At 60.5% G+C, this 54,796-nt stretch carries 59 protein-coding genes (2 of these 59 running past the window's edge); 37 read left to right on the top strand and 22 right to left on the bottom strand.

Features of this window, described 5'->3' with window-relative positions; genetic code table 11:
• The 5 genes from ACYQ6M_RS23515 to dnaQ all read left to right on the top strand — a co-directional run.
• A protein-coding gene (locus ACYQ6M_RS23515; protein ID WP_077291365.1) for a pyruvate, water dikinase regulatory protein crosses the window boundary here: on the top strand, positions 1 to 538 show its 3' portion. 323 nt of this gene lie to the left of the window's left edge; 538 of the gene's 861 nt are visible here — the last part of the coding sequence; the start codon falls outside the window, past its left edge; its stop codon occupies positions 536 to 538.
• A gap of 12 nt (positions 539 to 550) precedes the next feature.
• The gene (locus tag ACYQ6M_RS23510; protein WP_031269981.1) at positions 551 to 1,150 is read left to right on the top strand and encodes a Maf-like protein; all 600 of its coding nucleotides are present in this window, start codon (positions 551 to 553) and stop codon (positions 1,148 to 1,150) included.
• Positions 1,147 to 1,995 carry a shikimate dehydrogenase gene (locus tag ACYQ6M_RS23505; RefSeq protein ID WP_460075915.1) on the top strand — a complete coding sequence of 283 codons (849 nt, stop codon included), beginning with the start codon at positions 1,147 to 1,149 and terminating at the stop codon, positions 1,993 to 1,995. Before ACYQ6M_RS23510 ends, ACYQ6M_RS23505 begins: the two co-directional genes overlap by 4 nt.
• Positions 1,992 to 2,579, top strand: a complete 588-nt coding sequence (coaE, locus tag ACYQ6M_RS23500; protein ID WP_460075913.1) for a dephospho-CoA kinase — start codon at positions 1,992 to 1,994, stop codon at positions 2,577 to 2,579. Before ACYQ6M_RS23505 ends, coaE begins: the two co-directional genes overlap by 4 nt.
• 288 nt (positions 2,580 to 2,867) lie before the next feature.
• Positions 2,868 to 3,581 (top strand): DNA polymerase III subunit epsilon, encoded by a 714-nt coding sequence (gene dnaQ / locus ACYQ6M_RS23495; protein WP_075282750.1) that lies wholly within the window; start codon positions 2,868 to 2,870, stop codon positions 3,579 to 3,581.
• A 33-nt stretch (positions 3,582 to 3,614) separates the two neighbouring features.
• Here dnaQ and ACYQ6M_RS23490 read toward each other — a convergent pair whose 3' ends face one another.
• Both ACYQ6M_RS23490 and ACYQ6M_RS23485 read right to left on the bottom strand, forming a co-directional pair.
• Positions 3,615 to 4,508 (bottom strand): aminoglycoside phosphotransferase family protein, encoded by an 894-nt coding sequence (locus tag ACYQ6M_RS23490; protein ID WP_228870583.1) that lies wholly within the window; start codon positions 4,506 to 4,508, stop codon positions 3,615 to 3,617.
• 21 nt (positions 4,509 to 4,529) lie between these two features.
• Complete coding sequence (locus ACYQ6M_RS23485) at positions 4,530 to 5,516, bottom strand: 2-hydroxyacid dehydrogenase (RefSeq protein ID WP_023002454.1); 987 nt, start codon at positions 5,514 to 5,516, stop codon at positions 4,530 to 4,532.
• 288 nt (positions 5,517 to 5,804) lie between these two features.
• On the opposite strand from ACYQ6M_RS23485, the gene ACYQ6M_RS23480 reads away from it, so the two are divergent.
• Complete coding sequence (locus ACYQ6M_RS23480) at positions 5,805 to 6,302, top strand: SH3 domain-containing protein (RefSeq protein ID WP_031269978.1); 498 nt, start codon at positions 5,805 to 5,807, stop codon at positions 6,300 to 6,302.
• Positions 6,303 to 6,521: 219 nt separating this feature from the next.
• On the opposite strand, the gene fabI is transcribed toward ACYQ6M_RS23480, so the two are convergent.
• The 3 genes from fabI to fabA all read right to left on the bottom strand — a co-directional run bounded on the left by fabI (position 6,522) and on the right by fabA (position 9,214).
• Complete coding sequence (fabI, locus tag ACYQ6M_RS23475; protein ID WP_023002452.1) at positions 6,522 to 7,334, bottom strand: enoyl-ACP reductase FabI; 813 nt, start codon at positions 7,332 to 7,334, stop codon at positions 6,522 to 6,524.
• Between the two features lie 10 nt (positions 7,335 to 7,344).
• A complete protein-coding gene (fabB, locus tag ACYQ6M_RS23470) occupies positions 7,345 to 8,568 on the bottom strand; it encodes a beta-ketoacyl-ACP synthase I (RefSeq protein WP_031269976.1) in 1,224 nt (407 codons plus the stop codon).
• Positions 8,569 to 8,707: 139 nt separating this feature from the next.
• Positions 8,708 to 9,214: a 3-hydroxyacyl-[acyl-carrier-protein] dehydratase FabA gene (gene fabA / locus ACYQ6M_RS23465; RefSeq protein WP_023002450.1), complete on the bottom strand. Its 507-nt coding sequence runs from the start codon at positions 9,212 to 9,214 to the stop codon at positions 8,708 to 8,710.
• Between the two features lie 420 nt (positions 9,215 to 9,634).
• On the opposite strand from fabA, the gene irrA reads away from it, so the two are divergent.
• Positions 9,635 to 10,069, top strand: a complete 435-nt coding sequence (gene irrA / locus ACYQ6M_RS23460; RefSeq protein WP_023002449.1) for an iron response transcriptional regulator IrrA — start codon at positions 9,635 to 9,637, stop codon at positions 10,067 to 10,069.
• A gap of 25 nt (positions 10,070 to 10,094) precedes the next feature.
• Here irrA and ACYQ6M_RS23455 read toward each other — a convergent pair whose 3' ends face one another.
• Together ACYQ6M_RS23455 and nth are read right to left on the bottom strand one after the other, a co-directional pair.
• Positions 10,095 to 10,616 (bottom strand): GNAT family N-acetyltransferase, encoded by a 522-nt coding sequence (locus tag ACYQ6M_RS23455; RefSeq protein ID WP_161633274.1) that lies wholly within the window; start codon positions 10,614 to 10,616, stop codon positions 10,095 to 10,097.
• Between the two features lie 23 nt (positions 10,617 to 10,639).
• Positions 10,640 to 11,455: an endonuclease III gene (nth, locus tag ACYQ6M_RS23450; RefSeq protein WP_023002447.1), complete on the bottom strand. Its 816-nt coding sequence runs from the start codon at positions 11,453 to 11,455 to the stop codon at positions 10,640 to 10,642.
• A 22-nt stretch (positions 11,456 to 11,477) separates the two neighbouring features.
• Between nth and ACYQ6M_RS23445 the strand changes: the two genes are divergently transcribed.
• A complete protein-coding gene (locus ACYQ6M_RS23445; protein ID WP_460075909.1) occupies positions 11,478 to 11,999 on the top strand; it encodes a DUF2244 domain-containing protein in 522 nt (173 codons plus the stop codon).
• On the opposite strand, the gene ACYQ6M_RS23440 is transcribed toward ACYQ6M_RS23445, so the two are convergent.
• Complete coding sequence (locus tag ACYQ6M_RS23440) at positions 11,996 to 13,183, bottom strand: MFS transporter (RefSeq protein WP_152508989.1); 1,188 nt, start codon at positions 13,181 to 13,183, stop codon at positions 11,996 to 11,998. The two genes, ACYQ6M_RS23445 and ACYQ6M_RS23440, sit on opposite strands and share 4 nt — an antisense overlap.
• 185 nt (positions 13,184 to 13,368) lie before the next feature.
• The gene (mutS, locus tag ACYQ6M_RS23435) at positions 13,369 to 16,095 is read right to left on the bottom strand and encodes a DNA mismatch repair protein MutS (RefSeq protein WP_460075907.1); all 2,727 of its coding nucleotides are present in this window, start codon (positions 16,093 to 16,095) and stop codon (positions 13,369 to 13,371) included.
• Between the two features lie 134 nt (positions 16,096 to 16,229).
• On the opposite strand from mutS, the gene ACYQ6M_RS23430 reads away from it, so the two are divergent.
• From ACYQ6M_RS23430 to ACYQ6M_RS23410, 5 genes are all read left to right on the top strand, one after another.
• Entirely contained in the window at positions 16,230 to 18,512 is a 2,283-nt protein-coding gene (locus tag ACYQ6M_RS23430) for an NADP-dependent malic enzyme (protein WP_023002443.1), read from the top strand.
• A gap of 177 nt (positions 18,513 to 18,689) precedes the next feature.
• On the top strand, positions 18,690 to 18,977 hold the full coding sequence (locus ACYQ6M_RS23425) for a GIY-YIG nuclease family protein (protein WP_460075905.1): 288 nt from the start codon (positions 18,690 to 18,692) through the stop codon (positions 18,975 to 18,977).
• Between the two features lie 233 nt (positions 18,978 to 19,210).
• Positions 19,211 to 19,867: a phosphoribosylanthranilate isomerase gene (locus ACYQ6M_RS23420; protein WP_023002441.1), complete on the top strand. Its 657-nt coding sequence runs from the start codon at positions 19,211 to 19,213 to the stop codon at positions 19,865 to 19,867.
• Positions 19,868 to 19,899: 32 nt separating this feature from the next.
• Positions 19,900 to 21,105, top strand: coding sequence for a tryptophan synthase subunit beta (gene trpB / locus ACYQ6M_RS23415; protein WP_139314179.1), 1,206 nt, complete (start codon positions 19,900 to 19,902; stop codon positions 21,103 to 21,105).
• A 328-nt stretch (positions 21,106 to 21,433) separates the two neighbouring features.
• A complete protein-coding gene (locus ACYQ6M_RS23410; RefSeq protein ID WP_023002439.1) occupies positions 21,434 to 21,604 on the top strand; it encodes a DUF1127 domain-containing protein in 171 nt (56 codons plus the stop codon).
• Positions 21,605 to 21,616: 12 nt separating this feature from the next.
• Here the strand turns inward: ACYQ6M_RS23410 and ACYQ6M_RS23405 are convergent, their stop codons facing one another.
• Entirely contained in the window at positions 21,617 to 21,868 is a 252-nt protein-coding gene (locus ACYQ6M_RS23405; protein ID WP_460075903.1) for a hypothetical protein, read from the bottom strand.
• Positions 21,869 to 22,087: 219 nt separating this feature from the next.
• Here ACYQ6M_RS23405 and ACYQ6M_RS23400 point away from each other — a divergent pair, with 219 nt between their 5' ends.
• The 6 genes from ACYQ6M_RS23400 to ACYQ6M_RS23375 all read left to right on the top strand — a co-directional run bounded on the left by ACYQ6M_RS23400 (position 22,088) and on the right by ACYQ6M_RS23375 (position 27,413).
• Positions 22,088 to 22,270 carry a hypothetical protein gene (locus ACYQ6M_RS23400; RefSeq protein WP_023002437.1) on the top strand — a complete coding sequence of 61 codons (183 nt, stop codon included), beginning with the start codon at positions 22,088 to 22,090 and terminating at the stop codon, positions 22,268 to 22,270.
• Between the two features lie 136 nt (positions 22,271 to 22,406).
• The gene (gene trpA, locus ACYQ6M_RS23395) at positions 22,407 to 23,240 is read left to right on the top strand and encodes a tryptophan synthase subunit alpha (RefSeq protein ID WP_023002436.1); all 834 of its coding nucleotides are present in this window, start codon (positions 22,407 to 22,409) and stop codon (positions 23,238 to 23,240) included.
• 92 nt (positions 23,241 to 23,332) lie between these two features.
• A complete protein-coding gene (gene accD, locus ACYQ6M_RS23390; RefSeq protein WP_460075900.1) occupies positions 23,333 to 24,289 on the top strand; it encodes an acetyl-CoA carboxylase, carboxyltransferase subunit beta in 957 nt (318 codons plus the stop codon).
• A 137-nt stretch (positions 24,290 to 24,426) separates the two neighbouring features.
• Positions 24,427 to 25,743 (top strand): bifunctional folylpolyglutamate synthase/dihydrofolate synthase, encoded by a 1,317-nt coding sequence (locus tag ACYQ6M_RS23385; RefSeq protein ID WP_460075898.1) that lies wholly within the window; start codon positions 24,427 to 24,429, stop codon positions 25,741 to 25,743.
• Positions 25,744 to 25,776: 33 nt separating this feature from the next.
• Entirely contained in the window at positions 25,777 to 27,039 is a 1,263-nt protein-coding gene (locus ACYQ6M_RS23380; protein ID WP_460075896.1) for a hypothetical protein, read from the top strand.
• A gap of 11 nt (positions 27,040 to 27,050) precedes the next feature.
• Entirely contained in the window at positions 27,051 to 27,413 is a 363-nt protein-coding gene (locus ACYQ6M_RS23375; RefSeq protein WP_173017278.1) for an endonuclease domain-containing protein, read from the top strand.
• Between the two features lie 242 nt (positions 27,414 to 27,655).
• Here the strand turns inward: ACYQ6M_RS23375 and ACYQ6M_RS23370 are convergent, their stop codons facing one another.
• Positions 27,656 to 28,573: a methylated-DNA--[protein]-cysteine S-methyltransferase gene (locus ACYQ6M_RS23370; RefSeq protein ID WP_023002431.1), complete on the bottom strand. Its 918-nt coding sequence runs from the start codon at positions 28,571 to 28,573 to the stop codon at positions 27,656 to 27,658.
• Positions 28,574 to 28,734: 161 nt separating this feature from the next.
• A complete protein-coding gene (locus tag ACYQ6M_RS23365; RefSeq protein ID WP_023002430.1) occupies positions 28,735 to 29,196 on the bottom strand; it encodes an Lrp/AsnC family transcriptional regulator in 462 nt (153 codons plus the stop codon).
• A gap of 130 nt (positions 29,197 to 29,326) precedes the next feature.
• On the opposite strand from ACYQ6M_RS23365, the gene rocF reads away from it, so the two are divergent.
• The 3 genes from rocF (at position 29,327) to ACYQ6M_RS23350 (ending at position 32,199) form a co-directional block, all read left to right on the top strand.
• Entirely contained in the window at positions 29,327 to 30,268 is a 942-nt protein-coding gene (rocF, locus tag ACYQ6M_RS23360; protein ID WP_460075892.1) for an arginase, read from the top strand.
• Positions 30,269 to 30,279: 11 nt separating this feature from the next.
• Positions 30,280 to 31,365: an ornithine cyclodeaminase gene (locus ACYQ6M_RS23355; protein ID WP_062485961.1), complete on the top strand. Its 1,086-nt coding sequence runs from the start codon at positions 30,280 to 30,282 to the stop codon at positions 31,363 to 31,365.
• A 282-nt stretch (positions 31,366 to 31,647) separates the two neighbouring features.
• Positions 31,648 to 32,199 carry a hypothetical protein gene (locus ACYQ6M_RS23350; protein WP_139314178.1) on the top strand — a complete coding sequence of 184 codons (552 nt, stop codon included), beginning with the start codon at positions 31,648 to 31,650 and terminating at the stop codon, positions 32,197 to 32,199.
• Here the strand turns inward: ACYQ6M_RS23350 and pyrF are convergent.
• On the bottom strand, positions 32,143 to 32,934 hold the full coding sequence (gene pyrF, locus ACYQ6M_RS23345) for an orotidine-5'-phosphate decarboxylase (RefSeq protein WP_062485957.1): 792 nt from the start codon (positions 32,932 to 32,934) through the stop codon (positions 32,143 to 32,145). The two genes, ACYQ6M_RS23350 and pyrF, sit on opposite strands and share 57 nt — an antisense overlap.
• A 75-nt stretch (positions 32,935 to 33,009) precedes the next feature.
• On the bottom strand, positions 33,010 to 33,858 hold the full coding sequence (locus ACYQ6M_RS23340; RefSeq protein WP_075283227.1) for an SDR family NAD(P)-dependent oxidoreductase: 849 nt from the start codon (positions 33,856 to 33,858) through the stop codon (positions 33,010 to 33,012).
• 178 nt (positions 33,859 to 34,036) lie between these two features.
• On the opposite strand from ACYQ6M_RS23340, the gene hisB reads away from it, so the two are divergent.
• The 8 genes from hisB (at position 34,037) to coaA (ending at position 39,014) form a co-directional block, all read left to right on the top strand.
• Positions 34,037 to 34,630, top strand: coding sequence for an imidazoleglycerol-phosphate dehydratase HisB (gene hisB, locus ACYQ6M_RS23335; protein ID WP_023002424.1), 594 nt, complete (start codon positions 34,037 to 34,039; stop codon positions 34,628 to 34,630).
• A 15-nt stretch (positions 34,631 to 34,645) separates the two neighbouring features.
• The gene (locus ACYQ6M_RS23330; RefSeq protein WP_031269963.1) at positions 34,646 to 35,149 is read left to right on the top strand and encodes a DUF2628 domain-containing protein; all 504 of its coding nucleotides are present in this window, start codon (positions 34,646 to 34,648) and stop codon (positions 35,147 to 35,149) included.
• Positions 35,146 to 35,799: an imidazole glycerol phosphate synthase subunit HisH gene (hisH, locus tag ACYQ6M_RS23325; protein WP_023002422.1), complete on the top strand. Its 654-nt coding sequence runs from the start codon at positions 35,146 to 35,148 to the stop codon at positions 35,797 to 35,799. The genes ACYQ6M_RS23330 and hisH overlap by 4 nt, the downstream gene beginning before the upstream one ends.
• Before the next feature lie 24 nt (positions 35,800 to 35,823).
• Positions 35,824 to 36,111, top strand: a complete 288-nt coding sequence (locus ACYQ6M_RS23320; RefSeq protein ID WP_023002421.1) for a DUF1330 domain-containing protein — start codon at positions 35,824 to 35,826, stop codon at positions 36,109 to 36,111.
• A gap of 6 nt (positions 36,112 to 36,117) precedes the next feature.
• Positions 36,118 to 36,861 (top strand): 1-(5-phosphoribosyl)-5-[(5-phosphoribosylamino)methylideneamino]imidazole-4-carboxamide isomerase, encoded by a 744-nt coding sequence (gene hisA, locus ACYQ6M_RS23315; protein ID WP_055660299.1) that lies wholly within the window; start codon positions 36,118 to 36,120, stop codon positions 36,859 to 36,861.
• The gene (hisF, locus tag ACYQ6M_RS23310; RefSeq protein WP_460075887.1) at positions 36,858 to 37,637 is read left to right on the top strand and encodes an imidazole glycerol phosphate synthase subunit HisF; all 780 of its coding nucleotides are present in this window, start codon (positions 36,858 to 36,860) and stop codon (positions 37,635 to 37,637) included. Before hisA ends, hisF begins: the two co-directional genes overlap by 4 nt.
• A 24-nt stretch (positions 37,638 to 37,661) precedes the next feature.
• Positions 37,662 to 37,985, top strand: a complete 324-nt coding sequence (locus tag ACYQ6M_RS23305; protein ID WP_023002418.1) for a phosphoribosyl-ATP diphosphatase — start codon at positions 37,662 to 37,664, stop codon at positions 37,983 to 37,985.
• A gap of 63 nt (positions 37,986 to 38,048) precedes the next feature.
• Positions 38,049 to 39,014, top strand: coding sequence for a type I pantothenate kinase (gene coaA / locus ACYQ6M_RS23300; RefSeq protein ID WP_023002417.1), 966 nt, complete (start codon positions 38,049 to 38,051; stop codon positions 39,012 to 39,014).
• Between the two features lie 21 nt (positions 39,015 to 39,035).
• Here coaA and ACYQ6M_RS23295 read toward each other — a convergent pair whose 3' ends face one another.
• Positions 39,036 to 39,860 (bottom strand): alpha/beta fold hydrolase, encoded by an 825-nt coding sequence (locus ACYQ6M_RS23295; RefSeq protein WP_460075885.1) that lies wholly within the window; start codon positions 39,858 to 39,860, stop codon positions 39,036 to 39,038.
• A 179-nt stretch (positions 39,861 to 40,039) separates the two neighbouring features.
• Positions 40,040 to 40,438, bottom strand: a complete 399-nt coding sequence (locus ACYQ6M_RS23290) for a RidA family protein (RefSeq protein ID WP_460075883.1) — start codon at positions 40,436 to 40,438, stop codon at positions 40,040 to 40,042.
• Positions 40,439 to 40,607: 169 nt separating this feature from the next.
• Here ACYQ6M_RS23290 and ACYQ6M_RS23285 point away from each other — a divergent pair, with 169 nt between their 5' ends.
• Positions 40,608 to 41,186 carry a TetR/AcrR family transcriptional regulator gene (locus ACYQ6M_RS23285; protein WP_139314177.1) on the top strand — a complete coding sequence of 193 codons (579 nt, stop codon included), beginning with the start codon at positions 40,608 to 40,610 and terminating at the stop codon, positions 41,184 to 41,186.
• A gap of 78 nt (positions 41,187 to 41,264) precedes the next feature.
• Here ACYQ6M_RS23285 and ACYQ6M_RS23280 read toward each other — a convergent pair whose 3' ends face one another.
• From ACYQ6M_RS23280 to ACYQ6M_RS23265, 4 genes are all read right to left on the bottom strand, one after another.
• Entirely contained in the window at positions 41,265 to 42,953 is a 1,689-nt protein-coding gene (locus ACYQ6M_RS23280; protein WP_460075881.1) for a methyl-accepting chemotaxis protein, read from the bottom strand.
• A gap of 176 nt (positions 42,954 to 43,129) precedes the next feature.
• Complete coding sequence (locus ACYQ6M_RS23275) at positions 43,130 to 45,010, bottom strand: VHL beta domain-containing protein (protein WP_460075879.1); 1,881 nt, start codon at positions 45,008 to 45,010, stop codon at positions 43,130 to 43,132.
• Between the two features lie 100 nt (positions 45,011 to 45,110).
• On the bottom strand, positions 45,111 to 45,668 hold the full coding sequence (locus ACYQ6M_RS23270; RefSeq protein ID WP_031269958.1) for an ActR/PrrA/RegA family redox response regulator transcription factor: 558 nt from the start codon (positions 45,666 to 45,668) through the stop codon (positions 45,111 to 45,113).
• A 15-nt stretch (positions 45,669 to 45,683) separates the two neighbouring features.
• Positions 45,684 to 47,090: an ActS/PrrB/RegB family redox-sensitive histidine kinase gene (locus ACYQ6M_RS23265; protein WP_460075877.1), complete on the bottom strand. Its 1,407-nt coding sequence runs from the start codon at positions 47,088 to 47,090 to the stop codon at positions 45,684 to 45,686.
• Between the two features lie 198 nt (positions 47,091 to 47,288).
• Here ACYQ6M_RS23265 and secB point away from each other — a divergent pair, with 198 nt between their 5' ends.
• Positions 47,289 to 47,789, top strand: coding sequence for a protein-export chaperone SecB (gene secB, locus ACYQ6M_RS23260; RefSeq protein WP_152505040.1), 501 nt, complete (start codon positions 47,289 to 47,291; stop codon positions 47,787 to 47,789).
• 140 nt (positions 47,790 to 47,929) lie between these two features.
• Here the strand turns inward: secB and ACYQ6M_RS23255 are convergent, their stop codons facing one another.
• Positions 47,930 to 48,733, bottom strand: coding sequence for a HesA/MoeB/ThiF family protein (locus tag ACYQ6M_RS23255; protein WP_055660309.1), 804 nt, complete (start codon positions 48,731 to 48,733; stop codon positions 47,930 to 47,932).
• A 96-nt stretch (positions 48,734 to 48,829) separates the two neighbouring features.
• Positions 48,830 to 49,903 (bottom strand): heat-inducible transcriptional repressor HrcA, encoded by a 1,074-nt coding sequence (gene hrcA, locus ACYQ6M_RS23250; RefSeq protein ID WP_031269953.1) that lies wholly within the window; start codon positions 49,901 to 49,903, stop codon positions 48,830 to 48,832.
• Positions 49,904 to 50,074: 171 nt separating this feature from the next.
• On the opposite strand from hrcA, the gene rph reads away from it, so the two are divergent.
• The 5 genes from rph to ACYQ6M_RS23225 all read left to right on the top strand — a co-directional run.
• On the top strand, positions 50,075 to 50,788 hold the full coding sequence (gene rph, locus ACYQ6M_RS23245) for a ribonuclease PH (protein ID WP_023002406.1): 714 nt from the start codon (positions 50,075 to 50,077) through the stop codon (positions 50,786 to 50,788).
• 11 nt (positions 50,789 to 50,799) lie between these two features.
• The gene (rdgB, locus tag ACYQ6M_RS23240; protein WP_023002405.1) at positions 50,800 to 51,438 is read left to right on the top strand and encodes an RdgB/HAM1 family non-canonical purine NTP pyrophosphatase; all 639 of its coding nucleotides are present in this window, start codon (positions 50,800 to 50,802) and stop codon (positions 51,436 to 51,438) included.
• A gap of 15 nt (positions 51,439 to 51,453) precedes the next feature.
• On the top strand, positions 51,454 to 52,608 hold the full coding sequence (gene hemW / locus ACYQ6M_RS23235) for a radical SAM family heme chaperone HemW (RefSeq protein ID WP_228872667.1): 1,155 nt from the start codon (positions 51,454 to 51,456) through the stop codon (positions 52,606 to 52,608).
• Positions 52,609 to 52,889: 281 nt separating this feature from the next.
• Entirely contained in the window at positions 52,890 to 54,518 is a 1,629-nt protein-coding gene (gene phaZ / locus ACYQ6M_RS23230; RefSeq protein ID WP_460075873.1) for a polyhydroxyalkanoate depolymerase, read from the top strand.
• A gap of 163 nt (positions 54,519 to 54,681) precedes the next feature.
• Positions 54,682 to 54,796: the start of a glycosyltransferase gene (locus tag ACYQ6M_RS23225; RefSeq protein WP_031269948.1), read on the top strand. 578 nt of this gene lie beyond the right edge of the window; the window shows 115 of its 693 coding nt (coding positions 1-115); it begins with the start codon at positions 54,682 to 54,684; its stop codon lies beyond the right edge, outside the window.

The following is a 54,796-nucleotide window of genomic DNA, read 5'->3' as shown; positions in this document are numbered from 1 at the left end:
AACCCACCGGGTCGGCGGACAGCATGAACTGGATGCGGAATATTTTCGCCGGATGGAAGCGCTCAACTACACCATGTTGCATGATGACGGTCAGATCTGGGACGATCTGGAATCCGCCGATATCGTGCTGATCGGCATTTCGCGCACATCCAAGACGCCAACCTGCATCTATCTGGCCAACCGGGGCATCAAGGCTGCAAACGTTCCGCTGGTCCCGGGCATTGCCCTGCCCGAACATGTGAAGAAACTCAAGCAGCCGATGATTGTCGGTCTGATCGCTTCTGCCGAACGCATTCAGCAAATCCGCCGCAACCGTGTGCTGTCATTGAATTCGGAAGGCTATAACGACACGTATGTTGACCGGAAGGAGATCTCCCAGGAGATCAACATGACCCGCAGGCTCTGCACAGAACATGGCTGGCCGCTGATTGACGTTACGCGTCGTTCTGTCGAGGAGACAGCTGCGGAGATCCTGACCCTTTTCAAGGAATTCAAATCAGGGCAGGAAGGCGGAGGAGAAACCGGGCGCGCCGGATAACCAACAAAAGGGATGGAAATGGCACTTGTCTTGGCAAGCGGAAGCAGGATCCGCGCTGATCTTCTGAAAAACGCCGGGCTCGACGTTGAGGTCGACCCGGCCGATGTCGACGAACGTGTTGTCGAAGCCCCGCTCCTGGAAGCTGGCTTTCCTCCGGAAGACCTGGCAAGCGTTCTGGCGGAAGCCAAGGCGAATGATGTCAGTGACCGCCGCGCCGGAGATCTTGTCATCGGTGCCGATCAGATTCTGGCGTTCGAAGGTGAAAGACGCACAAAACCGGAGGACATGGAAGCTGCGCGCCGGCAACTGCTCGCCTTTTCCGGCAAGACTCACGAACTGCATTCCGCAGTCGTGATTTCGAAGGATGGCGAAGCAATCTGGCGCCACGTTTCCACGGCACGGCTGACCATGCGCGAACTGAGCCCGGCCTTCATTGGCCATTATCTGGCTGCGGCCGGTGAGGACGTGCTTTCCAGCGTCGGCGCCTATCAGCTGGAAAGTCTCGGCGTGCAGCTTTTTGAAAAGATAGATGGCGACTATTTCACCATTCTTGGCCTGCCGCTTTTGCCTCTTCTGGCAGAGTTGCGCAGCCTGAAGGTGATCGAAACATGAGCGGATCCGTGAAAAAAGCGGCCATCACAGGCCATCCGGTCACACATTCCCGCTCTCCGCTGGTGCATGGATACTGGTTGAAGAAGCATGGCATCGCCGGAGAATATGGCCGGGTCGACGTTCCGCCGGAAACTGCCGAGGACTTCTACCGGAACTTTGCCGACGCGGGTCTGTCCGGCGCCAATGTCACTGTTCCGAACAAGGAAGTGGCTGCCGCGGCCTGCGACTGGCTGGACGACGCAGCAAAATCCATGGGGGCTGCCAACACGATCTGGCTGGACGACAGCGGCCGGCTGTGCGGGGCCAATACGGATGGTCTCGGCTTTCTCGGCAATCTTGATCAGCGCGCCCCCGGGTGGGACGTTTCACGTGAATCTGCCGTGGTCCTGGGGGCAGGCGGAGCCGCACGTGCCGTTGTGTGGGCATTGCTCTCACGGAAATTCACAAGAGTGCATATCGTCAACCGGACATTCGCAAAAGCAAAAGCCATTGCGGATATGTTTGGTTCCGGAACAATTGCCCATGAATGGGACAACCTGGGGACAGTGCTTGAAGAAGCCGATCTTCTGGTGAACACCACTTCGCTCGGCATGGCCGGCAAGGCGCCGCTGGAAATCGATCTGTCACCCTTGCCGAAGACGGCAATCGTCACTGACGCTGTCTATGCTCCACTTGAAACCGATCTGCTGCGCAGCGCGAAGGCGCGGGGCAACCAGACTGTGGACGGCCTTGGCATGCTGCTGCATCAGGCCGTCCCGGCTTTCGAGCGCTGGTTCGGGGTTCGGCCGGAAGTGGACGACACCCTGCGCAACCTCATACTCGCAGACCTTGGAGTAACTGCGTGATCCGGATAGGCCTCACCGGCTCCATCGGCATGGGTAAATCGACAACGGCAAAAATGTTCGCAGCCGAAGGTGTTCCCGTGCACGATGCCGATGCCACGGTCCACGCGCTCTATTCGGGCCGGGCCGCGCCGCTGATCGAGGCGGCGTTTCCCGGCACGGTATCGGACGGCAAGGTCGACCGTACGCTGCTCTCTCCGCATGTGCTCGGCAAGCCCGAGGCCATGAAAAAGCTCGAAGTCATCGTTCACCCCCTGGTGCGTGAGGAAGAGCAGCTCTTTCTGCAACGCGCCCGGGCGGACCACCGGCGTATCGTCCTGCTGGATATCCCGTTGCTGTTTGAAACCGGCGGTGAGGCCCGTGTGGATGTCGTCGTTGTTGTCACCGCCGATGCACAGGTTCAGCGAGACCGTGTCCTTGCCCGGCCGGGCATGAGCGAAAACCGGTTCGAGGCGATCCTCGCCAAGCAGATGCCTGATGCCGAAAAACGCCGCCGCGCGCATTTCCTGGTCGATACCGGCCGGGGCATGGAAGCGGCCAAGCGGCAGGTGAGAGCGATCCTGAAGGCATTGGCCGCGGCAGGGTGACGTCTCTCTGATCTCCTCTTGCACCGAAGGTCTTTTCAACTTCTCCCTCATCCTGAGGAAGGCCTGTAAGGCCCGTCTCGAACGATGGGCGGCATATTCCGAAACCAGTGACCCATCCTTCGAGACACCCGGCAATGCCGGGCTCCTCTGTATGAAGTGTTGGACGGAACAGGCACCGGGGAACTGGGATCAGGCGCCAGAACCCCAGAACACCGGGGAAAACCGCGCGCAACTCTTGCCACTCACCCTGCAAGCTGCACAGTGAATCCATAGGCAAAAGGCGGAAAAATGCGCGAGATCTCGTTCGATACGGAAACAACAGGCCTGAACCCGCGCGGAGGCGATCGGCTGGTGGAAATCGGCGGTGTGGAGTTGATCAACCACATCGCGACGGGCAATTCCTATCATGTCTACATCAACCCGCTGCGCGACATGCCTGAAGAAGCTTTCCGGGTTCATGGCCTGTCGGCGGAGTTCCTGTCCGACAAGCCCTTGTTCGAGCACGTTGCGGATGAGTTTCTGGAGTTCGTTGGCGATGCCACGCTGGTGATCCACAACGCGGCTTTCGACATGGGCTTCATCAACATGGAGCTGGAACGGGCCGGACGGCGCACAATTCCGAATACCCAGGTGCTCGATACTCTGGATCTCGCCCGCCGCAAGCACCCATCAGGGCCGAATTCGCTGGATGCGCTGTGCTCTCGCTATGGCATCGACAACTCCAAGCGCATCAAGCACGGCGCTCTTCTGGATGCGGAAATCCTGGCCGAAGTCTATCTGGAGCTTATCGGCGGCCGCCAGACGGCCCTTGGCCTGCTGACGGACGAGGAAGAAACCTCTTCCGCAGGCTCCAGCTTCGAACCTGGCGAACTCGGCACCTTTAACGCCCGCCAGCGTCCCTCGCCGTTGCAGCGCCTGCTGCAGGAAAGCGAACTTGAAGCCCACAAGGCCTTCATCGAAGGCATGGGCGACAGTGCGATCTGGTCAAAATACAACGGCTGAGGCTCGAAAGACCTCTTAAACGGATTTGGTGGATCAATCGTCCACCAGCAACCAGCGAACTGTTTCAAAGTGCCGCTCGGCATAGCTGCTGCTGAATGCCCAGGCCATGGTCTGGCCGATGGTCCAATATCTTGCCCGCTCCCGGTCAAGCTCCAGTTCTTCCGACAGTCGGTCCAGGCGGTAACGCGCTTCGGCTTTCGAATGTCCGAATTCGAAGCTCCTGACGATCGGGCTTAGCGCAAAGGCAGGATCGCCGGCGAGAGGCTTCGGGTCGATGGCAAGCCAGGTATCTCTTTCAGAGGACAGAATGTTGTGTCCGTGCAGGTCCTGGTGAAGCAGGACCTCTTCCGCCTCTTTCTCAAGACAAAGGTCCTGCAAGGCCTTGCGCGCAGCGTCCACGAGATATTGCTCGCAAGGCTTCCCGGCAGCCATCCAGTTATGGTCGAGGCTATCGCGCCACCGTGCGGCTTCATCGTTGAGGCGGGTAAACGGATCACCAGCGGGGATTGTCAGGAGACGCAGCAATCCTGCAACAACGCCAATCCGGTCCGTTTCGGTGTCGTCGGCCAGAAACTGTCCCGGCCTGCAGCGCTCCAGCAGCAGTGCGCCGAGTTCCGGCGCATGCTTCAAAAGCCGAACGGCACCCTTGCCGTTCCAGCGCCACAGTGCCTCGGCTTCGTGGCGGCATTCGTGATCGGGAAACTGCAGTTTGAGGACAACATCCTCACCGTCGTGTCTTGCCGGAACGACGAGAGATACATTACCGCCAGAAAACGGGCTCCCAATTTCTGAAAGCCCGAAGTGTTCGCACGCGGTTTCAAGCAGCACCGGCAGCTTGTCGAGCCAGATACGGCCGGTTTCGGTCGCTCTCAGCCAGTCGAGACCGGCCGGCACGGCAACCGCGCTGCCGATGAAACGATCAGCCAAGACATGAGACTCGCAAACGGGTCAAAGCATCGATGGCAGAACACGATCCGGCGGGCGGTGTCCGTCCATGAAGGTCTTGATGTTGATGATGACCTTCTCGCCCATTTCGATACGGCCCTCGATGGTGGCCGACCCCATGTGCGGCAGCAGCAGAACGCTTTCCAGCTTGGCCAGCTTCGGATTGACCGCGGGTTCGTGCTCGAACACGTCCAGGCCGGCGCCGGCAAGCTCACCGCTCTCGAGCATCCGGATCAGGGCGTTTTCGTCGATTACCTCGCCACGGGCGGTGTTCACGACGTAGGCATCCTTTTTCAGAAGCTTCAGGCGGCGGGCGGACAGAAGGTGGAACGTTCCCGGCGTGTGCGGGCAGTGGATGGAGACGACATCCATGCGCGCCAGCATCTGGTCAAGGCTGTCCCAGTAGGTTGCCTCAAGCTCTTCCTCGACACTTTCGGCAAGGCGGCGGCGGTTGTGATAGTGGATCGACATGCCGAAGGCCTTGGCACGGCGCGCGACGGCCTGGCCAATGCGGCCCATGCCGATGATACCCAGGCGTTTTCCCCAGATCCGGTGGCCAAGCATCCAGGTCGGCGACCAGCCGGCCCAGTCGCCGGCTTCCAGTGCCTTGATGCCTGTGGCAAGTCGACGCGGCACGGCCAGGATCAGCGCCATGGTCATGTCCGCGGTGTCTTCGGTCAGCACGCCCGGCGTGTTGGTGACATTGATTCCCCGGTTGTTGGCACTCACGACATCGATGTTGTCGACACCATTACCGAAGTTTGCGATGAGCTTCAGGTTTTCACCAGCCTGCGAGAGGACGGATGAGTCGATCCGGTCGGTAACGGTCGGCACCAGAACATCGGCGGTTCGCACCGCTTCCACCAGTTCCGCCTGGCTGAAGGGCCTGTCATTATCATTGAGACGCGTCTCGAAAAGCTCACGCATCCGTGTTTCCACCACGTCCGGAAGCTTCCGGGTCACCACAACGACAGGCTTCTTTTTCGCCATACCAATTGCCTTTCGCGCTTCGTTGAGGACTTGTTAACCTCAACGGTACCACTTTGACGCTGCGCGTTGCGCGAGCGGATGAGACCACCCCTTTTCCTTACCAGATGGTCCGGCAGAAACAAGGGATCGGTTTCAATCGCCGCGGATCGCCAACCGGCCAAAACGACCAAGCTGGTTTTCGCGCAAATTTTTCGGTAGAGATTTGCCTCAAATCAAAGATCAATAACAATTGGACAACCGGACAATATGGCTCGCTCGTTCCAGGCTACCCGGATCTTCCTCACTGTGATGACATTGCTGTGCGGTCTGCTCGCAACTTCGGTCGCTTCGCAGGCCCAGGGCACCACGACCGGCGCAAGCGGCCTGCCGGTGCCCAGATTTGTCAGTCTGAAGTCCGACCGGGTCAATGTGCGCATCGGGCCTTCGCGCGAACATGATATCGCGTGGACCTTCGTGCAGTCCGGTCTGCCCGTGGAAATCGTCGGTGAATTCGAGAACTGGCGCCGCATTCGCGACTGGGAAGGCAAGCAGGGCTGGGTGTTCCGCTCGCTGCTGTCCAGCCGCCGCACGGCTCTCGTCACCCCATGGGAAAAAAGCGACCGCACACCGCTGCGCTCCCGCTCCCGCTCCGACGCCGATATCGTTGCCGAACTGGATCCCTTCGTGCTGACGACGGTTTCCGAATGTGCCGGTGGCTGGTGCCGGGTCAACGGCGAGAATTATGACGGCTGGCTGGATCAGACCCGGCTGTTCGGTGTCTATCCGGACGAGCTGATCGGAGACTGACGTCCCCCTCCCTCGATTGCCTGGGTTTCCTGATCCCTCATCCTGAGGAAGCGCGTGAGCGCTGTGTCGAAGGATGGGTCACTTGCTCGGGAGTCTGCCGCCCATCCTTCGAGACGGGCCTTGGGCTCTCCTTAGGATGAGGAATACGGCGCGGAATTTCTGAAACAAAAAAGGCGGCCATCCGGCCGCCTCTTGCATGTCTGGATTGTTGGACAGGCCTCAGTCGGCCTGAACTTCCTGAACCTTGAGCTCTTCCAGACGCGGCATCGACATGATGTTGTAGCCACTGTCGACAAAGTGCACTTCACCGGTCACGCCACCGGAAAGATCCGACAGGAGATACAGGCCGGTTCCGCCGATTTCGTCCAGGGAAACGGTCCGGCAGAGCGGAGAATTGCGCTTCTGGAAGTTGAACATCAGGCGGGCATCGGAAACGCCGGACCCTGCAAGGGTCCGAACCGGGCCTGCGGAAATCGCGTTCACGCGGATGTTCTGCTCACCGTAGTCCACCGCCAAGTAACGGACGGAAGATTCCAGAGCGGCCTTGGCAACGCCCATCACGTTGTAGTTCGGCATGACCTTGGTGGAACCGCCATAGGTCAGCGTCACCATGGAACCGCCATTGGTCATCAAAGCGGCAGCCCGCTTGGCGATTTCGGTGAAGGAGAAGCAGGAGATCAGCATGGTGCGGGAGAAATTCTCCCGCGTGGTGTCGGCGTATTTCCCGCGCAGTTCCGTCTTGTCGGAAAAGGCGATCGCATGCACCAGGAAGTCGATGCTGCCCCACTCTTCCTTCAGCGTGTCGAACACGCTGTCGACCGACGCAATGTCTTCCACGTCGCACGGCACAAGGATCTTGGAACCGACGGAATCCGCCAGGGGCTTGGTACGGCGGCCGAAAGCCTCTCCCTGATAGGTGAAGGCAAGTTCGGCACCGTGATCGGCGAGCGTCTTGGCAATACCCCAGGCAATGGAGTGGTCGTTGGCAACGCCCATGATCAGGCCGCGTTTGCCCTTCATCAGATCAGACATTCAAAACTCCTCAGCCGTGAAAGCGCGACAGCGCGAGCGACGCGTTGGTGCCGCCAAAGCCGAAGCTGTTGGAAAGAACCGTGTCGAGGCCTGCATTGTCCACGCGCTCGGTCACGATCTCGCCCGGCTTCAGGGCCGGATCCAGCTCGTTGATGTTGGCGGACGCGGTCATGAAGTCGTTCTGCAGCATCAGCAGGCAGTAAATGGCTTCCTGAACGCCGGTCGCACCCAGGCTATGGCCGGTGAGCGATTTGGTCGAAGACACCGGCGGCTGGTTTTCACCGAACACGCGGCGGATCGCTTCGATTTCGCCGATATCGCCGACGGGTGTCGAAGTGCCATGGCTGTTGATGTAGTTGACCTTGCGGTCGCCCAGGGTCGAGGTGGCAAGGCGCATGCAGCGCTCGCCGCCTTCACCGGAAGGCGCCACCATGTCGTAGCCGTCGGAGTTGGCTGCGTAGCCGGTAACCTCGGCATAGATTTTCGCGCCGCGCGCCTTGGCGTGTTCCAGTTCTTCCAGAACCACCACACCGCCACCACCGGCAATCACGAAGCCGTCGCGGGTCGCGTCATAGGCCCGCGATGCGGTCTGAGGAGTGTCGTTGTACTTGGAGGACATGGCGCCCATGGCGTCAAACAGACAGGACAGGGTCCAGTCGAGTTCCTCGCCACCACCGGCAAACATCACGTCCTGCTTGCCGAACTGGATCTGTTCGGTGGCTGCACCGATGCAATGCGCCGAGGTGGAGCAGGCCGACGTGATGGAATAGTTGATGCCCTTGATCTTGAACGGCGTCGCCAGGCAGGCAGAGTTGGTGGAGCTCATGCCGCGGGTCACCATGAACGGGCCCATGCGCTTGGGCGACCCTTTTTCCAGCACGATCTGGTGCGCCTGGAACAGGTTCTTGGTCGACGGACCACCGGAGCCCATGATCAGGCCGGTGCGCGGGTTGGAGATGTCGGTTTCTTCCAGACCGCTGTCGGCAATCGCCTGCTGCATGGAGATGTAGTTATAGGCGGCACCGTCGCCCATGAAGCGCAGCTGGCGCTTGTCGATGAGCGAAGCGATATCGACATTCGGCATGCCGTGTACCTGGCTTCTGAAGCCGTGTTCCGCGTAATCCGGAGCGAAGCTGATGCCGGACTTGCCTTCTCGAAGGCTGGACAGCACTTCTTCGGTGTTTGCTCCGATGGACGACACGATACCCATGCCGGTGACGACAACGCGTCTCATTGCGGTCTCCTATTGTCTTGACTGCACCACAGCTCTCAGGGGGTGTGTCGAGAGCCTGCAGGCACATACATAATATGCAAACCGGCGCTCCCAATGAAAAAGAAGCGCCGGTGCCATCAATTGATCCTGCGAACGGGTGTCAGGTCTTTGCCAGGCCGACGCGCAAATCGGTCGCCTTGTAAATCTGTTCACCGTCCGCCTTCAACCAGCCGTCGGCAATGCCGAGAACCAGGCGACCCTTCATGACCCGCTTGAAGTCGACACCGTATTCCACCAGCTTCACGTCCGGCGTAACCATGCCCTTGAACTTCACTTCACCGGTCGACAGGGCCATGCCCTTGCCTTCAAGGCCCAGCCAGCCAAGGAAGAAACCGGTCAGCTGCCACAGGGCGTCGAGACCAAGGCAGCCCGGCATCACCGGATTTCCCTGGAAATGGCACGGGAAGAACCAGAGATCCGGCTTGATGTCGAACTCGGCGCGAGCGAACCCCTTGTCGAATTCACCGCCGGTTTCGGAAAGTTCCGTGATCCGGTCGAACATCAGCATCGGGGGAAGAGGCAGCTGGGCATTGCCCGGGCCAAACAGCTCGCCGCGGCCGCAGGCGAGAAGTGCTTCATAATCGTAGCTGGAGCGGCGATCGGTCATTCGGGATCCGTGTTTTGTCTCCTGCCAGAGAAATTCCCAGGGCAGGTTCGGTTTGTTTTCGGTTCGTTTGAGGCGCCTTCCTAACACAGGGGAACCATGACCGAAAGATGTCACTTGCGCGAAGTTACTCGGTTTTTTCGGGCGTTTCGCCAAGTTTTGTGCGTATTCGACGTAATCTGCGCATCCGGCTCCGGGACACCGGCTTGCGGCTGTTTGGTCAGCGCTTGCACGAACCTTCCGAACGCGCCGCAGTTGCGCCCTGATTTCCGCTCAGGTTGCCCTTTACGTTTAAAACTTGCATCTTGGGTACAAGAAATGGCAGATATAGGCCAATGTTAGTGAAAACGGCCCGGCGCAACGTTTGCGCGGTACATATTTGCGCCGTTTCAAGAAGCGACCCTGGACCTGGATCGGATCGGAATGACAACACTTGTGGTGCATGAAACCGGCGACAAGAAGAATGTGACCGACATGCTGCGGTCTGCAGGCCTTCGGCCGACGCGCCAGCGTGTCTCGCTTGCAGAAATTCTGTACTCCCGGGGCGATCGCCACATCTCGGCCGAGCTGCTTCATGAAGAGGCGGTCGACGCCGATGTGCCGGTCTCTCTCGCCACGGTCTACAACACGCTGCACCAGTTCACCGAAGCCGGTCTGCTGCGCGAAGTCGCGATCGACGGCAACAAGACCTACTTCGACACCAATGTGTCCGACCACCATCACTTCTTCATCGAAGGCGAAAACCGGGTGATCGACATTCCGGGCGAAGGTGTAGGCATCGGCGCTCTGCCGAAAGCACCCGAAGGCATGGAAATCGTTCGTGTCGACGTGGTCGTACGCGTTCGCGAGAAACGCTGATCGTCGCGATTGATTGCGGCGGCCCTCAGGCCAGACCGCTTTCCACATAACGCAATTTCCATTCGTAATAGTTGGAGGTCGTCCCGATCTCCGCCAGATGCCGCTGGCCATCCGGCTCGAAGCCAAGTTTCTTCAGGAGGTTGGCGGAGCGGACGTTTTCCGGATGCGTGATCGCGCACAGCGTGCGCAGCTTCAGTTCCCGGGTAACGAAGTCCAGCACGCTCTGCCCGGCCTCGCGCCCGAACCCCTTTCCGCGGTGGTCTTCCAGAAAGGCAAAGCCAAGGTCCGGGTACTTCAGTTCCTTGCGCACCACCAGACCGCACACACCAACCGGTGTCAGCGATGGTTTCAGATCCAGGATCCAAAGCCCGACTCCATGGGCGGCAAAGCGCGCCAGCGTCTTGTTCTTGATGTAGTTGGCCGCGTCTTCCTCGGTCTTGATACCGTGGTCGGCGATAAATCGGATGTAATCCGGCTCATTCATGAGCTGGTGGTAAAAAGCGGCATCATTGCTGGAAGGCAAGCGGAAGCGAAGCCTCTCGCTCACGGGAAATGGTCCAAGCGGGAAACTCACGCAACTGTTTCCTTTTCAATAAGGGCTTTGGTGCGCAGGGCAATATCCGGCACCGCATCAAAAAGTTCTTTCTCCGTGCTCCGGCACAGATCGTAAATCACACAGCGCCGGCACTCCGGTTTGCGCGCCTTGCAGATGTACCGGCCATGCAGGATGAGCCAGTGGTGGGCATGGAGCGCAAATTCCACCGGCACGACCTTCTCCATGGCTTTTTCCACGTCGAGAGGCGTCTTGCCGGGGGCAATGCCTATGCGGTTGCCCAGGCGAAACAGATGCGTGTCGACGGCAATGGTCGGGTGGCCGAAAAAGATGTTCAGAACCACATTTGCGGTCTTCCGGCCGACACCGGGCAGCGCTTCCAGCGCTTCGCGGTCTTCCGGAACCTCGCCGCCATGGTCGCGGATCAGCTGCTCGGACAACAGGATGACGTTCTTGGCCTTGTTCTTGTAAAGGCCGATCGTCTTTATTTCCTCCCGCACCCGGTCCTCCCCGAGCGCCACCATCTTTTCCGGTGTGTCGGCAATCTGGAACAGGTGTCTTGTTGCCCGGTTCACACCAACGTCGGTTGCCTGGGCCGACAGCACCACGGCAACCAGAAGCGTGAAAGCATTGACATAATCCAGTTCGCCCTTCGGTTCCGGGTTGTCGGCATGGAAGCGCTGGAAGATCGCAAAGGTTTCCGCTTTCGTATAGCGGGACCGTTTCAGCACCTTGCCGGGGTTGTCCACGGAGGGTGCTTTTCTCCGGGTCTGTTTGGATTTTGCGGGCCGGCGTGCTGCCGCAGTCTTGGAAGGGCTCTTTGCTTGCGTCATCTTCTCTCTATAATCATGCCTCATGAGCGAGAACAATCCGAAACCCCTGCAGGATGGCGAATTGCCGGATCAGGACCGGCCGTTTTTCACTGCCGTTCTGACCCCTCACCGGTCTCTGGGGCCAAACGGATTCCTGGTTCTCATGTGCTTCTTCGGCGGTGTCAGTTTCATCGCCGGTATTCTGTTTCTGCGTATCGGCGCCTGGCCGGTTTTCGGGTTCTTCGGACTTGATATCGCGCTGCTCTGGTTTGCCTTTCGGATGAACTACCACTCCGCACGAACTTTCGAGGAAGTGGTTGTCTCGCGGCACGAAATCGCGATCCGCAAGGTTGGCCCGGGCAAGAGATACCAGGAATACCGTTTCAATCCCTTCTGGGTCCGCCTGACGGTGGACCGGATCGAAGATGAAGGGGTCGTCAAGGTGACCCTCCTCAGTCGGGGTGAACAGGTCGATCTCGGCAATTTCCTCAATCCCGATGACAGAACGAGTTTTGCCGGTGCCATGGCCAATGCGTTGTCCGTCGCCAAGTCAGGCGGTGTCTAGGCTCCTTCTTCAATGACTTTGGGCTGCACCTTGAGCGTTGCAAGCAGAACGGCCAGGGCCGCGGTTGCCGAAAGCGCTGCGGTGTAAAGCACGGTTTGAAAGCTGGCCGCACTGGCGATGAAACCCATCGAAATGCTGCCGATCATGCCGCCGAGGAACAGGCTGTTCATGTAAACCGCCGTTGCCCGGCCCGGCCGGTCCGGTGCGAAGCTCTGCACGAAGCTGATCGCGACACCGGCAAACAGGCCATAATAAGTCCCTTCCAGTACCGCGATGGCCAGCACCTGCCAGAGTGCGGTCACCTGGGCAAACAGCACCATGCTGACCGCGGCAAGGCACGCTGCCAGCATCAGCACCTGGCGAATGCCGATGCGCTCGGCAAGGCGAACCGAGCCGAAGATGACAAAGACTTCCAGCAGGCATTTGACCGACAGTGCCAGGCCTGGTGTTGCGCCGGGCAGATGTGTTTCCTGCACGAAGAACAGCGGCATCGCCGAGACGAACAGCGAATTGGTGATGACAAAGCCAAGGCAGGTCAGCCCGGCAATCTGAAGACCCCAGTTGATCGGCGCCTTGCCGTTGGTCTTGGAACGCTCTCGTGCTGACCTGAAGTCAGCCGGAACGACAATGTACCAGAGCATCAGGTAGACAATACCGATCGCAAAGGCGCACAGGAAGGCGGCGGCAAAGCCGAAGGCTGCAACCACCGAAAAGGAGACTGCCGGCCCGATCATCCACGCAAGTGAAACCATCATGCGCAGCCAGGAATTGACCCTGGCAACGTCCATGCCCTCCTGTTCGGCAAAAAGGCGGCCGAAGGTAAAAACGACGCCCGCGCCCATGTTGGAAAGGCTCATAAGGGGGGCGATCAGGACGAGCAGCATCACCAGACTGCTGATCTGGGTCAGCAGTGCGGCGAGCGTGATATAGGCGACAACAGAGACGACCAGCAGGCTCTTGACCGGAAAACGGTTGTCCAGCCGTTCGCCTGCCCATCGATTGACGGCCAGCGTCAGCGGCATCACCAGACCGGAGTAAAGCCCCACCTGCCAGGGTTCGGCGCCCAGCCCTTCCACAATGAAAAAACTCATCAGCGGCACCAGCGCTGAAACGCCGAGGCTGTTGGTGAATTGAAGAAGCAGAATCAGCAATGCCTGTCGGGGCAGTTGCAGGAGGGACAACATGACGATCGCCGGAAAAGTGAAATAAGCAAGAATTACAACCTAACTGGGTTGTATCGCCCCGTCACCGCTTTTTTTGCCGAACGCGCGTCTGCCGATTGCGCAGCCCATTTCGGAAAGTTTCGAAAACCAGACAATCCCTAAAGCCACCGCGACTCAAATCATGCGGCACAATTCGAACCTGACAACTAGTCGTCCGGGGTCATCCGCAATGTCTTCAGCCGGTACAGCGCTTCCAGCGCTTCGCGCGGGGTCATATCATCCGGATTGATTGCCTCAAGAGCGACCGAAACAGGATCGGGTTCCGCAAACCCTGCCGGAGCGCTGGGCGCAGGCGCGGTCAGGCTTGCGAAAAGCGGCAGTTCGTCGATCAGGCTCTCAGCCGGCGAGCGGCGGTCCTGCTCTTCCAGCTGGCTGAGCACCTGCTTGGAGCGTTCGACGACGGATACCGGCAGACCCGCCAGCTTGGCCACCTGAATGCCGTAGGACCGGTCGGCTGCACCGGGAACGATCTCGTGCAGGAAGATAACGTCGCCTTTCCATTCCTTCACCGAGACGGTGGCATTTGAAAGCCGGGCCAGCTTGGCGGAAAGGGCAGTCAGTTCGTGGTAGTGGGTCGCAAACAAGGCACGGGACCTGTTGACCTCATGAAGATGTTCGATCGTCGCCCAGGCAATGGACAGGCCGTCGAACGTCGCAGTGCCACGGCCGATCTCGTCCAGGATCACGAGTGAGCGGTCACCGGCCTGATTGAGGATTGCAGCGGTCTCGACCATCTCCACCATGAAGGTGGAACGGCCGCGTGCAAGATCGTCTGCCGCGCCGACGCGGGAGAACAACCTGTCGACCACGCCGATATGGGCTGCTGCTGCCGGCACATATCCGCCCATCTGGGCCATCACGGCAATCAGTGCGTTCTGGCGTAGGAAAGTCGATTTACCGGCCATGTTCGGACCGGTTATCAGCCAGATATGGCCGATATCCTCGTCCGCTTCCGGACCGAGATTGGCATCATTGGCAACAAAACTGTCGCCGCCGGATTTCTTCAGCGCCTTTTCGACCACCGGATGACGTCCACCCTTGATGTCGAAGGCGCGGCTGTCATCGACCACGGGCCGGACATAGCTTTCTTCCTGGGCAAGTTTCGCAAGCGCGGCCGAAACATCCAGAATGCTGAGGCCGTGGGCGGCGGCCTTGATTGCTTCCCCTGCGTCGATGATCGCCTTGGCAAGCCGGTCGAAGATTTCCAGCTCGATGGCAAGCGAGCGTTCGCCGGCACTGGCGATCTTCGATTCCAGATCCGCCAGCTCCGTGGTGGTGAAGCGCATGGCGCCGGCCATGGTCTGGCGGTGGATGAACCGGCCGGGATCTGCGGTCAGCTTTTCCGTCTGCGCGGAAGGCGCCTCGATGAACCAGCCGAGCACATTGTTGTGCTTGATCTTCAGCGACCTCAGGCCGAGTTCTTCCGAATAGTCTGCCTGGAGCTTTGCGATGACCTTTCGGCTTTCGTCGCGCAGGGAGCGAAGTTCGTCCAGATCGGCGTTGTAACCGGTGGCGATGAAACCGCCGTCGCGTTTCAGAAGCGGCGGCTCTTCTTTCAGTGCCGTCGTCAATTCGCTGCCGAGATCGTGCGGGGCCTGTTCCAGACTGGCGCGCGCAGCAGCGATTTCCGCCGGGATCGTTCCCGCCGTCGCACTGGTCTGGTCGAGCACTGCCCGCGCGGCCTCAAGCCCCTGGGCAACCGACAGGATATCGCGCGGCCCGCCGCGGTTGAGCGCGATCCGCGACAGGGCCCGGGCCATGTCCGGGGCGCCTTTCAGCGTCTGGCGCAGGCCTTCGCGCATGATTTCGTTTTCAAGAAAGAAGGCAACGCCGTCGAGCCTGTGCTGGATCGCATCGACATTGACCAGCGGTCCGGCCAGGCGGCTGGCGAGCAGGCGCGAGCCGCCGCCTGTCACTGTCCGGTCGATCGTCGCCAGCAGCGAGCCCTGCTTTTCGCCGGAAAGCGTGCGGGACAGCTCGAGATTGGCCCGGGTTGCCGGATCGATCAGCATGCGCCCGGCGCCGGCCTCGCGCACGGGCGGATCCAGCGGAGGGCGTTCGCCGAGCTGGGTCTTCTCGATGTAGGCAAGAATGCCGGCGGCGGCGGAAAGCTCCGCCCGGCTGAAGGTGCCGAAGCCGTCGAGGGTCTTCACACCAAAGTAATGCGCAAGCCGGTCCGTGGCGGTGGAACTGTCGAAAAAGGCACGCGGCACCGGTGACAGCGCACCGCCCGCCTGTTCGGCAGTCAGGCGCAACTCGCTTTCCTGCAGCAGATTGTCCGACAGGATCAGTTCGCGCGGGGAAACCTGGGCAAGGTCGGCGGCAAGGCGCTGATGATCGGTTTCCGACACCTGGAAGGAGCCGGTGGACATGTCGATCCAGGCAAGGCCATAGACCGCGCTGCCTTCCAGCGAGCCGCCCTTCAACCGGGTCAGCGCCATCAGGTAGTTGTTGGCACCGGCATCCAGCAGCCGCTCTTCCGTCAGCGTTCCGGGGGTGACGAGACGCACGACATCGCGCCGGACGACGGATTTGGAGCCGCGTTTCTTGGCCTCGGCCGGATCTTCCGTCTGTTCGCAGACCGATACCCGGTGCCCCTTGGCAATCAGCTTGTTGAGATAGTCGTCGGCTGCATGCACCGGCACGCCGCACATCGGTATGTCGGCACCCTGGTGCTTGCCACGCTTGGTCAGCGTGATGCCGAGCGCGGCGGAGGCAACCTCGGCGTCTTCGAAAAACAGTTCGTAGAAATCGCCCATCCGGTAGAACAGAAGGCTATCCGGATTGGCAGCCTTGATCTCCAGGAACTGGGCCATCATTGGCGTGACCTTGCTGTCCGCCGGGGTGATTTCTTGCGCGCTCTGTCCACTCATGCCTGATACCTAGCAAACTGAGCGGACCATTCCACCAAGGGCCTATTCCATCTTGGCTTGAGGCTTCATTTTCCAGGGGATAAGGTCGGGCTCCCGCCCCGTAAAGAGAGCGCGCAAGAGGAAACGCCCAAACCATGTCCGCCGACAAGAAACCGACCAAGACCAATGTCAGCTTCACCGACCAGGAAGCGCTGCAATTCCACCAGGAAGGCCGCCCCGGGAAGCTGGAAATTGCGCCCACCAAACCGATGGCGACCCAGCGCGACCTGTCGCTGGCCTATTCGCCCGGCGTGGCGGTGCCGGTGCGGTCGATCGCGGAAGACCCCAGCCGTGCCTACGACTACACCACCAAGGGCAACATGGTTGCGGTGATTTCCAACGGCACGGCCATTCTGGGCCTCGGCAATCTGGGTGCGCTTGCCTCAAAGCCGGTGATGGAAGGCAAGTCTGTCCTGTTCAAGCGCTTTGCCGACGTCGATTCCATCGATCTGGAAGTCGATACCGAAGAGGTCGATGAATTCATCAATGCGGTCCGCTATCTCGGTCCTTCCTTCGGCGGGATCAACCTGGAGGACATCAAGGCGCCGGACTGTTTCATCATCGAACAGCGTCTGCGCGAACTGATGAACATTCCCGTCTTTCACGACGACCAGCATGGCACGGCCATTATCGCGGCGGCGGGTCTCATCAACGCCCTTCACCTGACCGGTCGCGACATGAAGGACACCAAGGTGGTCTGCAATGGCGCGGGCGCGGCCGGCATTGCCTGCATCGAACTCGTGAAGGCAATGGGCATTCCGAACGAGAACGTCACTTTGTGCGACACCAAGGGTGTCATCTACAAGGGCCGCGAAGAGGGCATGAACCAATGGAAGTCCGCCCATGCGGTCGAAACCAAGGCACGCTCGCTCTATGACGCCCTCAAGGGCGCTGACGTCTTCTTCGGCGTTTCTGCAAAGGGCGCGTTGACGCCCGACATGCTGCGGGTCATGGCACCGAACCCGATCATTTTCGCCATGGCCAACCCGGACCCGGAAATCACGCCGGAAGAGGCGGCGGAAGTGCGCGACGATGCAATTGTCGCGACCGGGCGTTCGGACTATCCGAACCAGGTCAACAACGTGCTCGGCTTTCCCTATATTTTCCGCGGCGCGCTTGATGTTCAGGCCACCACGATCAACGACGCCATGAAAGTTGCCTGCGCTCACGCACTGGCGGAACTGGCGCGGGAGGAAGTGCCGGACGAAGTTGCCGCGGCCTATCGGGGCAACCGGCCGAAGTTCGGTCCGGAATACATCATTCCGGTGCCCTTCGATCCGCGCCTGATCCACACCATTCCGCCCGCGGTCGCCCAGGCTGCGATGGAGTCCGGCGTCGCCCGCAAGCCGATTGTCGATATGGAGGCCTACAAGCACCAGCTCTCCGCCCGCCGCGATCCTGTCGCCGGCACCTTGCAGCGGATCTTCTCCAAGGTGCGCCAGCAGCCCAAGCGGGTCGTCTTCGCCGAGGGCGAGGAAGAACCGGTCATCCGCGCAGCGACAAGCTTCGTGTCGCAGGGCCTGGGTGAAGCCATCCTGATCGGCCGCGAAGACGAGATCAAATCCATGGCCGAACGCGCCGGCATCGACATCGACCGGCCGGGCATTTCCATCCAGAACGCGCGGCTTTCCAACCGCAACAGCGACTACGCGCAGTATCTCTACGGCCGCCTGCAGCGCCGGGGCTACCTGCTGCGCGACTGCCAGCGCATGGTCAACAACGACCGCAATTACTGGGGCGCGATCATGGTCGCGCGCGGCGACGCCGATGCCATGGTGACCGGTCTGACCCGGAACTACTCCGTCGCCCTCGATACGGTGAAGGCCACCATCGATCCGAAGCCCGGTCACCGGGTCATCGGCGTGTCGCTGGCACTGGCTCGCGGCCGTACCGTGCTGATCGCCGATACGGCGGTGATCGACATGCCGACATCGGAAGAACTGGCGGACATCGCCGAGGAAGCGGCGCATGTCGCACGCAAGTTCGGCTACGAACCGCGTGTTGCCATGCTGGCCTATTCCACCTTCGGCCATCCAAAGGGCGAACGCTCGGAAAAGGTCATCGAGGCGGTCAAGATCCTCGAACGCCGCCGGGTCGATTTCGAATTCGACGGCGAAATGGCCGCGGACATCGCGCTCAACATGGACCGAATGGCCGCCTATCCGTTCTGCCGCCTGTCCGGTCCGGCCAACGTTCTGGTCATGCCGGCGTTCCACTCGGCATCCATCTCCACCAAGATGTTGCAGGAACTGGGCGGCGCCACGGTCATCGGCCCGCTGCTCGTCGGCTTTGACAAGTCGATCCAGATCGTTCCCCTGGGTGCCAAGGACAGCGATATCGTCAACATGGCCGCCATCGCGGCGTTCAATGTGACGTGAGGTGGTGATTATTCCGCTGAATTAGGGGCGCTCCGATCCCGGATCTCCGCTGCGCTGCGTCCGGGATGACGAAGATAGGTCTGGTAAAACCTTTCAGTCGTCATCCCGGGCAAGCAAAGCGCGACCCGGGATCGGGGAGCCACCCCAAAACCTCTCGAAACCCGGAGTGACCATCGTTTGACAGCCTGGGTCTACATCCTTGCCTCGCGACCGTTCGAAACTCTTTACACGGGCGTGACGACGGACTTGACCCGCCGGGTTTACGAGCACCGCGAAGGTCTGATTGAGGGTTTTTCCAACCGATACGGTACGAAATCCCTTGTCTGGTACGAACAGCACGAAGAGACCGGGGCTGCGATTGCTCGCGAAAAACAGATCAAGCGTTGGCGCCGGCAATGGAAATTCGATCTGATCGAGGAGATGAATCCGGGCTGGCAGGATCTCTATCTGGAGCTCAATCGGTAATCATTGTCCGGACACCTATCGTCGTCATCCCGGACATAGCGCAGCGAAGATCCGGGATCGGGGAGCCCCGAAGCGCTGCGGCAACACACATGGAAATCCAAAGTCCGGTGTCTCGTCGTACTCAAGCTGCAAGTCACTCGATAGAGGGGCGATAGCGTGCAATTGCGCCTTTTCGCTTCGCGACAGCTAATCTTTTTTGACAAACCCTGCCCCAACGGCGATACCTCGAAACCATGTCGGATATTAAAGTCAAAATCTGCGGTCTTTCGACCGAGGACACCATGGCGGCGGCGCTGGATGCCGGTGCGGATATGGTCGGGTTGATGTTCTTCCCGAAGAGCCCGCGTCATGTGTCGCTCAGCCAGGCCTGCCGGCTGGCCGATATGGCGCGCGGCCGGGCGGAGATCGTGGCGGTAACCGTCAACATGGATCTCGACGGCCTGTCCCGTATCAACGAGCTGGTGAAGCCCGATACGTTCCAGTTTCATGGCGAGGAAGCTCCGGAAGCCCTGGCAGCGGCCAAGGTGATGCAGGGCACCAAGGTCATGAAGGCGATTTCGATTTCCGACCGTTCAGATCTGGAGCAGGCGCACTATTATGCTGTTGTGGCAGATCGTCTCCTGTTCGATGCCAAGCCGCCGAAAGGGTCCGAACTGCCCGGCGGCAACGGCGTCTCCTACGACTGGACGATCCTGAAAGACCTTGACCTGAAGAAGCCCTTCATGCTTTCCGGAGGACTTGATCCGGAGAACGTCGCCGAGGCGATCCGTTTGAGCGGCGTCAGCGAGGTGGATGTTTCCTCCGGCGTCGAGCGGGAAAAGGGCGTCAAGGACAGTGGTCTCATTCGCGCATTCTTGGCGGCGGCCAAGGGCGTCAAGGTTCCGGGCTGAACCCCGGGTGAAGGAGTAAACGCGTGAACGATATGGCTAACAGCATCCGGACCGGTCCGGACGATCGCGGGCATTTCGGTATTTTTGGCGGCCGCTATGTTGCCGAAACGCTGATGCCGCTGATCCTGGACCTGGAACAGCACTACAAGGACGCCAAGAACGATCCGGCTTTCAAGGCCGAGATCGAGACGTTGAACAAGCACTACACCGGCCGTCCGTCGCCGCTTTATTTTGCCGAGCGTCTGACGAAGGAACTCGGCGGTGCCAAGGTCTATTTCAAGCGTGATGAGCTGAACCACACCGGATCGCACAAGATCAACAATTGCGTCGGTCAGATCCTGCTCGCCAAGCGCATGGGCAAGACCCGCATCATCGCGGAAACCGGCGCCGGTCAGCACGGTGTCGCGACAGCGACAGTCTGTGCCCGCTTCGGCCTGCCCTGCGTTGTCTACATGGGCAAGACCGACGTGGAACGGCAGAAGCCGAACGTCTTCCGCATGAAACTTCTGGGTGCGGAAATCGTGCCGGTGACTGCCGGTGCGGGCACCTTGAAGGATGCCATGAACGAGGCGCTGCGCGACTGGGTGACCAATGTCGAGGACACCTACTACCTGATCGGTACCGCTGCGGGCCCGCATCCCTATCCGGAAATGGTGCGCGACTTCCAGTCGGTGATCGGCAAGGAACTGCGCGAACAGATGATGGAAGCCGAAGGCCGGCTGCCGGATGCGCTGGTTGCCGCCGTCGGTGGTGGTTCCAATGCCATTGGCCTGTTCCATCCGTTCCTGGACGACAAGGACGTCAAGATTTACGGCGTCGAAGCTGGTGGCCGTGGCCTTCAGGGGGAAGAACACTGCGCTTCCCTGACCGCAGGCAAGCCGGGCGTTCTGCACGGCAACCGCACCTACCTGCTGCAGGACGACGACGGCCAGATCCTGGAAGGTCACTCGATTTCCGCCGGTCTCGATTATCCGGGCATTGGGCCGGAGCATTCCTGGCTGAAGGAAATCGGCCGTGTGGACTATGTACCGGTCATGGACGACGAGGCCTTGGAAGCTTTCCAGATGCTCACACGCGTTGAAGGCATCATCCCGGCGCTGGAGCCGGCCCACGCGCTGGCCCATGTCGTGAAACTGGCCCCGCAAATGGACAAGGACCAGATCATCGTCATGAACCTGTGCGGCCGGGGCGACAAGGACGTCTTTGCCGTTGGCCAGATGCTGGGCTTCGATCTCTGATAGCCCGCTTCGAACGGAACCCTGGAAAACCGCGTATCGAAAGGTGCGCGGTTTTTCTTTTGGCAGCTCCGGAGTGTCATCCCCTTCGCCAAGAGAAAGACCTGGTGCCTGCTGGTCATCAATGCGGGTTTTGGATAAGGCCGACGTTCCGCTTTGACCGCGATGACAACGCGGCTTACCACCGGCCCCTAACGCCGGTTAACCAGCCCCGCCAGTTTGGAAATGCTGCAATGCAAACTTGTGCGTTGTGAATCCGCCGGGAAAGACTAAATCAGCCGCGAATGAAACAGGGTCGGCGCTATTGCCGGCCGCTTGAGGAAACCCCGAAATGGCTTTCGATCTTCTGACCGGCTTCGTCCGCGACTTTCGCGCTTCCCGCAAGGTTGCCGGCGAAATCGCACGCATGAACCACCTGAACGACGCCCAGCTTGCCGATCTCGGCCTGGAACGCAGCGAAATCACCAGCCGCGCCTTCGCCCGTCATTTCAAACGGCGCTAAGGCTGCAGCCGGTCAGGCGCTGCGTTTGAAAGCAGCGCGCGGTGGCACGGCTATGGGTTTTGCCGTCAACATGGCTTCCAGCAACTGCTGGCGGCCCCGGGCGTCCAGACCGGTCGCCTGTTGTGCCAGCACCGGGTCTGATTGCGCGGAAGAAACTTCGGCAACACCCTTGCGCTGGGCAAAACCCAGGTGAAAATCCCTCATCCGGCGCCACAGCTTTTCAGTGAAAGGCTGAGGAGCGGGTTCGAACAGGGAATGGGCCATTTTCAGCTCCTTATTTGTTTGGTGGCTCAGTGGTTCGCTTTACAATAGGTGCACACAGTGCATTTTTCTAGGCGCAATTTGTGCACATTTCGCCTATCAGCCATGCATTTTTCGCGGGTCTGACCTGCGCTTCCACAGCTTGCTGCACTGCAAAAAAGCCATAAGGTGCGGCCCGGTTGCGATTCCGGATCGCGGCATCAATCTTTTTTGGTTTTTGAGATGAGCACCTTGCAGGCCCTCCATATCAGCGCGCCATCGGCAGCGCCCCTCGCCACCGTGTTTCGCGGTGCCGGAAACCCGTTCACGCGCTCCGGCCGGGCGAAGCCCATGGGCAGCGAACATGTCTACCGGGCGGATGCCGCCCTGCGCGCTATCGGCCTGATCGACTATCCAAGCCGCTGACCGGTCTGGGTTCGGAGCCTGTTTCAACGCTCCGAATCTGCATGAGACAATTGACATTGCACGCACTGCCCCCGTACATCGCTGAAACGGAAACGCCCCGGAGGGTCCCGGATGGCGCGAAAAAGGGTAGCAGTGAATGACGGATACGCGTATCGACCGCCGTTTTAAAGCCTGTGCGGATGCCGGCCGGCCGGCCTTGGTCACCTTTATCACCGCAGGCGATCCGGATCTGCAGACCTCGCAAGCCCTCCTGAACGCCCTTCCGGCAGCAGGTGCCGACGTTATCGAACTCGGCATGCCGTTTTCCGACCCGATGGCCGAAGGCATCCCGATTCAGCTTGGCAACCAGCGTGCGCTGGCTGCGGGGCACACCATGGACAAGACCCTGGACATGGTTCGTGAGTTCCGCAAGCAGGACCAGGATACGCCGATCATCCTGATGGGGTATTACAATCCGATCTACGTGCGGGACCCGAAGGTTTTCGTGCAAGTAGCCAAGGACGCTGGTGTAGACGGCTTCATCATTGTCGATATTCCGGCAGAAGCAGATGACGAACTCTGCATTCCGGCCCTGGAAGCAGGTCTCAATTTCATTCGCCTGGCAACACCCACCACTGACGACAAGCGTCTGCCTGCCGTTCTGGCCAACACCTCCGGTTTCGTTTATTACGTCTCCGTGACCGGCATCACCGGCGCCAATATCGCCGATACCGGTCGGGTGACCACCGCGGTCAAGCGGATCAAGGGCCATACGGACCTGCCGGTTGCCGTCGGTTTTGGCGTGAAGACCGCAGACCAGGCAGCGGAAATCGGCAAGGACGCCGACGGTGTCGTGGTCGGGTCGGTTCTGGTCAATGCCATCCGTGACAGCCTCGATGAGGCCGGCAAGGCGACTGACAAAACCGTTCAGACCGTCGTCGACCTGGTGTCCGACCTGGCCTCCGGATGCGCCCGGTCAAGAACAGCCTGACTGGTCAGCCATCGGCTGGTCTGAATTGAAGGATTTCGGACGGACCCCATATCTCCGTCCAATGGTAACTCGAGTAGCGGGACGCGTTTGACGTGAACTGGATCAATTCTATCGTACGCCCCAAGATCCGTGATCTTTGGAAGAAGCGCGAAGTTCCGGAAAACCTTTGGATCAAGTGTCCGGAAACCGGTGAAATGGTGTTTCACCGGGACCTGGAAGCCAATCTCTGGGTGATCCCGAATTCCGGTCATCACATGCGCATCCCGGCGCGCAAACGCGTTGAGGCTTTGTTTGACGGCGGCAAATACACCGAGGTCGATACCCCGGAAGTGCATGCCGATCCGCACAAATTCCGCGACAGCAAGCGCTACACCGACCGCCTGAAGGAAGCCCGCACCAAATCCGGCGAAGACGAAGCTGTGATCGTGGCCCAGGGCCTGGTCAACGGCATGCCGCTGACCATTGCCGTGCAGAACTTCGATTTCATCGCCGGCTCGCTCGGCATGGCCGCGGGTGAAGCGATCCTTGCCGGCATGCTGAAAGCGGTCGATGACAAGACGCCTTTCGTCATGTTTGCCGCTTCCGGCGGTGCACGCATGCAGGAAGGCATTCTGTCGCTGATGCAGATGCCACGCACCACGGTCGGCGTGCAGATGCTGCGCGAAGCGGGACTGCCCTATATCGTCGTCTTGACCAACCCGACCACTGGCGGCGTCTCGGCCTCCTACGCCATGCTTGGCGACGTGCACATTGCCGAACCGGGTGCCCAGATCGGCTTCGCAGGCCGCCGCGTGATCGAACAGACCGTGCGCGAAAAGTTGCCGGACGATTTCCAGACTGCCGAATATCTTCTCGACCACGGCATGATCGACATGGTGGTGCCGCGCCAGAAGATGAAGGAAACACTGGCACGCATCTGCGGTATCCTGATGAAGCGGGAAGTCGAACTGCCGAAGCTTGAAGCGCCGAAGGATCCGGCACCGGAAGCCGAAGCCAAGCCTGCCGAAACGGCTGCAGAGCCTGCCAAGGGCGCGGAAGCGGCCAGCTAGGTGGCTTCGTTACACGAATACGTCGCGAAAGCGGCCTGACACGACATTTCCGGGCTGTCCGCTTGTCTCGCGGGCGGCCTTCCCGTAAAGGCGTTAGTCAAACGCAACCGGGAAAAAGGGACCCTGCGGAGGGCGCCTTGGATCAAATCACGAAAATTCTGGACCGTTTGCTGGCGCTGCATCCGAAGGAGATAGATCTCTCGCTCGGTCGCATGTGCCGCCTGCTGGAAGCGCTCGGGCATCCCGAACAGCGCCTGCCGCCGGTGATTCACGTCGCCGGTACCAACGGCAAGGGCTCGGTTACCGCCACCATGCGGGCGATCCTGGAAGCTTCCGGAAAACGCTGCCACGTCTACACCTCGCCGCACCTGGTTTCCTTCAACGAGCGCATTCGGCTCGGCTCGGATGGCAAATTCGTCTCCGATCCGGTCCTCTATGAGGCCCTGCACCGCTGCGAAGAAGCCAATGGCGGTGAGGAAATCACCTTTTTCGAGATCACCACCGCTGCTGCCTTGCTCCTGTTCGCGGAAAATCCCGCAGATGTGCTGCTGCTTGAAGTCGGTCTCGGAGGCCGTCTTGACGCGACCAACGTGATCGACCGGCCGCTTGCCACGGTGATTACCCAGGTTTCGATGGACCACGAGAAGTTTCTGGGTGACGACCTGTCGGTGATCGCTGCCGAAAAGGCCGGTATCATCAAGCCGGGCGTGCCGGTCATCTGCGCTGCGCAGGAAGACAGCGCCATGGCAACGATTGCGCGTCAGGCAGCGCGCAACAAGGCGCCGATCGAAGTGTTCGGGCAGGATTTCGCAGCCCAGGAAGACCAGGGCCGCATGGCGTTTCAGGACGAGGACGAATTGATCGACCTGCCTGTGCCCGTGCTTGGTGGCCGTCACCAGTTCTCCAATGCGGCTGTCGCCATTGCGGCATTGAAGGCGGCGGGCATGTTGCCGGACGGCGATACGATTGCCCACGGCCTGAAAACGGTCAACTGGCCCGGACGGCTGCAGCCGATCACCAGCGGACCGTTGCATGACCTGTGTCCGGAAGGGTCGGAAGTATGGGTCGATGGTGGCCACAATCCCGGCGCGGGCATTTCGATCGCCCAGTTCATGGGCGAACAGGAAGAGCGCTCACCCCGGCCGCTTTACCTCGTGTCCGGCATGCTGACGACAAAGGATCCCGTCGGATTCTTCCGTCCGTTCCACGGACTGGCACGCCACGTCGGCACCGTGCCGATCACCACGACACCCACCGCAAGGGAGCCGGAAGACCTGGCCGATCTTGCCCGCTGTGCGGGACTTGAAGCGACGCCGTTTCAATCACTGGACGCAGCGCTGGCAGATGTGGCAGCTTGTGCGGCAAAAGATGGCGAGCCGCCCCGGATTCTGATTTGCGGGTCGCTCTATCTGGCTGGTGAAGTTCTGGCGCGCAGCGGTCTGGCGCCGGTCTGAGGCGTCACCGGCCTCTGCCCGAGGAGGCCCTGAATGTTCGGTTTTGAAACCTGTCGCCCAAAGCTTGCAGGCGCTTTCCTGGGCGCTCTGCTTTTGAGCGTGCCTGCAAACGCGCTCACCGAACAATATGAGACGCCACCGGAGCAGGATCCGGCCACACTTCTCGACGGCAAGGAACTCGGCCCCGGCTATGCGGTACTCTCGCCGGTGCGCGGCGACGGTTTCCTGCGGATTTACCAGGTTCAGACCGATCTCGGCGTCGAGCAGATCGAAGGCGACGGCATGCTCAAGCTGCGCCTGCACGAAATCCAGGTGCTGATTGCCCTCGACAGTCTGAAAAACGACGCCAGCTTCGTCGACGGCCTCAAGCAGGCGGCCATGAAGCCGGTCGAGTTTGTCGAAAGCACGGTGACCGACCCTGTGGGAACCGCAAAGAACACCGTTTCCGGTGTCGGCCGCATGTTCGGCCGCCTCACCAAGGGCGTCGAGGCCGCTGTCAGCGGCAAGGGCGGATCTCCGGCGGAACTTGCCAAGTCGATCACCGGCCAGGCCAAGGCCCGGCGCGAACTTGCGGTCGATGTGGGTGTCGATCCCTATACGTTCTACCGGCCGCTATCGGAAAAGCTCGACGAAACTGCCAGCGTGACCACGGCAGGCAACTGGACGGTGAGCGCAATTACCAGCCTCCTGCCCGGAGGTATCATCGTCAACGCCGCGCGGCAGGCAGACAATTTCCGCAATCTCATCGTCGACAGCACGACTACCGAGCTGCAGGAACGCACCTCCAGTGTCCTGCGCGCCGTGGGCGTGCCCGAGGTGACGAACGCCAAGCTCATGGGCAATCCGTTCTACACGGCTTCGGAAAAGGCCGCGATCGCCTATCAGATGCAGGCAATGTCCAGTGTGAAGGACCTTTACCTGATTGCCGAAAAGGCGGCTGATGCCGACAGCCGGGATCTTGCCTATTTTCAGCTTCGTCGTGTCGTTCTCATGGAAACCTACAACAGCACGGTTTCGCCGCTGGGAGACATCAAGCTGGTGTCCGGCATCCCCGTCGCCCTGCGCCGTGACGGCATCGCCGCCATCGTCATGCCTTTCGATCATGTGGCCTGGACCCAGACCGTGGCGCAGACCTTCTCCGCCATGCACGAAGGCCTCGGCACCTTGCCCTTCCCGCCAACGGGCGTCGACTTCCTGATCACCGGCGACGTCACACCCATGGCCGCCGAACGCATCGCCGCATTCGGCTGGGAAATCACCGGCAACTATCCGATGCCGAAGGGGCCGGTGTTTTAGGGTCGGCTAACTTGGCACCGACACAGATTGACGCAAGCACGAGAAAGCTTGCCAGGAAGCTTCGTCTTGATCAGACGAAGGGCGAAAAAGCATTGTGGCGTGTATTACGGGAACTGAAGGCCGACAACATCCACATCCGGCGCCAGGCGCCGATCGGGCCGTATGTGGCAGACTTTGTCATTTTCTCACGCAAGGTCGTGATCGAGATTGATGGCGATATTCACGATCAGCCAGACCAATTGCAACATGATCAACGACGCGCCGCTTGGCTGGACGCGGAAGGATTTCAGATCCTGCGCTATTCGTCCTTGGAAGTTGATGAAAATCTGGAAGGAGTAGTACTCGACATCCGGAAGTGGTTGGGTCTGGACTGAGAAGTGAGATTACGGCTTCGCCGTTTACCCCCATCCCTAACCCTTCCCCACAAGGGGGAAGGGAACCAGGCGATCATTTGAGGAAATTCCAAATAATTTCGGCTGGGTTAGTTCGGAAATTGCAACGTCGTCAGCGGTATCCCCCTCCCCCTTGTGGGGAGGGGTTAGGGGTGGGGGTTCTGCTTGATGTCATTCGGGTGAATGTGAGGTTCATTGTTCACTGGGCGGAGTAATTTGCCCCCTCAAAGACACTCCAGAACCGGCCCGGACAAGCCGCTTTCCCAGCCGAGGATGGCGCGTTTGCGGGTGAGGCCCCAGTGGTAGCCGCCGAGTTTGCCGCCTTTTGCGAGCACCCTGTGGCAGGGTACGACGAAGGAGAGCGGGTTGCGGCCGACTGCGGTGCCGACAGCGCGGGATGCCTTCGGGTTGCCGAGGCAGGCGGCAATGTCGGAATAGGTGGTGGCCTTGCCCATCGGGATCTTCAGCAGGGTTTGCCAGACCCTGATTTCAAAATCGGTACCAATCATAACGATGTTGAGCGGTTGATCCTCTTGCCACTTTTTCGGATCGAAGACGCGCCGGGCAAATTGCGCCGTCGCATCCTGATCCTGGACGAAAACGGCTGCGGGCCAGCGCTCGCACATGTCTTCCAGGGCAGAGGTTTCTTCGCCCGGATCGGCAAATCCCAGACCGGCCAAACCCTTGTCGGTGGCCATCACCAGAACCTGGCCGAAAGGGGAAGGATGAAAGCCGTAGGCAATTGAAAGACCTGCGCCACGATTGCGGTAATCGCCAGGCGTCATGGCTTCATGGGTGACGAAAAGGTCGTGCAGCCGGCCGGATCCGGACAAGCCCACTTCGTAGGTCGCGTCGAGAACACTGGCGGACTCGCGCAGCAGCGCCTTGGCGTGATCCAGCGTGATTGCCTGCAGGAACTGCTTCGGCGTCAGTCCGGCCCAGCGCGAAAACACGCGTTGCAGCTGGATGGGTTGAAGACCGGCTTCCCTGGCCAGCTGGTCCAGCGTGGGCTGCTCGCGCCAGTCTTCGGTGATCCGCTTCAAGGTGCGGCGAACGACGTCGTAGTGCTGCGCAGCCTCCTCGCCGATGGAGATCGGGGTCGGTTCGGACGTCAGGCTGGTAAGGTCGAGCGCTTTGGTCATGGCGGTTTCTTCATGCTGAACTTGAAGTCTGCTCCGATCTTAGTCGGCGAACAACAGGGGATCGACCCGATTTGCGATCCGCCTCATGATCCTTGGCGCTTTGGTACCAGTTTCCGCTTCACTCGGCCGGAATGACGGCACAGAAACCGGGACTGGCGTTGCTACCCCAGAACATCCTTGAATTCGCTGGCCGAAACCGCAGGTCCCTTGCGGGTGGTCAGAAGCAGGCTCGTCTCCGTGCCGGTAATACCCTCGATCAGGCGAATGCGATTGAGTGCATCGTCAAAGGCAGCAAGATCGCGCGTGGCGACGTCCAGTACCAGATCCCACTTGCCATTTGTTGAATGGATCGCGCGAACCTCCGTCATGGCGCTGAGCGAGCGGATCACCGGTTCGGTGTTGTGGCCGTCTACGACCACCAGCGTCACCGCGCGGATCGGCAGATCGCGCCAGTCGTCGCGCAGGACGGCGGTAAATCCCAGGATTTCTCCCGTGTCGACCAGCTTCTCCATGCGAGAGCGCACGGTGGCACGTGAGACCTTCAGATCACCTGCCAATTCGGACACTGACCTTCGCCCGTCATGGCGCAGAAGCGAGATCAATCGAAGATCCAGATCGTCCATTTTTCCATTCCGATAAATTGAGCTTATCAAAATGATAAATCTGGCTGCTCTTTTGATCAAGTGTCCGGATTTACTCCGCCGCGGCGTTTCAGCACACTTTTGACAGTTGAATTTTGGGGCGGAGCAGGACGTGAACGTCGTTGAGAAACAGATTGTGCTGGTTGGAGCTCCGGTGGATGAAGGCGCCGGTCAGCGCGGCTGCCTCATGGGACCGGACGCCTATCGAACCGCCGGCCTGCAGGAAACGCTGCAGGAACTCGGCCATTCGGTCGTCGACCACGGAAATCTGAGCCCGGCGGAGGTTGGCAGCCTCACCCCTCCCAACAGGATACTGCGGAATTACCGCTCCTATGTTGCCTGGACCCGGGCGCTCCACCAGAAGGCGGCGGAACTTGGCGAAGGACCGGGTTTTCCGATCTATCTTGGCGGCGATCACGCCATGGCGGCGGGCACCGTTTCGGGTCAGGCAAGGGCGGCAGCCGCACTCGGGCGCCCGTTGTTCGTGCTTTGGCTCGATGCGCATTCGGATTTTCACACGCTGGACAGCACCGCCAGCGGCAACCTTCACGGCACGCCGCTCGCGTTTCTGTGCGGCCTGCCCGGATTTGACGATCTGCTCGGCAGCCCGCTGGAACACACCCTGAAGCCGCAGAATGTCGAGATCCTCGGCGTTCGCTCGATCGATGATGCCGAGCGCAACCTGCTGGTCAGCCACGGCGTCGGTGTCAGCGACATGCGCCGGATCGACGAGGAAGGCATCGGCACTCTTCTGAAGCCGTTTCTGGAGCGCGTAAAGGCCGAAAACGGCCTTCTGCATGTCAGCCTGGATGTCGATTTTCTGGATCCGTCAATCGCCCCGGCCGTCGGCACCACCGTTCCGGGCGGCGCGACCTTCCGCGAAGCCCATCTGGTGATGGAGATGCTGCATGATAGTGGCCTCGTCACCTCTCTCGACCTGGTCGAGCTCAATCCCTTCCTGGACGAACGCGGAAAAACCGCGCGTCTGATGGTCGAACTGACCGGCAGCCTGTTTGGCCGCCGGGTCTTCGACCGGCCGACAAGAAGCTTCTAGAGGACCGAACAATGTCAAACAGCCCCATCAATCTCCTGCCGTCGGATCTGGCCTATGTGCCCTTCGTCAGTGTCGACAACATGATGCGCAATGTCCGCGCGATTGGCGTCGAAACCTTCATGCGTGGCATCGCCGAATATATCGAGCAGGATTTCCTGCGATGGGAAAGCTTCGACAAGAAACCGCGTATTCCGGCGCATGCGCCTCAGGGTGTCATCGAGCTGATGCCGACCAGTGACGGCAAGACCTTCGGCTTCAAGTATGTCAACGGTCATCCCGGCAACACCCGTGATGGTCTGCAGACTGTTACCGGCTTCGGTGTTCTGTCGAACCTGACGACCGGCTATCCGGTGCTGTTCACCGAGATGACCATCCTGACGGCCCTGCGCACGGCAGCCAACTCGGCGCTTGCCGCCAAATACCTGGCACCCAAGGGGTCCACCACGATGGCGATCATCGGCAATGGCGCACAGTCCGACTTCCAGTGCCTGGCGTTCAAGGACATGCTCGGGATCACCGACATCCGCGCCTACGACATTGATAGCGCCGCCAGCTTGCGCCTTGCCCGCAACCTCGCCAATTCCGGACTGAACGTGACCATCTGCAAGACGCCGGAAGATGCGATCGAAGGCGCGCAGATCATCACCACCGTAACCGCGGACAAGAAATCGGCGACGATCCTGACCGACAACATGGTCGGCACCGGCGTTCACATCAACGCAGTCGGCGGCGACTGCCCGGGCAAGACCGAGCTACATCGCGATATCCTGCTGCGGTCCGATATCTTTGTCGAGTTCCCGGACCAGACTCATATCGAGGGTGAATTCCAGCAGCTCGACCGCGACCATCCGGTTACCGAACTCTGGCAGGTCTACGCCGGCAAGGCCGAAGGCCGCACTTCGCAGGACCAGATTACGCTGTTCGACAGCGTCGGCTTTGCCATCGAGGACTTTGCCGCCCTGCGCTATGTCCGCGATCTTCTGCCCAGAACCGGTCACTTCGAGAAGCTCGACCTCCTGGCTGACCCGGACGACCCGCGTGACCTCTACGGCATGGTTCTCCGGTCTGCGGCCAATGGAGACAACCAGGCAGCGTGACCTGAGATCACGTGATTGTAGCAAACTGGACCACCGCTTCGGCGGTGGTTTTTTTCTTCTGGCCTTGGTCAACCGGCCGCTACCCTTGCTCTCCAGGGAAAGAAACGGTTCCGGCAAGCACTTGTGTCATCCCGGGAAAGCATAGCGGAACCCGGTTCGCGTGGTTCAGGAGAGGAAGTGGGACCCGACAAGGGTGATGCCAAAAAACGCCTGACATCAGTCACTTATTTTAGGGTTTTCGGTGTTGAGTTGGCGTCATCCTACCTTTTCGGGGACTTTTTGATGACATTCAGAATTTTGACCGGCCTCGGACTCGGCCTGCTTGCCGCTTCCGCTGTTCAGGCCAAGGAACAGTATTTTTCCTACAAGGACTGGAATGTAGAGATTCAGTCGTTTGATACGGGCGAAGACTTTCGTATCAACTGCACCATGTGGACCGGCGGCGACGGCCTGCCCACCGTAGGCTTCGCGACGTCCAACAGCGATGCATTGCCGCCGGACTTCTTCCCCGGTGTCCAGCTGACGGAACGTGCCGTCCGCGGCCATGCGACGGTTCTTCAGAATGACCAGAAGGTCAATTTCGTCTTTGATGACGGCGACAGTGCGCAGGCAACGGTCCAAGCCTATTTCGATGAAGACGGTTTCGCAGTCGCCCAGACCTATTTCCCGATTGAGGACGCTCAGCGCGTCCTTCAGGCGATGCAACGGAACGGGCAGATCGATATCGTCGGACCGAGCGGCCTCATCTATACCGCTTCCCTGAGCGGATTTACCGCGTCATATCGAAAAGTTGCCGAAGGATGCGGCTTTCCGGTTACCGGTGTTATCGACTAGCGGCGGCAGGTTCAGCGCCTCTTCTATTTCGGCAACCACGGCATCGGCCGCCGCACCCGGATCTTCGGCCCGGCTGATCGGGCGGCCGACCACCAGGTAGTCACTACCAGCCTGAATCGCGTCCGCCGGGGTCATCACCCGGCGCTGGTCTCCGGCGTCGCTGCCGGCAGGGCGGATGCCGGGAGTGACGATCACAAGCTCGTCTCCAAGGATGGCGCGCATTTTTGTGGCTTCGGTGGCGGCGCAGACGATGCCGCCCATGCCAGCCACACGGGCGTCCTTCGCCCGCGCTTCCACCACATCGGCAATCGGGCCGCGATACCCTGCATCAACCAGGTCCTGCTCGTCCATGGAGGTCAGCACCGTCACCCCGAGCAGGCACAGATCGGGATTACCCTCTTCCCGCAGGCCTTTCACGGCAGCGCGCATGGTTTTCGGGTAGCCATGCAGGGTCATGAAGGTCATGCCCATCTTGGCGACATTGCGTACGGCCTTTTCGATGGTGTTGTCGATATCGTGCAGCTTGACGTCCAGAAAGATCTTCTTGCCGTCACGCGCCAGGTCACGGGCGAATTCCAGCCCGCCGGCAAACTGAAGTTCCATGCCGATCTTGTAGACACCGACCTTGCCTTCAGTCTGTTTCACCAGCTTCTCGGCCTCGGCAACCGTCGGCACGTCGACAGGCAGCATCAGGCGGTCCAGAGCGGTTTTCGGGGAGAAAGGGCTGGTCGGCATGGGCAGATCCTCGGATTTTGGGGCAGGTGCCAGTGCATAGCACCAAGGATCGCCCAGCGCCAGAACTACCCAGAACTACGCCTTGCCTGTGCGCTCGAATTCCGCGAAGGCATCCTTGTAGTCGTCATGCCAGCGCGACAGCGGCGGCCGGTTTTCAATGATATCGCCGATGGCCCATTCTGCCCGGCGATTGTCCCTGGTGCTGTCGACGTCATTGTCCGGGCACAGGATGTAGAAATCGCCCGCTGACATCCGTTCGATGAAATGATCGACGGTCTGCTCGCTGGTCCAGGCCGCGTCCGGCTTCTCCGGAAAGTGGCTTGCGGTCATGCCCGTGTAGGTGAACCCCGGCACGAACAGATGCACCGAAATGGGCGCTCCGGCCTGCCGCAGTTCATGAGCAAGCTGTTCGCTGAGCACTTTCACGGCTGCCTTGGTGGTGTTGTAGCCGGGGTTTCCCGGAGGTGTCGTGATGCCCTGCTTCGATCCGGTGTTGACGATGACCGCCGGGCGGGCAGCCTCGATCAGGCGCGGCGTGAAGGCATGGACACCGCGCAGGACGCCGTAGAAATTGATGTCCATCAGGCGGACCCAATTGTCGAAGTCCTCCCAGGCAGAGGTCGGCAGGCTGATGCCGGCGTTGTTCATCAGGACCGCGACGGGCCCGGTCTGAAAAGCCTTCTCGGCCAGGGCTTCCACCTGCGCCATGTCACCGACATCGGTCGGAACCGCGAAAATATCGACACCGACCGTACCGGCGGCACGCACCTTTTCCGTTGCCTCTTCAAGGGCCGGACCGGGCAGATCGGCAAGAATGACGCCCAGTCCTGCCTGGGCGAAGCGGGTGGCAGCGGCCAGTCCGACGCCGCTGGCAGCACCGGTAACGACGGCAATCCCGCCTTCTGAAATGGCTTTTTTGTACATGATGGATTTCCCCCAAAATGGATTTCAGGAACGCGGCGACAGACGAATGCCGATTTGCCTGTCTGCAAGATAGTCCGGCCACAGAACCCTTTCACTATGAAACCGCTATTTTCTTAGACGGTTCAGGCTGCTACAACACCGCGGTTCTTCTTTCCCATTACCCACGGGGCATCAGCACATGCGCACAGCGAGTGTATCGCGCGACACCAAGGAAACCCGCATCGCGGTCGAGATCAACCTGGACGGCACGGGCGCATACGACGTCCAGACCGGCGTCGGGTTCTTCGACCATATGCTGGAGCAATTGTCGCGACATTCGCTGATCGACATCAAGGCCCGTGCCGATGGCGACACTCATATCGACTTTCACCACACGGTCGAGGATACCGGCATAGCGCTGGGCCAGGCAATTTCCGAAGCGCTGGGCGACATGGCGGGCATCACCCGTTACGCCGATACCCATCTTGCCATGGATGAAGCACTGACCCGCTGCGCGCTGGATGTGTCCGGCCGTCCCTTCCTGGTCTGGGACGTCACCTTCGACCGGGACAAGATCGGTGAATTCGACACGGAGCTGTTCGAGGAGTTTTTCCGGGCATTTGCGATGAATTCCGGGATTACCCTTCATATTGCCAACCTTTATGGCTCCAATTGCCATCACATCGCCGAAACCTGCTTCAAGGCGGTTGCGCGCTCCTTGCGCAAGGCGGTGGAGATCGATCCGCGGCAGGCAGACCGCATTCCGACCACCAAGGGCCAGCTCGGCAGCTAGGGCAGGAAACGGCGCATGAGCACATATGTTGTGATGGCTCCGCCAGAATTCGAAGACGTGGCTGGCGATCCTCGCCAGACCGACAGGCTCGCCTTCGTTCCGGACGGCTTCTCGACGCTTGCGTTCCTGTTTGCCGTCATCTGGCTGCTGGTCAACCGCATGTGGCTGGTGCTGCTTGGCTATCTCGCCGCGACGCTGGTGATTGAGTTGCTGGCCCTGTCAGTCAGTCAGGAAGCCATGGCCGTCGTTGCCCTCTTCACCTCCATCCTGTTCGGCCTCGAGGCCCAGGCACTGCGCCGCTGGTCGCTGGAGCGCAAGGGTTGGCGCGTTGTCGGCATCGTCGACGCGCACAACAAGAGCGAAGCCGAACTCCGATTTCTCCACAAGGCGGCTGACCGAGTGTCGCCGCCCAGACCTCAAATCGACCGGCAACAGCGCCCCGCCTCCCAACCGATCATCCCGAGGATCGGTAGCGAGCAGGTGGTGGGCCTGACCCTCGGTCCGGAGACCCGTCAATGACAATTGCGATTATCGATTACGGCTCGGGCAACCTGCGCTCGGCCGAAAAGGCGTTTGAGCGCGCGGCCCGCGCCCACGCCCACACGCCCGACGTTATCGTGACGTCCGACCCCGAAAGGGTACTGAAGGCCGACCGTGTCGTGCTGCCGGGTGTCGGCGCCTTTGCCGACTGCAAGCGCGGCCTGTGGGCTGTCGAAGGCATGCCCGAGGCGCTGGAACAGGTCGTACGCAAGGACGGCAAGCCGTTCTTCGGTATCTGCGTCGGCATGCAGCTGATGGCAAGCCGCGGCCTGGAATTCGAGACCGTGGAAGGCCTTGGCTGGGTCGAAGGCGACGTTACCGCCATGGAACCGGCAGACAAGACGCTGAAAATCCCCCACATGGGCTGGAACACCATTGAGGTCCGCCCGGAAAGCCACCCGGTTTTCAAGGGGTTGGAAACGGGGCCGGATGGCCTGCACGCCTATTTCGTGCACTCGTTCCACTTTGCCTGCGCCAGGGCGGAAGACCGCCTGGCAACGTTCGATTATGCCGGCACCTTCACTGCCATGGTGGCGAAGGACAACATGATCGGCACCCAGTTCCACCCGGAAAAAAGCCAGCGGCTCGGTCTGGAGCTGATCGCCAATTTCCTGGACTGGACCCCTTAATCCAAAAGCGCCTGGGAGGCCAAAATGAGCAAAGGTTACTGGATCGCCCGTGTCGACGTGCATGACGCCGACGGATATCCGGCATACGTGGAAACGGCAAAGCCCGCCTTCGAGCGGTTCGGCGCCAATTTCCTTGCCCGCGGCGGCAAGACCGATGCCATCGAAGGCCCGGGCCGGGCGCGCAACGTCATCATCGAATTTCCGAGCTTCCAGCACGCGGTGGATTGCTATAATTCGCCGGAATATCAGGAAGCGGTGAAAATCCGCCAGAAAGTAGCCGATGGCGAAATCGTCATCGTTGAAGGAATTTAAAGCGACATGATCCTCTTTCCCGCCATCGATCTGAAGGATGGCCAGTGCGTTCGCCTGAAACTGGGCGACATGGACCAGGCAACCGTGTTCAACGACAACCCGGGCGCGCAAGCCCGGGCATTCGAGGATCAGGGCTTCGAATGGCTCCATGTGGTCGATCTCAATGGCGCGTTCGCCGGCGAGAGCGTCAACGGCGCGGCTGTCGATGCCATTCTGGGGGCAACGAAGAACCCGGTGCAGCTGGGTGGCGGGATCAGGACGCTGGAACATATCGAAACCTGGCTGGACAAGGGCATCAGCCGCGTCATCCTGGGCACTGTTGCGGTGCGCGATCCGGACCTGGTGAAGGAAGCCTGCCGCAAGTTCCCGGGCAAGGTTGCCGTCGGCATTGATGCCAAGGGCGGCCATGTCGCGGTCGAGGGCTGGGCGGAAACGTCCGAACTTACCGCAGTCGATCTTGCCCGGCAGTTCGAGGATGCAGGCGTTGCGGCGATCATCTACACCGATATCGATCGCGACGGCGTCCTGAAAGGCCTCAATATTCCCTCGACGCTGGACCTTGCCCGCGCCGTCTCCATTCCGGTCATTGCCTCGGGCGGCCTTGCGTCGATCGACGACATTCACCGCCTGCTGGAGCCGGACTGCGCCATCCTGGAAGGGGCAATCTCGGGCCGTGCGCTCTACGACGGCCGTCTCGATCCGAAAGAAGCCATGGAATTGATCCTGGCCGCGCGGAGCAAAGCATCATGACCTTGAAAGCCCGTGTCATTCCCTGTCTCGACGTCAAGGACGGCCGTGTCGTCAAGGGCGTCAACTTCGTGGATCTGGTTGATGCCGGTGATCCGGTGGAAGCCGCCAAGGCCTATGACGCGGCCGGGGCGGACGAGCTCTGCTTTCTCGACATCACCGCCAGTCACGAGGGCCGGGACACGATCTACGACGTTGTCCGGCGCACGGCCGAGGCCTGTTTCATGCCGGTGACCGTTGGTGGCGGCGTGCGCACGGTGGAAGACATCCGCAAGCTGCTGATTGCCGGAGCCGACAAGGTGTCGATCAACACGGCGGCCGTTACCAATCCGGATTTCGTGCGCGAAGCGGCGGAAAAATTCGGCGCGCAATGCATTGTCGTTTCCATCGATGCCAAGCAGGTCAACGCTCCGGGCGAACCGGAAAAATTCGAGATCTTCACCCATGGCGGCCGCAATGCCACCGGCATCGATGCTGTTGAGTTCGCCAGGAAGGTTGTCGCACTGGGCGCCGGTGAACTGCTGGTCACGTCCATGGACCGGGATGGCACCAAGTCCGGCTACAATATCGCCCTCACCCGGGCGATTGCCGATGCGGTGCCGGTGCCGGTGATCGCCTCGGGCGGTGTCGGCAATCTGGATCACATGGTGGAAGGTATCCGTGATGGCCATGCCACTGCGGTGCTGGCCGCCTCGATCTTCCACTTTGGCGAATATACCATTCAGGAAGCCAAGCACTACATGAACGACGCCGGCGTACCGATGCGCCTCGACGCCTGAAACGGCCTCAAGGGAACTAGCCGAATGACCGACTTCACTTTGGAAGATCTGGACGCCATTATTGCTGCACGTGCGAATAGCGCGGACGACAAGTCCTATACGCGCAAGCTCGTCAACAAGGGCGTTGCCAAATGCGCCCAGAAGCTGGGGGAAGAAGCGGTTGAGGCGGCGATTGCCGCCGTTCAGAAGGACCGGCAGGAATTGACGGCCGAGGCCGCCGATGTGCTTTATCACTTGTTGGTGGTTCTCAATGTCTCCAATGTCCCCCTCGGGGATGTTATGAAGGAGCTTGCGAGCCGTACGGGACAGACCGGACTGGAAGAAAAGGCGTCCCGGCCTCAGGAATAATCCAGGGCCTGCAGGCTCTGTACCGGATCCGGCGTTCAGCCGCGCAGCAGGAACTGCGAAGTAATGGATCAGAAAGTCGCCACGGCCCTGGACATGGATCTGTCCCCCTACCAGGTGTTCACCGAGCGCGAGTGGGCAAGACTGCGTGCGGACACGCCCATGACGCTGGATGCGCATGAGGTGGCCCAGTTGCAGGGCCTCAATGCGCCGGTCTCGATCGAGCAGGTCGAGACAATCTACCTGCCGCTCTCCCGTCTGCTTGCCTTCTATGCCGAAGCAACCATCAGCATCTTTCAGGCAACGCAGAACTTCCTCGGCACCCGCGACGGCAAGACGCCGTTCATCATCGGTGTTGCCGGGTCGGTGTCCGTCGGCAAGTCGACCACCTCGCGCGTGCTGCGTGAGCTACTTGCCCGCTGGCCGGCCAGCCCCAAGGTCGACCTGATCACAACCGACGGGTTCCTGTATCCAAACGCGGTGCTGGAAGCCGAAGGGCTGATGTCCAAGAAGGGCTTTCCGGAAAGTTTCGACAGGCCACGTCTGCTGAAATTCCTGTCGGACATCAAGGCAGGCAAGCGGTTCGTCCGGGCACCGGTTTATTCGCACTTCTACTACGATGTCATGCCCGGCCACACGGTGACGGTCGACCGGCCCGATATTCTGATTGTCGAAGGCCTCAACGTGCTGCAGACGCGCGAATTGCCCAAGGACGGGCGGGCTGTGCCGTTCGTTTCGGATTTCTTCGACTTCTCGGTCTATATCGACGCCGATGAAACCCTGCTGCTGAACTGGTATGTCGACCGCTTCATGCGCCTGCGCGAGACAGCCTTCCGCGATCCGGGATCCTATTTCCATAAGTATTCGCGGATCACGGATCAGGAAGCCGTCACGACCGCCAATCGCATCTGGAACGACATCAACCTGGTCAACCTGCGCGAAAACATCCTGCCGACGCGGCCTCGCGCCGACCTGATCCTGACCAAGGATTCCAGTCACAAGATTGCCAAGGTCGCGCTGCGCAAGATCTGAGCTGCAGCTGACGCCTGTCCCTCAGAGGAAGGCACCCAGCTTGGCCAGAACAAGATCCGGCACCTCGAGTTGCGGCAGGTGGCCGGCGTTCGGCAGCGCTTCGAATGTCGACTGCGGAATGGCTTCATGCAGAGCCCGGCCCCGGTCGATCGGGATCCACGGATCGTCCTCTCCCCAAAGGATCTTCACCGGGCACCGAATGTCGCCGTAAAGCGGTTCGATCTCGTTGGTATAGGCTTCGTCTGCCTGGGCGAACTGGCGATAGAAGCTGCCGCGGCCTTCTTCGGTCAGCCAGGGGTCAGCCAGTGCCGCGCGGGCCTCGGCCCCGATTTCGTTGACAAGGGCGCCGCCGATATAGGCATCGACAACCGCGCGGTGGATATGCGGCGGGAGCCCGACAAAGGCTTCCACATGGCGGCCGACGTGATCGAAGAACTCCGACCCCCAGGGGCTGAGGGCAACGACGTTCATCAAGACGTATTTCTCGAAATCGCAGCCGTGCAGAAGATGCGCCCGCAACGTTGTTGCCCCGCCAAAGTCATGGGCCACGACCGAGGGTCGTTCGAGTTGCCAATGATCGAGCATTTCGGCAAAGACCTTGCCCTGAATGTCGAGGGATGTGCGTTGATCAGGTGACTTTGCCGACTGGCCGTATCCAGGCATGTCGTACCAGTGGACGCGGAACTTCCTGGAGAGTACCGGAATGAGCCGATGCCAGGACCAGGACGACCACGGCCAGCCGTGTGCGAGCACCAGCGACGGCCCTTCACCCGCCCGGCCCGCCATGACGACACCGGCAGATGTCCGGATTTCTTCGGAAAGGTGCCAATTCGTGGCGTCGTTCATAACCTGGTCTCCATTGAACATAGATCGGCAGACATGCGCTGGAGAAGGTCAGTGCCCGTCTCCCAGCGCCTTCCGCACGTGGTGTGCCCCTTCGCTGCTTGCAACCGTTGAAGGGCTGGTTTCGGTCCGGCCTGCCTTCAGGCTCGATGAAACCGGAAGGCAGGTTTGCCGAAAAGGTGTCAGGCACCGTCGGGAATTCGTGCGATGACCTTGATTTCAAAATCGAAACCGGCCAGCCAGTTGACGCCGACAGCCGTCCAGTTCGGATAAGGCGCTTCTTCGAAAACCTCGTCCTTCACCTTCATCAGGCTCTCGAACTGGTTTTCCGGGTCCGTGTGGAAGGTCGTGACGTCGATGATGTCGTCCAGTCCGCAGCCGGCCGCTTTGAGCACGGCTTGCAGGTTTTCAAAGGCCAGGCGCACCTGATCTTCGTAGTTTGGTTCAGGCGTGCCATCTGCGCGGCTGCCGACCTGACCGGATACAAAAAGAAGGTCGCCGGAGCGAAGAGCGGCCGAATATTTATGCGTGTCATAAAGGGCGTGGCGGCCTTCCGGAAAAACGGGTTGGCTCTTGGTCATGTTCAGTCCTTTCAAGGCTGGAGCTTCGGTGTGAAACCGGGCTTAACGGGGAGCGCTTATTGAGATACGCTGCGTATGTGAATAACTCACATACGCGCCGTATGTCAATTGGCATACGCAGCGTATGCGAATTTGCGAGGTAAGGATGGCGCCTGGAAAACGAGCCGAAATGATGGAGGAAACGCGGGCAAAGCTGATAGCGGCAGGGCGAAAAGCCTTTGCCGAACAGGGCTACGCGGCTGCGTCCATGGATGAACTGACCGCTTCTGTCGGCCTGACGCGCGGCGCGCTTTATCACAATTTCGGAGACAAGAAGGGCCTGCTGCAGGCGGTGGTCAATCAGCTCGATGGCGAAATTGCAGCCGAAGCCAAGGAAGCCGCCAGCCGGCTTGGCGGGAGCGAATGGGAGTCGCTCATGGCAGAAGGCATCGCCTATATCGAGATGGCTCTGAAACCGGAAGTGCAGCGTATCGTGCTGCTGGACGGACCATCCGTACTTGGCGATCCGTCACAGTGGCCGAGCCAGAATGTTTGCCTGCAGACAACGACAAGTGCGCTTGAACGTCTGATCGCCGAAGGCCTGGTAAAACCCGTTGACGCGGAAGCCGCTGCACGGCTTCTGAACGGCGCTGCCTTCAATGCAGCGCTCTGGATTGCGGCAAGCGATGACCCGCAAGCGGACCTGAAGAAGGTGATCGACGCTTTCAAGGTTCTTGGAGAAGGCCTTCTGACGACCCCGCCGGGCTGACATACAACTTGGAAGCAGACACGAAAAAGCCCGCAGTCTTTGAGGGACTGCGGGCTTTTTGCGTCTGGTGTCCGGACCTTAGGCCACGGAGCGCTTGCGGACTTCCTGCAGGAAGGTGCCGACCTGATTGCGCAGCATCGAGGCGTTTTCCTTCAGCTGCTGGGCCGAGCTATCGACCTTTTCCGCGGTGTCGCGGGTGTTTTCGGCAGCCGCTGCAACGGTCTCGATGTTCGTGGTCACTTCAACCGTGCTACGCGAGGCTTCGGTCGCGTTGCTGGCGATTTCCTGCGTCGCGACGCCCTGCTCTTCCACGGAAGAGGCAATGGAGGAGGCGATTTCGTTCATGTTGTTGATGATCTCGGTAACCGAGGAGATGGCACTGGCCGCATGACCGGTCTCATCCTGGATCGCCGTGATCTGGCTGGAAATTTCCTCGGTCGCCTTGGAAGTCTGGGTGGCCAGCTCCTTGACTTCCGCCGCAACGACCGCAAATCCCCTGCCGGCTTCGCCTGCGCGTGCCGCCTCGATGGTCGCGTTAAGCGCCAGGAGGTTGGTCTGCTCGGCGATCGCCTGGATCAGGTTCACGACCTCGCCGATGCGGCTGGCGCTTTCGGAAAGGCCATGCATGCGCTGGTTGGTTGCCTGGGCTTCTCCGGCAGCGCGGGCCGCAATCTCGCTGGAAGACTGCACCTGACGGCGGATTTCGTTGACCGAGGCCGACAGTTCTTCCGCCGCCGCAGCAACGGTTTCAACGTTATGGGCTGCCTGGGAGGAGGCGTTGGAAACGCGGCCGCTCTGTTCCGTGGTCTGTGCCGCGACGCCGGTCATGTCGGCGGAAGCAGCCTGCAGGTTCTGCACGGAGCTGTCGATGATGTTGAGCATTTCCATGATCTGACGATCGAAGTCGCCGCTGAGCTGCTGGATTTCGGCTCCCTTGCGGGCAGCGTCTTCCTGGCTGGAATTCTGCTGCTCTTCAAGTTCGCGCCGTGCAGCTTCGTTCCGGACGAAAACCTCCATGGCGCTTGCCATCTGGCCGATTTCGTCGCCGCGGTCGGTGCCGTCAATGGTGATGCTGGTGTTGCCATCGGCCAGCAGGCTCATGTTGTCGGTCAGCGCGCGCAGCGGGCGAACCGTGTTTCGGACGGCGACAAAGGCAATGCCGGTCGCAATCAGGGCACCAACAAGCGCCAGAGCGATGATCGAAGTGGCAGCGCTCCAGTAGGCAGCTTCGAGATCGTCAACGTAAACCCCGGTGCCGATCATCCAGCCCCAGGGCTCGAAACCGGAACCCCAGCTATATTTTTCAATCGGTTCTTCGCCGGCTGTGCGCGGCCAGTAATAGAGCAGCGAACCGCCGCCGGCCTTGGCATCCTTGATCAGTTCGGCAACGATCTTCACACCCGTCTTGTCGGAGAAGCCGATCATGTTGGTGCCAACGAGCTTTGCGTTCGGATGAACCAGGTTCATGCCCTGGTAGTCATAGGCGAAGACATAGTTGTCGCCTTCGAACCGGATGGCGCCAATGGCTTCCCGGGCTGAGGCCTGGGCCTCTTCGCGGGTCATTTTCCCGCTTGCTTCCAGGCCATGGTAATAGGCGGCGATCGAAACCGCGCCTTCGGTGATTTCTTCAATCTTTTTGAGGCGTTCCGCGAACATCGCCGAATAAAGACTGTTGAGACTGACCACACAGATCGCGGCTGTGAACAGCAGAATGGTCGCGATCGGGAGGCTGATCTTCCAGGTAATGGGCCAACGGGCGAAGGACATGGTTAAGTGATTCCTATCGAACTCTGTCCGACAAGATTTCCTCTCAATAATTGACCAAATGCTTAAGAAGACAGAAGATTTATGCCGTTAAAACGATTAAGGCTCCGAAAACTGTCAGACAGTCCGGATTTCTACCAAGTATTAAACCTGTCGTTTTTTACAGGTGTGTCTGAAATTTATCTGCGGGCGCAGAACACGTCCCGCAATCCGGGACGGGACCAGGTGGCATTCTGAACCTGGCCCTTCAGCACATGCCCCTGGGATTCGTAATAGAACGTGTTGGCGCTGCCCTGTCTCTGCAGGGTGACTGCGCCATAGCCCATTTCGGCAACGGTCGCGGACTGCATGTCCGGCGAGAACACGACATTCAGATCTATGCCGGCGGTGCAAAGGTAGTCGGCCACATTGGCGCGAGCCGTCTGCTGTTGCTGGAAATTCGGCTGGTTTGAGCCTTCGATGGATCCCGGGGGGACAGGGCCGGACGGGAAATCGTTGCCGGGCTGACCGTCGAAACCGCCACCGTTGGGGGCACCCCAGGTGCCGCCATTATTGTCAAAGCCGTTGTTGCCGAACCCGTTGTTACCAAAGCCGTTGTTACCGGGGGCACCGAAGTTCGCCGGTCCGTTGATCACGACTTCCCTGTAGGGGGTCTTGGTGACGTAAATACCCCGGCATTCGCCACTCGAGCCGCGCACGGTCCAGGCGTGGGAAACATAGGTCTGCTGTTCCAGGATCTGCCCCGGCTCAAGGCGCGCGTAGGGCCGCTCGCCACCGCGGTAATCCACCCAGCTCACTTCAATGGGCTGACGGCTGGCGTTGCGGAACACGATCTGACCAGGCCGGACGGCTTCGACCGACCGCACCCGGCCGGCCTCGGAGCAGGAAAGATCCGAGTTCGCTTCTTCCGCACCGCTGCCGTAGGCATCGTCTGAAACGATCTGCTGAGGCTGGGCGCAGGTGGCAACGAACAGGCGCACCGGGTTGGCGCTGCCTTTCAGGGAAACTTCGTGTGCAGGCAGGCCTTCGACCGCGATCGACAGGGCAGACTGCTTGATCATGGCCTCCCACAGCGGGTCGGTCATTTCAATGTTGACTTCGGGCAGCGACGTGCCGGCTTCATTGGCGCTGGAGGAGCCGAAAGCATTGTAGACGCTGTCGAATTCACCTGCGGAAATGCGCACTGCCTGCGGCATGCCTTCCAGAAGCCCGGCGGGAGCCTGCTGGAACGTGATCTTGGCAAACCCGGACTGGGTGGTGCAATCGGCCCGGAAATCCCGGTCGTCGGTTTGCGCTACGGCGTGCTGAAGCAGCGACGGTGTTCCGGGCTGCGTACCCGGTTCGGCCAGCCACTCGCGCGCCTCGTTCGGGCTCACCAGAACCGGTTCAGAATTGGCGGCACCCGGATAACCGTCACCGGTTACCGTGTCGATGTCATCAGGCAGGGAGGCCGTTTCGGTGCCGGGTGCGGAAATCGGCGTATCGACCTGGTCGAGAGGCTTCAGTCCGCCCTCTTCGGCAGGCGGTTTGATTTCCTCAACGGATGGGGTTGATGATCCGTTGGAGTTGGAAGCGGTCTGCTGTCCTTCGGCAGGTCGATCCTGCTGGGAAGACTGTGTTGCCGCCGGAGCATTGGAAACCGGGCCGGCGGCCGTGCCGGAAGTTGTGCCGACGATGCGGGCGACCGCGCCCGGCTTGCCGTCGTTCGAGACGTCTACCACAAGCGTGCCGCCGGAGCAGAAGCTGGCATCCCGATGCAGGACGCGGCTGTTTTCCAGAGTGACTTCAAGCTTGACGTCACAGGGCGGCAACTTGTTGTCGCTGCCCATCGTGTCGATGACCACACCCTTGTCGTCGCGGCTGATGATCGGCCGGTATTTCTTGTTCACGGTGATGGACCGGATGCCGGGCTGCGGCGGTTCCACGTTGATGCGCACGGTTTCGGGAACCGATTGAGCCTGTGCAGGCAAAGCCGACATCAAAAGAACCACACTGCACGCGGCCAGCAGGCCGGATTTCAGCGCGGGGGTAACAAGAACATGGGCAGCATCAAGCCGCATAAGCGATCTCCGTGGGAGCGCAGGTTAGCACCGTTTGGGAATACTTAGGCAAAGTGGCAGTCTAAGGGCAAGCCCGCAATGGCGGGAAGCCCCGGCTTTCTCAGCGCGGCGCGCGCTTTGCCAGGATCCTTTGCAGGGTTCGGCGGTGCATGTTCAGCCGGCGTGCGGTCTCCGAAACATTGCGGTCGCAAAGCTCGTACACCCGCTGGATATGCTCCCAGCGGACCCGGTCGGCCGACATCGGATTTTCCGGCGGTTGCGCCTTGTCTTCGGGCTTGCGCGCAAGCGCGGCAACGATATCGTCCGGATCGGCGGGCTTTGCGAGATAGTCGATGGCCCCCAGTTTGACCGCCGTGACCGCAGTGGCAATGTTGCCGTATCCGGTCAGCACGATGGCGCGGGCATCCGGACGGCGCTGGCGAAGCTGTTCGATGACATCAAGACCGTTGCCGTCTTCAAGCCGCATGTCGACAATGGCGAAGGCCGGGGCGTTCTGGGCAATCTTGCCGGCTGCGTCCTGAACACTGTCGGCTGTTTCCGTCGTAAAGCCGCGTTTTTCCATGGCGCGTGCGAGGCGCTGCTGAAAAGGCTTGTCGTCGTCAACGATCAGGAGGGTCATGTCCTCCGAACTGTTCAGGGCAGGTGTCTGGTCCGTCATTTGGCTCTACCGGTCTTATTCTTGCGTCTTCTCCTGCACCCCGGATGGATTCACGGGCACAGCATGCATTGTTTGCGCTTTAGTGCCGTTATGGGGTGAAAAAGCCGTTTCGTCCACTCTGCCGTCCTGTTCAAACACCTTGCGCGGCCAGCTTACGCGGATGTGAGCCCCTGTCTGGGGTGGGGCCGAATTTTCCAGATGCAGCTTGGCACCCGTGCGTTCCAGCAGTGTTTTGGCAATGAAGATGCCAAGACCAAGCCCCCCGCCGGTGCCGCGTTGCGGCGACTTTCCGCCGCGCACGGAAACGTAGGGGTCGCCGATCTTGCCCAGAATTTCGACCGAAAAACCGGGGCCGTCGTCCTTGATGGAAATCGAGAGTGTCGTTTCGTCCCAGCTGGCGGACACATCGACGCGGGTCTTGGCGAAGTCGACGGCATTTTCCAGCAGGTTGCCAAGTCCGTAACGGATTGCCGCGTTTCGTGTACCCACCGGCTCGGCGCCGGTACCGGACCCGGTGGAGTGGATCGCAACGCCCGTGCCCCGGTGCGGGTCGACCACATCTTCCAGCAGTTGCGACACCGGCATGCGCTGGTAGGTCCGGTCTTCCTCGCTCGACAGGCTTGTGAGCTGACGCAGGATCGACCGGCAGCGCTCGGCCTGTGAGCGGATCAGGTCCACGTCCTCGGCCCTGGGGTCGCTCGCCTCGAATTCGTCCGTCAGTTCCTTGGCCACCAGGTAGATGGTGGCAAGCGGTGTGCCGAGCTCATGCGCGGCCGCGGTTGCCAGCCCGTCAAGCGCGTTGAGATGCTGCTCACGGGCAAGCACGAGTTCGGTTGCCGCAAGCGCGTCCGCCATCTGGCGGGCCTCTTCGGCCACCCGGAACGCATAGATCGCCATGAACCCGAGCGTTGAGACGAGCGCGGTCCAGATGCCGACGGAGTAGACGATCGGAAGCGAGAAGTCGTCACCCACCGGCCATGGCAGAGGCAGGTGGAAAACCGCAACCAGACTGGCGCAAACCGTGGCTAGAATACCGAGGATCACCGTGTAACGGGCTGACAGGCCCGTCGCGGACACCATCACCGGTGCCATCAGCAGGAACGCGAATGGATTGCCCAGACCGCCGGTCAGGAACAGAAGCCCGCTCATCTGCAGGATGTCATAGGCAAGCTGCAGGGCTGCGGCGCGTTCCGACAGGCGCATGGCCGAGGGCCAGCGGATCTTCAGGAAGATGTTGAGCCAGGCGGACAGGGCCACCATGGCAAAGGCAGGTCCGGCCGGCGTCGGATAGCCCAGACCGACATGCACGACCAGGAGCGCTGCGGACTGGCCGCCCACGGCAAGCCAGCGCAGGCGCACCAGCGTGTCGAGTTTCAGGCGCCGGTGCGGCAGGGTGATATTGGATGTCGGTTGTTCGTGCATCTGGACTTCTTGGAGAACGGCAACTTCCCTCTTTTGAAGCGGATTCCGGCGGCTGGCAAGGCCGGGGCTCTTGTGCCGACAAGGCGTAAGTGGTAGCCACCCGCTAACACGGCTGTCCGGATCACGCGGGCCGGCGGCCAGCCGGAGGGATTTAATAGCTCTTCATTTCAGATCAGCACCGCGCAACGGAATGAGATGATGACCGACACCAATGACGGCGGCGCGCAGCCGCAGGCGGAGAGCGCAGCAGCGCCGGGCATGCACATCCTTGGCCAGTACATCAAGGACCTGTCTTTCGAAAACCCGAATGCGCCGCGCTCCCTGGCACAGGGCGACCAGCCGAAGCTCGATATCAACGTCAACGTCGGTGCCCAGCAGATCGGTGACGATCAGTTTGAAGTCGTCCTGACCCTGACCGCCAAGGCAGAACGCCCGGACATGGTGATGTTCAACGTCGAGCTGGTCTACGCAGGCCTGTTCAAGATCACCGGCGTGCCGAAAGAGCACATGCATCCGTTCGTGATGATCGAGTGCCCGCGCATGATCTTCCCGTTCGCCCGCAACATCCTTTCCGAAGCCACGCGTAACGGCGGCTTCCCGCCGCTGATGCTCGACCCGATCGATTTCGCTCAGCTCTACCGCCAGAACATGGCCCAGCAGGCCGCCGCCCAGCAGGCAGGCGAGCAGAAGCCGAACTAAGGTCAGTCAGACCACAGTTTTACAGAACCCGTCCCGGCAAACCGGGGCGGGTTTTTGTTTGCCCGAAAGACTGTTCGGTCAGACTTGAGGGAAGCGGCCAACAGCAGGTTTCTCACTCCCTGCGGGAGGGCAATCTCGTGTCACGCCTCCTCCAGCAGCTCCGCCCAGGTTTTCGGAGTGTCGCCGTTGAGTGGGTTCTTCGCGGAACGCTTGTAGCGAATGGTTTCCATGCGCACGGTTCTGGCGTCGAAGAGGATCATCCGGCCGACCAGTCCTTCGCCCGTTCCGGTCAGTTCCTTCAGAACTTCCATGGCCTGCATGGCGCCAATGATGCCCGTCAGCGCACCCAGAATGCCGGCCTGGGCACAGGTCGGCAGCAGGCCGTCGCGCGGCTTTTGCGGGAAGAGGCAACGGTAGGTCGGGTTGGCCGTGCCGTCCGGGCCGGTTTCAAAGGGCTTCAAGGTGGTCAACGATCCGTCGAACTGGCCGACGGCGGCCGTCACCAGCGGTTTTTGCGCAAAGAAACAGGCATCGGACACCAGGTAGCGGGTGTCGAAATTGTCCGATCCGTCCACCACCAGATCGTAGCGGGAAACGAGCTGCATGGCATTGTGGCCGGCAAGGCGGGTGGGGTGCGGCTCGACCTTCACATTGGGGTTTAGCCGCGCAATCGCTTCTGCCGCACTGGCAACCTTGGGCTCGCCCAGCTGGTCGGTATCGTGGATCACCTGCCGCTGCAGGTTGGAAAGAGACACCGTGTCGTCGTCGGCAACGCCGAGCGTGCCGACACCGGCGGCTGCCAGATATTGCAGCACCGGCGCGCCGAGGCCGCCGGCACCGATCACCAGCACGCGTGCATTTTTCAGCTTCTGCTGGCCGGCGCCGCCGATCTCCTGCAGCACGATGTGGCGGGCGTAGCGTTCCAGTTCGGCGGGCGAAAGCATGTCAGGTCCTGTCTGGCTGGTCTCGGGTACACATGGGGGTGGTGGCGGCGGCAGGTCAAGCCCGCGCCCGCTCGGGAAATCCGGTCTCCCGCAGGTTTATCCGAGTATCCGGCTCACCAGCCGGGCGGTGTAGTCGACCATCGGGATCACCCTTGCATAATTCAGCCGGGTCGGTCCGATCACGCCGAGAACACCGACGATGCGCTGGTTGCTGTCCCTGTAGGGCGACACTACCAGGGAGGATCCGGACAGCGAGAACAGGTTGTTCTCCGAGCCGATGAAAATGCGCACCCCGTCGCCCTGTTCGGCAAGACCCAGCAACTGGATAAGATCCTTCTTGCTTTCAAGATCGTCGAACAGCAGGCGAATGCGCTCCAGATCCTCAACGGCGTCCAGATCGGTCAGGAGATTGGACCGGCCCCGCACGATCAGCGTGCCCGGATCGGTGGCGCTTTCGCCGCCCCAGACCGCAAGACCCGCATCAATGACCTTCTGGCTCAAGAGATCCAGTTCGGCCTGGTCCGCATCGCGGACCTTTTCCAGTTCGGAGCGAATTTCCGACAGGGTCCGGCCCTTGATCTGGGCATTCAGGTAGTTACTTGCCTCCACAAGAGCCGATGACGGCAGGTCGCCCGGCAGATCGACAACACGGTTCTCGACGGACCCGTCTTCACTGACGAGGATCGCCAAGGCCTTCAGCGGTTCGATGCGCACGAACTCGATGTGTTTCAACCGCATGTCCGACTTGTGGGTCAAGACAACGCCGGCGCCCATGGACAGGCCGGACAGCATCTGACTGGCTTCCGTCAGCACCTGCTCGGCCGAATTCGCCTTTTGCGACGCCCGCACCTGGGCATCGATCGCCCGGCGCTCGTCCTGGGTCAGGTCGCCCACTTCCAGAAGGGCATCGACGAAGAACCGAAGCCCGATTTCGGTCGGCAGCCGGCCTGCGCTGGTATGCGGCGAATGCAGGAGGCCCATATGCTCCAGATCAGACATCACGTTGCGGATCGAGGCAGGGGACAGCGAAATGCCGAGCTTGCGCGAAACGTTCCGGGACCCGACGGGTTCGCCGGTCTCCAGATAGGTTTCCACGATCGAACGGAAGATTTCACGGGATCTCTTGTCGAGGTCGCTGAGGCTCAAGGCTTGTTCTCCGAATGTGACCACTCACCGGGGTCGACCGGGCTTTCATCAAAAAGATATAGGCGCAAAAGGGGGCTTGCGTGAAGTATCACAACGCAAGGCCTTTACGGCGAAGGAAGTTGGGGTCTACAAGGCCTCAACGAATACACTGGAGAAACGGCGGTTTTTCCGGAACGAAAGTCGAAAGGGATATGCATGCGTCCGTCCAAACGCGCAGCCGATGAACTCCGTGCGGTCACACTGGAGCGCGGGGTCTCCAAACATGCCGAGGGGTCCTGCCTCGTCAAGTTCGGCGACACCCACGTTTTGTGCACCGCCAGCCTGGAAGAGCGGGTTCCGCCCTGGTTGCGCGGACAGAACCGCGGCTGGGTGACGGCTGAATACGGCATGCTGCCGCGCGCCACGGGCGACCGCATGCGCCGCGAAGCCAGTGCCGGCAAGCAATCCGGCCGGACCCAGGAAATCCAGCGTCTCATCGGCCGATCACTGCGCGCCGTCGTCAATCTGGAAGCCCTCGGCGAAAACCAGATCACTGTGGACTGCGACGTCATCCAGGCCGATGGCGGCACCCGCACGGCGTCCATCACCGGTGCCTGGGTTGCCCTGCGCGACTGCATCGAGTGGATGAAGGCCCGTGACATGGTCTCCGGCGAGGTCCTGAAGGATCACATTGCCGCCATTTCCTGCGGCATCTACGAAGGTGCTCCGGTGCTCGACCTCGACTACGCCGAGGACAGCACCGCCGAGACCGACGCCAACTTCGTTCTGACCGGGTCCGGCGGTATCGTCGAAATCCAGGGAACGGCCGAAGGTGCACCGTTCTCCGAAGAAGAATTCGGCAAGCTCATGGGCCTGGCCAAGCTGGGCATCGGCAAGCTGGTCGATCTTCAGAAAATGGCCATTCTCTAAGGGCGCAAACCATGAGCCATCGCAAGCTGGAACCGGGCAAACTGGTTGTCGCAAGCCACAACAAGGGCAAGATCCGCGAGATCAACGAACTGCTTCAGCCTTATGGCTTCGAAGTGATCTCCGCCGGAGAGCTGGACCTGCCGGAACCGGACGAGACGGGTGTCACGTTCGAGGAAAACGCAGCCATCAAGGCCCATGCGGCGGCCAAGGCTTCCCGCTTGCCGGCCCTGGCTGATGACAGCGGCTTCTGCGTTGCGGCACTGAACGGCGATCCGGGCATCTATTCCGCGCGCTGGGCAGGTCCGGACAAGGACTTCGCAATGGCCATGCGCACGATCGAGGAAAAGCTTCAGACCCTGGGCGCAACGACGGACGACAAGCGCCGGGGATCTTTTGTTGCCGTGTTGTGCCTGGCCTGGCCGGACGGCAGCGAAGAGTTCTTCCGCGGCGAGGTCGAGGGACAGATCGTCTGGCCGCCGCGCGGTACGCAGGGCTTCGGCTACGACCCGGTTTTCCAGCCGGATGGCCATGAGCGGACCTTCGGCGAAATGACCTCGGAAGAAAAACACGGCTGGTCGAAGGACGGATCCGCCCTTTCACACAGGGCGCGGGCATTCCAGCTCTTTTCTGCCGGCTGCCTGGAAGGATAAAAAGACGTGACAGGTGTGGGGGCAGCCGAAGGAGGCTTCGGCATTTATATTCATTGGCCGTTCTGCGCAGCCAAATGCCCTTATTGCGACTTCAACTCCCATGTCCGTCACCAGCCGGTCGACCAGGCCCGTTTCGCGGCCGCGTTCGAACGGGAACTCTCTCATTTCGCCGATTTGACGAAGGGCAGGACGGTTCAATCCGTGTTCCTGGGCGGCGGCACGCCTTCGCTCATGGAACCGGCGACGGTCGACCGTATCCTGAAGGCGGTTTCCGATCGCTGGTCGATGGATGAGAACGTCGAAATCTCGCTGGAGGCCAATCCTTCGTCGGTCGAGGCCGAGCGCTTTCGCGGTTACCGGGCAGCAGGTGTCAACCGGGTCTCGCTGGGTGTGCAGTCGCTCATCGATACGGATCTGAGACTGCTTGGCCGCCTGCATGATGCGCGCACGGCCCGCACCGCCATCGAAACCGCGCGGGCAACCTTCCCGCGCCTGTCGTTCGACCTTATCTATGCCCGGCCGGGTCAGACACTGGCCGGTTGGGAACAGGAACTGAACGAGGCCATCGCGCTCGCCGCCGATCACCTGTCACTCTACCAGCTCACGATCGAGGAAGGCACGCCCTTCCACACGCTGTTTCACGCCGGCAAGCTGAAGATGCCGGATCAGGATCTCGGCGCCGAATTCTATGAACTGACGCAGGATGTCACCGCTGCTGCCGGTCTGCCCGCATATGAAGTCTCCAACCACGCCCGTCCGGGCGCCGAATGCCGGCATAACCTCGTCTACTGGCGCTACGGCGATTATGTTGGCGTCGGGCCCGGTGCCCATGGGCGCATCACGGTGGGTGTCAGCAAGCTTGCGACCGCGACCGAGCGCCATCCGGAAACCTGGCTGGAAAATGTCGAAAGCCACGGTCATGCATTGACCGAAAACGCCGGTCTTTCCGAAGAGGAGCAGGGCGACGAATTCCTGCTCATGGGACTACGGCTGACCGAGGGGATCGACCTGAAACGCTACGAGCGTTATGCGAGCCGCTCCATTGATCCGCTTCGTCTGGCAGCCTTGATCGAGCATGGCATGGTGGAAGAAATCGGGGAAAACCGCATTCGCGCAACCCGTGAAGGTTTTTTCGTGCTCGATGCAGTGGTCGCAGATCTGGCCGCCTGAGCCGTTCTGGAACGCCGTTAATATAATGCTACCAAATTGATTTAAATGTTCTATTGGGTCTTTTGCATTGCACAGTGATTTGGTGCGAAAATGTCTTTCGCCGCGATCCTGAGCACTTAGGCGCGTATTCACATACCAATTAGAAGTATTGCGGGCTGCAACAGGCATAGCTATCCTGTTGCAATGCAATAGATGGTGTAAGAAGAGACGGGCCGAAAAAAATGTTTACGAACAATGCCAATGGGGCCGGCACCAATTGGTTCAGCAAAGGAGAGACGTCTTTGCCGTTTTACCACCTTTACGAACTGAACCACGCCGCGATGGCGCCCTTCAGAGCTTTGGCCGACATGACCCGGCTCTACTTCCAGAACCCGCTGAATCCGCTGACTCATACCAGCTATGGCCGTTCGATCGCTGCCGGCTGCGAGGTGCTTGAACGCACGACGCGCCGCTACGGCAAGCCGGAGTTCGGTCTCAAGGAAACCACCGTAAGCGGTGTGCGCGTTCCTGTACGTGAAGTCAGCGTCTGGAGCCGTCCGTTCTGCGACCTGATCCACTTCGAACGCGGGGTCACGACGCACCGCAACGATCCGAAGATCCTGATCGTCGCGCCGATGTCCGGCCACTACGCCACGTTGCTCCGCGGTACGGTGGAAGCACTGATGCCGAATGCGGATGTCTACATCACCGACTGGATCGATGCCCGCATGGTTCCCGTGCAGGAAGGCAAGTTCGATCTTGATGATTATATCGATTATATCATCTCGATGCTGCACTTCCTCGGGCCGGACACGCACATTCTGGGCGTGTGCCAGCCGTCCGTGCCGGTGCTGGCAGCCGTCGCTGTCATGGAAGACCGCGAAGACCCCTATGTACCCTCCACGATGACGCTGATGGGCGGACCGATCGACACCCGCGTGGCGCCGACGGCGGTCAACGACCTGGCGGTTTCCAAGGGTATCGACTGGTTCAAGAACAACGTCGTCATGAAGGTTCCCTTCCCGCATCCGGGTTTCATGCGGGACGTTTATCCGGGCTTCCTGCAGCTTTCCGGGTTCATGAGCATGAACCTCGACCGTCACGTGACCGCGCATAGGGACTTCTTCCAGCATCTGGTGGAAGGCGACGGCGACAACGCCGAAAAACACCGCGACTTCTATGACGAATATCTCGCCGTCATGGACCTGACGGCCGAATTCTATCTGCAGACCGTCGAAACGGTGTTTATCGAGCACGCGCTGCCGAACGGCACCATGATGCACAATGGCCGTCTGGTCGATTGCGGCAAGATTACCCGTACGGCCCTTCTGACCGTTGAAGGCGAGAAGGACGACATCACCGGCCGGGGCCAGACCAAGGCGGCGCATAAGCTCTGCACCAGTCTGGACGACGACATGAAAGCGCATTACGAGCAGCCGAATGTCGGCCACTACGGCGTTTTCAACGGATCGCGCTGGCGGTCCGAGATCGCGCCGCGGGTCATGGATTTCATCCGCTCCAACCGTACGGACCTGCGCAAGTCTGCCGCCAAGGCTCCGGTCGCCAAGGCCGCTGCTCCGGCTCCTGCGGCTGCCGCCGCACCGGCTGCGAAAGCAGCTGCCGCACCGGCCGTGAAAGCAGCGCCTGCGCCTGCCAAGGCCAAACCGGCTGCAAAGAGCAGCGGCAATTCGCTGGAGAGCATCCTGCTGACCAAGCCGGACGGTGCCGCGGATGATCTGAAATCGATTAGCGGTGTCGGCCCGAAACTGGAATCGGCTCTCAACGAAGCCGGTATCTTCCACTTCTGGCAAATCGCCGGCCTGACGGAAGAGCAGATCGAGGCCCTGGACACCAAGCTGGATTTCCGTGGCCGTATCGCCCGGGACAACTGGATCGAGCAGGCTCGCCAGCTTTCCGAAACGGTGAGCTGAAACAAGCATCGGTGAAGGCACCCACCATGGGTGCCTTTGGCCGCGTGCCTTTAACTTGTCCCAAAAAGTCCGGTTTCTGGCGGCAGGCAGCCTGCTGCTATTGATTCTGGCCTTTCGGCCCAATACAAGTGCCGGTCAGACAGCGAGGCCGGAGGTTTCAGTAGTGCTCAATATTTTTATTGGTTTCGATCCGCGTGAAGCGATTGCCTATCATGTTTGCGCCAACAGCCTGACCCGGCTTTCGAGCGACGTGCTGGCGATTACGCCGCTGTCGCTGC

This window comes from Roseibium sp. ROS1, assembly GCF_054658215.1.
This window is presented reverse-complemented; position numbering and strand designations above follow the sequence as displayed.

What these genes read in the sequence shown, in the direction of transcription:
- ACYQ6M_RS23510 (WP_031269981.1), top strand. Translation starts at nt 551, where the DNA reads ATGGAAATGGCACTTGTCTTGGCAAGCGGAAGCAGGATCCGCGCTGAT.
- ACYQ6M_RS23505 (WP_460075915.1), top strand. Translation starts at nt 1,147, where the DNA reads ATGAGCGGATCCGTGAAAAAAGCGGCCATCACAGGCCATCCGGTCACA.
- dnaQ (WP_075282750.1), top strand. Translation starts at nt 2,868, where the DNA reads ATGCGCGAGATCTCGTTCGATACGGAAACAACAGGCCTGAACCCGCGC.
- ACYQ6M_RS23485 (WP_023002454.1), bottom strand. Translation starts at nt 5,516, where the DNA reads ATGGCGAAAAAGAAGCCTGTCGTTGTGGTGACCCGGAAGCTTCCGGAC.
- ACYQ6M_RS23480 (WP_031269978.1), top strand. Translation starts at nt 5,805, where the DNA reads ATGACATTGCTGTGCGGTCTGCTCGCAACTTCGGTCGCTTCGCAGGCC.
- fabI (WP_023002452.1), bottom strand. Translation starts at nt 7,334, where the DNA reads ATGTCTGATCTGATGAAGGGCAAACGCGGCCTGATCATGGGCGTTGCC.
- fabB (WP_031269976.1), bottom strand. Translation starts at nt 8,568, where the DNA reads ATGAGACGCGTTGTCGTCACCGGCATGGGTATCGTGTCGTCCATCGGA.
- fabA (WP_023002450.1), bottom strand. Translation starts at nt 9,214, where the DNA reads ATGACCGATCGCCGCTCCAGCTACGATTATGAAGCACTTCTCGCCTGC.
- irrA (WP_023002449.1), top strand. Translation starts at nt 9,635, where the DNA reads ATGACAACACTTGTGGTGCATGAAACCGGCGACAAGAAGAATGTGACC.
- nth (WP_023002447.1), bottom strand. Translation starts at nt 11,455, where the DNA reads ATGACGCAAGCAAAGAGCCCTTCCAAGACTGCGGCAGCACGCCGGCCC.
- ACYQ6M_RS23445 (WP_460075909.1), top strand. Translation starts at nt 11,478, where the DNA reads ATGAGCGAGAACAATCCGAAACCCCTGCAGGATGGCGAATTGCCGGAT.
- ACYQ6M_RS23440 (WP_152508989.1), bottom strand. Translation starts at nt 13,183, where the DNA reads ATGTTGTCCCTCCTGCAACTGCCCCGACAGGCATTGCTGATTCTGCTT.
- mutS (WP_460075907.1), bottom strand. Translation starts at nt 16,095, where the DNA reads ATGAGTGGACAGAGCGCGCAAGAAATCACCCCGGCGGACAGCAAGGTC.
- ACYQ6M_RS23430 (WP_023002443.1), top strand. Translation starts at nt 16,230, where the DNA reads ATGTCCGCCGACAAGAAACCGACCAAGACCAATGTCAGCTTCACCGAC.
- ACYQ6M_RS23420 (WP_023002441.1), top strand. Translation starts at nt 19,211, where the DNA reads ATGTCGGATATTAAAGTCAAAATCTGCGGTCTTTCGACCGAGGACACC.
- trpB (WP_139314179.1), top strand. Translation starts at nt 19,900, where the DNA reads ATGGCTAACAGCATCCGGACCGGTCCGGACGATCGCGGGCATTTCGGT.
- ACYQ6M_RS23410 (WP_023002439.1), top strand. Translation starts at nt 21,434, where the DNA reads ATGGCTTTCGATCTTCTGACCGGCTTCGTCCGCGACTTTCGCGCTTCC.
- ACYQ6M_RS23405 (WP_460075903.1), bottom strand. Translation starts at nt 21,868, where the DNA reads ATGGCCCATTCCCTGTTCGAACCCGCTCCTCAGCCTTTCACTGAAAAG.
- ACYQ6M_RS23400 (WP_023002437.1), top strand. Translation starts at nt 22,088, where the DNA reads ATGAGCACCTTGCAGGCCCTCCATATCAGCGCGCCATCGGCAGCGCCC.
- trpA (WP_023002436.1), top strand. Translation starts at nt 22,407, where the DNA reads ATGACGGATACGCGTATCGACCGCCGTTTTAAAGCCTGTGCGGATGCC.
- ACYQ6M_RS23380 (WP_460075896.1), top strand. Translation starts at nt 25,777, where the DNA reads ATGTTCGGTTTTGAAACCTGTCGCCCAAAGCTTGCAGGCGCTTTCCTG.
- ACYQ6M_RS23370 (WP_023002431.1), bottom strand. Translation starts at nt 28,573, where the DNA reads ATGACCAAAGCGCTCGACCTTACCAGCCTGACGTCCGAACCGACCCCG.
- ACYQ6M_RS23365 (WP_023002430.1), bottom strand. Translation starts at nt 29,196, where the DNA reads ATGGACGATCTGGATCTTCGATTGATCTCGCTTCTGCGCCATGACGGG.
- ACYQ6M_RS23355 (WP_062485961.1), top strand. Translation starts at nt 30,280, where the DNA reads ATGTCAAACAGCCCCATCAATCTCCTGCCGTCGGATCTGGCCTATGTG.
- ACYQ6M_RS23350 (WP_139314178.1), top strand. Translation starts at nt 31,648, where the DNA reads ATGACATTCAGAATTTTGACCGGCCTCGGACTCGGCCTGCTTGCCGCT.
- pyrF (WP_062485957.1), bottom strand. Translation starts at nt 32,934, where the DNA reads ATGCCGACCAGCCCTTTCTCCCCGAAAACCGCTCTGGACCGCCTGATG.
- ACYQ6M_RS23340 (WP_075283227.1), bottom strand. Translation starts at nt 33,858, where the DNA reads ATGTACAAAAAAGCCATTTCAGAAGGCGGGATTGCCGTCGTTACCGGT.
- hisB (WP_023002424.1), top strand. Translation starts at nt 34,037, where the DNA reads ATGCGCACAGCGAGTGTATCGCGCGACACCAAGGAAACCCGCATCGCG.
- ACYQ6M_RS23330 (WP_031269963.1), top strand. Translation starts at nt 34,646, where the DNA reads ATGAGCACATATGTTGTGATGGCTCCGCCAGAATTCGAAGACGTGGCT.
- hisH (WP_023002422.1), top strand. Translation starts at nt 35,146, where the DNA reads ATGACAATTGCGATTATCGATTACGGCTCGGGCAACCTGCGCTCGGCC.
- ACYQ6M_RS23320 (WP_023002421.1), top strand. Translation starts at nt 35,824, where the DNA reads ATGAGCAAAGGTTACTGGATCGCCCGTGTCGACGTGCATGACGCCGAC.
- hisA (WP_055660299.1), top strand. Translation starts at nt 36,118, where the DNA reads ATGATCCTCTTTCCCGCCATCGATCTGAAGGATGGCCAGTGCGTTCGC.
- hisF (WP_460075887.1), top strand. Translation starts at nt 36,858, where the DNA reads ATGACCTTGAAAGCCCGTGTCATTCCCTGTCTCGACGTCAAGGACGGC.
- ACYQ6M_RS23305 (WP_023002418.1), top strand. Translation starts at nt 37,662, where the DNA reads ATGACCGACTTCACTTTGGAAGATCTGGACGCCATTATTGCTGCACGT.
- coaA (WP_023002417.1), top strand. Translation starts at nt 38,049, where the DNA reads ATGGATCAGAAAGTCGCCACGGCCCTGGACATGGATCTGTCCCCCTAC.
- ACYQ6M_RS23295 (WP_460075885.1), bottom strand. Translation starts at nt 39,860, where the DNA reads ATGAACGACGCCACGAATTGGCACCTTTCCGAAGAAATCCGGACATCT.
- ACYQ6M_RS23290 (WP_460075883.1), bottom strand. Translation starts at nt 40,438, where the DNA reads ATGACCAAGAGCCAACCCGTTTTTCCGGAAGGCCGCCACGCCCTTTAT.
- ACYQ6M_RS23285 (WP_139314177.1), top strand. Translation starts at nt 40,608, where the DNA reads ATGATGGAGGAAACGCGGGCAAAGCTGATAGCGGCAGGGCGAAAAGCC.
- ACYQ6M_RS23280 (WP_460075881.1), bottom strand. Translation starts at nt 42,953, where the DNA reads ATGTCCTTCGCCCGTTGGCCCATTACCTGGAAGATCAGCCTCCCGATC.
- ACYQ6M_RS23275 (WP_460075879.1), bottom strand. Translation starts at nt 45,010, where the DNA reads ATGCGGCTTGATGCTGCCCATGTTCTTGTTACCCCCGCGCTGAAATCC.
- ACYQ6M_RS23270 (WP_031269958.1), bottom strand. Translation starts at nt 45,668, where the DNA reads ATGACGGACCAGACACCTGCCCTGAACAGTTCGGAGGACATGACCCTC.
- ACYQ6M_RS23265 (WP_460075877.1), bottom strand. Translation starts at nt 47,090, where the DNA reads ATGCACGAACAACCGACATCCAATATCACCCTGCCGCACCGGCGCCTG.
- secB (WP_152505040.1), top strand. Translation starts at nt 47,289, where the DNA reads ATGACCGACACCAATGACGGCGGCGCGCAGCCGCAGGCGGAGAGCGCA.
- ACYQ6M_RS23255 (WP_055660309.1), bottom strand. Translation starts at nt 48,733, where the DNA reads ATGCTTTCGCCCGCCGAACTGGAACGCTACGCCCGCCACATCGTGCTG.
- rph (WP_023002406.1), top strand. Translation starts at nt 50,075, where the DNA reads ATGCGTCCGTCCAAACGCGCAGCCGATGAACTCCGTGCGGTCACACTG.
- rdgB (WP_023002405.1), top strand. Translation starts at nt 50,800, where the DNA reads ATGAGCCATCGCAAGCTGGAACCGGGCAAACTGGTTGTCGCAAGCCAC.